This window comes from Thermocrispum municipale DSM 44069, from assembly GCF_000427825.1.
Taxonomy (GTDB): Bacteria; Actinomycetota; Actinomycetes; order Mycobacteriales; family Pseudonocardiaceae; genus Thermocrispum; species Thermocrispum municipale.
In genome coordinates, this window is record NZ_ATYT01000006.1 from 113630 (window position 1) to 169869 (window position 56240).

The 56240-nt window shown below is 69.8% G+C and carries 55 protein-coding genes and 1 pseudogene (1 of these 56 cut by a window edge); 30 read left to right on the plus strand and 26 right to left on the minus strand.

The window, feature by feature from the left end; translation table 11 throughout:
* Positions 1-461, minus strand: the beginning of a protein-coding gene (locus YWM_RS22585; protein WP_245565956.1) for an NAD(P)-dependent alcohol dehydrogenase. The gene continues 550 nt to the left of window position 1, outside the view; the window shows 461 of its 1011 coding nt (coding positions 1-461); it begins with the start codon at positions 459-461; its stop codon lies beyond the left edge, outside the window.
* Positions 462-592: 131 nt separating this feature from the next.
* On the opposite strand from YWM_RS22585, the gene YWM_RS22590 reads away from it, so the two are divergent.
* Positions 593-1240 carry a TetR/AcrR family transcriptional regulator gene (locus YWM_RS22590; protein ID WP_169720968.1) on the plus strand — a complete coding sequence of 216 codons (648 nt, stop codon included), beginning with the start codon at positions 593-595 and terminating at the stop codon, positions 1238-1240.
* Positions 1241-1243: 3 nt separating this feature from the next.
* On the opposite strand, the gene YWM_RS26110 is transcribed toward YWM_RS22590, so the two are convergent.
* Positions 1244-1387 (minus strand): hypothetical protein, encoded by a 144-nt coding sequence (locus tag YWM_RS26110; protein WP_156914689.1) that lies wholly within the window; start codon positions 1385-1387, stop codon positions 1244-1246.
* A gap of 100 nt (positions 1388-1487) precedes the next feature.
* Here YWM_RS26110 and YWM_RS27040 point away from each other — a divergent pair, with 100 nt between their 5' ends.
* The gene (locus YWM_RS27040; protein WP_281168807.1) at positions 1488-1613 is read left to right on the plus strand and encodes a hypothetical protein; all 126 of its coding nucleotides are present in this window, start codon (positions 1488-1490) and stop codon (positions 1611-1613) included.
* Between the two features lie 113 nt (positions 1614-1726).
* Here the strand turns inward: YWM_RS27040 and orn are convergent, their stop codons facing one another.
* Positions 1727-2338: an oligoribonuclease gene (gene orn, locus YWM_RS0107470; protein WP_028850197.1), complete on the minus strand. Its 612-nt coding sequence runs from the start codon at positions 2336-2338 to the stop codon at positions 1727-1729.
* A 182-nt stretch (positions 2339-2520) separates the two neighbouring features.
* Here orn and YWM_RS0107475 point away from each other — a divergent pair, with 182 nt between their 5' ends.
* A complete protein-coding gene (locus YWM_RS0107475; protein WP_028850198.1) occupies positions 2521-3747 on the plus strand; it encodes an NAD(P)/FAD-dependent oxidoreductase in 1227 nt (408 codons plus the stop codon).
* Positions 3748-3775: 28 nt separating this feature from the next.
* Positions 3776-4243, plus strand: a complete 468-nt coding sequence (locus tag YWM_RS0107480) for a MarR family winged helix-turn-helix transcriptional regulator (protein ID WP_028850199.1) — start codon at positions 3776-3778, stop codon at positions 4241-4243.
* Here YWM_RS0107480 and YWM_RS0107485 read toward each other — a convergent pair.
* The 4 genes from YWM_RS0107485 to YWM_RS26580 form a co-directional block, all read right to left on the minus strand.
* Positions 4240-4623, minus strand: a complete 384-nt coding sequence (locus YWM_RS0107485) for a DUF2784 domain-containing protein (protein ID WP_028850200.1) — start codon at positions 4621-4623, stop codon at positions 4240-4242. The two genes, YWM_RS0107480 and YWM_RS0107485, sit on opposite strands and share 4 nt — an antisense overlap.
* Positions 4624-4838: 215 nt before the next feature.
* On the minus strand, positions 4839-5138 hold the full coding sequence (locus YWM_RS26115) for a hypothetical protein (RefSeq protein WP_156914690.1): 300 nt from the start codon (positions 5136-5138) through the stop codon (positions 4839-4841).
* A 194-nt stretch (positions 5139-5332) separates the two neighbouring features.
* Entirely contained in the window at positions 5333-6238 is a 906-nt protein-coding gene (locus YWM_RS0107495; protein WP_028850202.1) for a diacylglycerol kinase, read from the minus strand.
* A complete protein-coding gene (locus YWM_RS26580; RefSeq protein ID WP_043660164.1) occupies positions 6235-7815 on the minus strand; it encodes an FAD-binding oxidoreductase in 1581 nt (526 codons plus the stop codon). The genes YWM_RS0107495 and YWM_RS26580 overlap by 4 nt, the downstream gene beginning before the upstream one ends.
* A 53-nt stretch (positions 7816-7868) precedes the next feature.
* Here YWM_RS26580 and YWM_RS0107505 point away from each other — a divergent pair, with 53 nt between their 5' ends.
* Positions 7869-8447: a TetR/AcrR family transcriptional regulator gene (locus YWM_RS0107505; protein WP_043660073.1), complete on the plus strand. Its 579-nt coding sequence runs from the start codon at positions 7869-7871 to the stop codon at positions 8445-8447.
* A complete protein-coding gene (locus YWM_RS0107510) occupies positions 8444-9982 on the plus strand; it encodes a glycerol-3-phosphate dehydrogenase/oxidase (RefSeq protein WP_028850205.1) in 1539 nt (512 codons plus the stop codon). Before YWM_RS0107505 ends, YWM_RS0107510 begins: the two co-directional genes overlap by 4 nt.
* 53 nt (positions 9983-10035) lie before the next feature.
* Here the strand turns inward: YWM_RS0107510 and YWM_RS0107515 are convergent, their stop codons facing one another.
* Complete coding sequence (locus tag YWM_RS0107515) at positions 10036-10830, minus strand: hypothetical protein (protein WP_156914691.1); 795 nt, start codon at positions 10828-10830, stop codon at positions 10036-10038.
* A gap of 231 nt (positions 10831-11061) precedes the next feature.
* On the opposite strand from YWM_RS0107515, the gene YWM_RS0107520 reads away from it, so the two are divergent.
* Positions 11062-11742 (plus strand): M15 family metallopeptidase, encoded by a 681-nt coding sequence (locus tag YWM_RS0107520; protein WP_169720969.1) that lies wholly within the window; start codon positions 11062-11064, stop codon positions 11740-11742.
* A 313-nt stretch (positions 11743-12055) separates the two neighbouring features.
* Here the strand turns inward: YWM_RS0107520 and YWM_RS0107525 are convergent, their stop codons facing one another.
* From YWM_RS0107525 to YWM_RS0107535, 3 genes are all read right to left on the minus strand, one after another.
* The gene (locus YWM_RS0107525; RefSeq protein ID WP_028850208.1) at positions 12056-15619 is read right to left on the minus strand and encodes a hydantoinase B/oxoprolinase family protein; all 3564 of its coding nucleotides are present in this window, start codon (positions 15617-15619) and stop codon (positions 12056-12058) included.
* A 3-nt stretch (positions 15620-15622) separates the two neighbouring features.
* Entirely contained in the window at positions 15623-16243 is a 621-nt protein-coding gene (locus YWM_RS0107530; RefSeq protein WP_028850209.1) for an L-threonylcarbamoyladenylate synthase, read from the minus strand.
* Positions 16244-16330: 87 nt separating this feature from the next.
* Positions 16331-17050 carry an IclR family transcriptional regulator gene (locus tag YWM_RS0107535; RefSeq protein WP_052344654.1) on the minus strand — a complete coding sequence of 240 codons (720 nt, stop codon included), beginning with the start codon at positions 17048-17050 and terminating at the stop codon, positions 16331-16333.
* A gap of 58 nt (positions 17051-17108) precedes the next feature.
* Here YWM_RS0107535 and leuC point away from each other — a divergent pair, with 58 nt between their 5' ends.
* Positions 17109-18509: a 3-isopropylmalate dehydratase large subunit gene (leuC, locus tag YWM_RS0107540; protein ID WP_156914692.1), complete on the plus strand. Its 1401-nt coding sequence runs from the start codon at positions 17109-17111 to the stop codon at positions 18507-18509.
* A gap of 16 nt (positions 18510-18525) precedes the next feature.
* The gene (gene leuD, locus YWM_RS0107545) at positions 18526-19119 is read left to right on the plus strand and encodes a 3-isopropylmalate dehydratase small subunit (protein ID WP_028850212.1); all 594 of its coding nucleotides are present in this window, start codon (positions 18526-18528) and stop codon (positions 19117-19119) included.
* Here leuD and YWM_RS0107550 read toward each other — a convergent pair whose 3' ends face one another.
* The 3 genes from YWM_RS0107550 to cofC form a co-directional block, all read right to left on the minus strand.
* Positions 19120-20034: an NUDIX hydrolase gene (locus YWM_RS0107550; RefSeq protein ID WP_245565957.1), complete on the minus strand. Its 915-nt coding sequence runs from the start codon at positions 20032-20034 to the stop codon at positions 19120-19122.
* Between the two features lie 12 nt (positions 20035-20046).
* A complete protein-coding gene (locus YWM_RS22595; RefSeq protein ID WP_052344656.1) occupies positions 20047-22194 on the minus strand; it encodes an RNA degradosome polyphosphate kinase in 2148 nt (715 codons plus the stop codon).
* A gap of 147 nt (positions 22195-22341) precedes the next feature.
* A complete protein-coding gene (gene cofC, locus YWM_RS26585; RefSeq protein WP_342664934.1) occupies positions 22342-22980 on the minus strand; it encodes a 2-phospho-L-lactate guanylyltransferase in 639 nt (212 codons plus the stop codon).
* A 54-nt stretch (positions 22981-23034) separates the two neighbouring features.
* Here cofC and YWM_RS0107565 point away from each other — a divergent pair, with 54 nt between their 5' ends.
* The 3 genes from YWM_RS0107565 to YWM_RS0107575 all read left to right on the plus strand — a co-directional run bounded on the left by YWM_RS0107565 (position 23035) and on the right by YWM_RS0107575 (position 25625).
* Positions 23035-23760 (plus strand): lysophospholipid acyltransferase family protein, encoded by a 726-nt coding sequence (locus YWM_RS0107565; protein ID WP_028850215.1) that lies wholly within the window; start codon positions 23035-23037, stop codon positions 23758-23760.
* Positions 23753-24772, plus strand: a complete 1020-nt coding sequence (locus YWM_RS0107570; RefSeq protein WP_028850216.1) for an NAD(P)H-dependent glycerol-3-phosphate dehydrogenase — start codon at positions 23753-23755, stop codon at positions 24770-24772. Before YWM_RS0107565 ends, YWM_RS0107570 begins: the two co-directional genes overlap by 8 nt.
* 367 nt (positions 24773-25139) lie before the next feature.
* The gene (locus YWM_RS0107575) at positions 25140-25625 is read left to right on the plus strand and encodes a cysteine dioxygenase (protein ID WP_028850217.1); all 486 of its coding nucleotides are present in this window, start codon (positions 25140-25142) and stop codon (positions 25623-25625) included.
* On the opposite strand, the gene YWM_RS22600 is transcribed toward YWM_RS0107575, so the two are convergent.
* Positions 25580-26278 (minus strand): pyridoxamine 5'-phosphate oxidase family protein, encoded by a 699-nt coding sequence (locus YWM_RS22600; RefSeq protein ID WP_052344657.1) that lies wholly within the window; start codon positions 26276-26278, stop codon positions 25580-25582. The genes YWM_RS0107575 and YWM_RS22600 overlap by 46 nt on opposite strands.
* Positions 26279-26360: 82 nt before the next feature.
* Between YWM_RS22600 and pdxR the strand changes: the two genes are divergently transcribed.
* Positions 26361-27773 (plus strand): MocR-like pyridoxine biosynthesis transcription factor PdxR, encoded by a 1413-nt coding sequence (pdxR, locus tag YWM_RS0107585; protein ID WP_028850218.1) that lies wholly within the window; start codon positions 26361-26363, stop codon positions 27771-27773.
* A 21-nt stretch (positions 27774-27794) separates the two neighbouring features.
* Positions 27795-28928 (plus strand): D-alanine--D-alanine ligase family protein, encoded by a 1134-nt coding sequence (locus tag YWM_RS0107590; protein WP_052344658.1) that lies wholly within the window; start codon positions 27795-27797, stop codon positions 28926-28928.
* A 2-nt stretch (positions 28929-28930) separates the two neighbouring features.
* Here YWM_RS0107590 and YWM_RS0107595 read toward each other — a convergent pair whose 3' ends face one another.
* Both YWM_RS0107595 and YWM_RS0107600 read right to left on the minus strand, forming a co-directional pair.
* On the minus strand, positions 28931-29485 hold the full coding sequence (locus YWM_RS0107595; RefSeq protein WP_052344659.1) for a DUF3515 domain-containing protein: 555 nt from the start codon (positions 29483-29485) through the stop codon (positions 28931-28933).
* A gap of 26 nt (positions 29486-29511) precedes the next feature.
* Complete coding sequence (locus YWM_RS0107600) at positions 29512-29745, minus strand: Lrp/AsnC family transcriptional regulator (protein ID WP_028850221.1); 234 nt, start codon at positions 29743-29745, stop codon at positions 29512-29514.
* A 147-nt stretch (positions 29746-29892) separates the two neighbouring features.
* On the opposite strand from YWM_RS0107600, the gene YWM_RS0107605 reads away from it, so the two are divergent.
* The 3 genes from YWM_RS0107605 to YWM_RS0107615 all read left to right on the plus strand — a co-directional run bounded on the left by YWM_RS0107605 (position 29893) and on the right by YWM_RS0107615 (position 32143).
* Positions 29893-30870 carry a thiamine-phosphate kinase gene (locus YWM_RS0107605; protein WP_028850222.1) on the plus strand — a complete coding sequence of 326 codons (978 nt, stop codon included), beginning with the start codon at positions 29893-29895 and terminating at the stop codon, positions 30868-30870.
* A 48-nt stretch (positions 30871-30918) separates the two neighbouring features.
* A complete protein-coding gene (locus tag YWM_RS0107610; protein WP_028850223.1) occupies positions 30919-31389 on the plus strand; it encodes a GNAT family N-acetyltransferase in 471 nt (156 codons plus the stop codon).
* Between the two features lie 76 nt (positions 31390-31465).
* Positions 31466-32143 (plus strand): uracil-DNA glycosylase, encoded by a 678-nt coding sequence (locus YWM_RS0107615; protein WP_028850224.1) that lies wholly within the window; start codon positions 31466-31468, stop codon positions 32141-32143.
* Positions 32144-32236: 93 nt separating this feature from the next.
* Here YWM_RS0107615 and rpmB read toward each other — a convergent pair whose 3' ends face one another.
* A complete protein-coding gene (gene rpmB, locus YWM_RS25605; RefSeq protein WP_084609236.1) occupies positions 32237-32425 on the minus strand; it encodes a 50S ribosomal protein L28 in 189 nt (62 codons plus the stop codon).
* A gap of 110 nt (positions 32426-32535) precedes the next feature.
* On the opposite strand from rpmB, the gene YWM_RS0107625 reads away from it, so the two are divergent.
* From YWM_RS0107625 to YWM_RS0107640, 4 genes are all read left to right on the plus strand, one after another.
* Positions 32536-34134: a DAK2 domain-containing protein gene (locus tag YWM_RS0107625; RefSeq protein ID WP_043660079.1), complete on the plus strand. Its 1599-nt coding sequence runs from the start codon at positions 32536-32538 to the stop codon at positions 34132-34134.
* Complete coding sequence (gene recG, locus YWM_RS0107630) at positions 34134-36308, plus strand: ATP-dependent DNA helicase RecG (protein ID WP_245565958.1); 2175 nt, start codon at positions 34134-34136, stop codon at positions 36306-36308. The genes YWM_RS0107625 and recG overlap by 1 nt, the downstream gene beginning before the upstream one ends.
* Positions 36309-36404: 96 nt before the next feature.
* Positions 36405-39776 carry a pyruvate carboxylase gene (locus YWM_RS0107635; RefSeq protein ID WP_028850227.1) on the plus strand — a complete coding sequence of 1124 codons (3372 nt, stop codon included), beginning with the start codon at positions 36405-36407 and terminating at the stop codon, positions 39774-39776.
* A 4-nt stretch (positions 39777-39780) separates the two neighbouring features.
* Entirely contained in the window at positions 39781-41361 is a 1581-nt protein-coding gene (locus YWM_RS0107640) for an adenylate/guanylate cyclase domain-containing protein (RefSeq protein WP_211232449.1), read from the plus strand.
* 215 nt (positions 41362-41576) lie between these two features.
* On the opposite strand, the gene YWM_RS0107645 is transcribed toward YWM_RS0107640, so the two are convergent.
* Positions 41577-43685 (minus strand): HelD family protein, encoded by a 2109-nt coding sequence (locus YWM_RS0107645; RefSeq protein ID WP_028850229.1) that lies wholly within the window; start codon positions 43683-43685, stop codon positions 41577-41579.
* A gap of 152 nt (positions 43686-43837) precedes the next feature.
* Here YWM_RS0107645 and rsmD point away from each other — a divergent pair, with 152 nt between their 5' ends.
* The 9 genes from rsmD (at position 43838) to YWM_RS0107690 (ending at position 49693) form a co-directional block, all read left to right on the plus strand.
* Positions 43838-44398, plus strand: a complete 561-nt coding sequence (rsmD, locus tag YWM_RS0107650) for a 16S rRNA (guanine(966)-N(2))-methyltransferase RsmD (RefSeq protein ID WP_028850230.1) — start codon at positions 43838-43840, stop codon at positions 44396-44398.
* Positions 44399-44443: 45 nt separating this feature from the next.
* Positions 44444-44932 carry a pantetheine-phosphate adenylyltransferase gene (gene coaD, locus YWM_RS0107655; protein ID WP_028850231.1) on the plus strand — a complete coding sequence of 163 codons (489 nt, stop codon included), beginning with the start codon at positions 44444-44446 and terminating at the stop codon, positions 44930-44932.
* A gap of 102 nt (positions 44933-45034) precedes the next feature.
* A complete protein-coding gene (locus YWM_RS0107660) occupies positions 45035-45766 on the plus strand; it encodes a DivIVA domain-containing protein (RefSeq protein WP_028850232.1) in 732 nt (243 codons plus the stop codon).
* 82 nt (positions 45767-45848) lie between these two features.
* Positions 45849-46457 carry a YceD family protein gene (locus YWM_RS0107665; protein WP_028850233.1) on the plus strand — a complete coding sequence of 203 codons (609 nt, stop codon included), beginning with the start codon at positions 45849-45851 and terminating at the stop codon, positions 46455-46457.
* A gap of 76 nt (positions 46458-46533) precedes the next feature.
* Positions 46534-46716: a 50S ribosomal protein L32 gene (rpmF, locus tag YWM_RS0107670; protein ID WP_028850234.1), complete on the plus strand. Its 183-nt coding sequence runs from the start codon at positions 46534-46536 to the stop codon at positions 46714-46716.
* Between the two features lie 12 nt (positions 46717-46728).
* On the plus strand, positions 46729-47517 hold the full coding sequence (rnc, locus tag YWM_RS22605) for a ribonuclease III (protein ID WP_052344660.1): 789 nt from the start codon (positions 46729-46731) through the stop codon (positions 47515-47517).
* A 9-nt stretch (positions 47518-47526) separates the two neighbouring features.
* Positions 47527-48381, plus strand: a complete 855-nt coding sequence (gene mutM, locus YWM_RS0107680) for a bifunctional DNA-formamidopyrimidine glycosylase/DNA-(apurinic or apyrimidinic site) lyase (protein WP_028850235.1) — start codon at positions 47527-47529, stop codon at positions 48379-48381.
* Positions 48382-48549: 168 nt separating this feature from the next.
* On the plus strand, positions 48550-49389 hold the full coding sequence (gene mutM, locus YWM_RS0107685; RefSeq protein ID WP_028850236.1) for a bifunctional DNA-formamidopyrimidine glycosylase/DNA-(apurinic or apyrimidinic site) lyase: 840 nt from the start codon (positions 48550-48552) through the stop codon (positions 49387-49389).
* 88 nt (positions 49390-49477) lie between these two features.
* On the plus strand, positions 49478-49693 hold the full coding sequence (locus YWM_RS0107690) for a hypothetical protein (RefSeq protein ID WP_028850237.1): 216 nt from the start codon (positions 49478-49480) through the stop codon (positions 49691-49693).
* A 64-nt stretch (positions 49694-49757) separates the two neighbouring features.
* On the opposite strand, the gene YWM_RS22610 is transcribed toward YWM_RS0107690, so the two are convergent.
* The 7 genes and pseudogenes from YWM_RS22610 to YWM_RS25145 all read right to left on the minus strand — a co-directional run bounded on the left by YWM_RS22610 (position 49758) and on the right by YWM_RS25145 (position 56140).
* Complete coding sequence (locus YWM_RS22610) at positions 49758-50087, minus strand: carboxymuconolactone decarboxylase family protein (protein WP_052344661.1); 330 nt, start codon at positions 50085-50087, stop codon at positions 49758-49760.
* A gap of 76 nt (positions 50088-50163) precedes the next feature.
* The gene (locus YWM_RS22615) at positions 50164-51477 is read right to left on the minus strand and encodes an MFS transporter (protein WP_084612242.1); all 1314 of its coding nucleotides are present in this window, start codon (positions 51475-51477) and stop codon (positions 50164-50166) included.
* Between the two features lie 476 nt (positions 51478-51953).
* Positions 51954-52292, minus strand: a complete 339-nt coding sequence (locus YWM_RS0107705; RefSeq protein ID WP_028850238.1) for a metal-sensitive transcriptional regulator — start codon at positions 52290-52292, stop codon at positions 51954-51956.
* An 11-nt stretch (positions 52293-52303) separates the two neighbouring features.
* Positions 52304-54484, minus strand: coding sequence for a heavy metal translocating P-type ATPase (locus tag YWM_RS0107710; protein ID WP_028850239.1), 2181 nt, complete (start codon positions 54482-54484; stop codon positions 52304-52306).
* A gap of 63 nt (positions 54485-54547) precedes the next feature.
* Positions 54548-55126 (minus strand): YdhK family protein, encoded by a 579-nt coding sequence (locus YWM_RS0107715; protein WP_028850240.1) that lies wholly within the window; start codon positions 55124-55126, stop codon positions 54548-54550.
* A 135-nt stretch (positions 55127-55261) separates the two neighbouring features.
* Positions 55262-55552 (minus strand): annotated as a pseudogene (locus tag YWM_RS25610) (transposase); the annotation flags it as partial.
* Positions 55553-55822: 270 nt separating this feature from the next.
* On the minus strand, positions 55823-56140 hold the full coding sequence (locus YWM_RS25145; RefSeq protein ID WP_156914694.1) for a hypothetical protein: 318 nt from the start codon (positions 56138-56140) through the stop codon (positions 55823-55825).
* Positions 56141-56240 lie beyond the last annotated feature (100 nt).

The window sequence follows — 56240 nt, forward strand, 5'->3', positions numbered from 1 at the left end:
CCCGGCTGTAGGCGTGCCTTGTCGCGCAGGCCGATGAGTGCCGTGGCGCCCCCGGCCACGAGAGAGACCGCATCCTGTGGCGTCCACGCCTCCGGCATTCGGGCCAGCAGCACGGCGGGAACGGCCACGTACTCGGCCGCAGTACCAACCGGGCCACGCTCGTCGACCGTGCCCCACACGCGATCGCCGACGTGGAGTCCGGTCACGCCGGGCCCAGTCCCGACGATCTCACCAGCCAGGTCGATGCCGGGGTGGGCGGGGAGGGCGGTGCGCACGATCCATTGCAGCTTCCCCCGCCGTTGGGCGATCTCCCCGCCGTTCACCGTCGTGGCGTCGACGCGGACGACGAGCTCACCCGCCTTCGCTCTTGGACGCCTCCGCGCCACGATGCGGAGAACCTCGGGTCCGCCGAAGCGGTCGAATGACGCTGCTTTCATCATGTCCGAAGGCGTGTCTGCCATCGGGAACTCCTCGCGATGCTGCTGTTGTACGTGCCATCGCGGACGCTACGAGAGAAAGTGGGCAGTATCGCCCGTTTCACGATGAAGTGAGACGACAAGTTCGGTGATCCTCTCGGATGGGAGTGACTGCAGTGCCTCATTCGCCGCGGCGGGATGCCGTTCGCAACCACGCTCGGCTGCTCGCCGCGGCGCGGGAGCTCTTCATCTCCGACGGCTTCGATGTGCCTGCGGCGGCGATCGCGCGCCGTGCGCAGGTGGGCACTGCGACGCTGTATCGCCATTTCCCTGCTCGAAGCGATCTGGTGGACGCCGTCTTCGGCGCCGAGGTGCGGCATTGTCTCGCTCTGCTCGAGGAAGCCGTCTCGGCTGACGTGCCGTGGGACGGTCTTGCTCGAACGCTCGAAGCGGTGGCCGAGTTGGAGTCCGCAGCCCCCGGATTCGCCGGGTCGATGTTCGCGGAGAACCGCGGGACGCCCCTCATGGCGAGGTTTCAGAGCGCGGTACTCGCGCACCTGTCGACGCTCGCGGAGCGGCTTCGAAAAGAAGCCGACGCCCGGCCCGATCTTCGCGGTAGCGACCTTCTCATGGCAGTGACGGCGGTGCGGGCTGTCGCGATGTCGGAGCGGCGGAATGCGGTCCGTAATGCACGACGGTTCGCCGACGTCATCACCGAAGGGATGCGACGTCAAGCCTCGGACGTCGACCCGGAATTTCGTGCCGGGCAAGGTGCCCTGACGTCGATGTCCGGTGCACGCCGGACCATTCGGCGAACTCGCTGACGCTCACGGCGCCGCGAATGCCTGCACGAGCAGGATCGAGGCGCGCGCGCGTATCGACCGCCCAGTGCCGGTCCGAGCTGCGGCGCTCGGCTCGTCGATCGCACCGTCGTAGCCGGTCAGCGCTTGATCGCACACCAGCCCGTCCACCTGGCCGAACTCCCGTGGCGGCTGCGAGCACCCGCTCGAGTGCCCTCCGGCTCAGTAAGGTCTCGGCACGCAGGTCGGCGACCCGCGCCCTGCCGACGAGGTGGGACGCGCCCCCGCCGAGGACAACGTCGAGATCATCGCCGCTCCACGGCTGCGCGGCGTCGTGCGGGGAGTTGTGCAGAAGGCGCTTGCGCCGCGCGTCGCCAAGCGACACGCGACGGCGTAGCCGATTTCCGCTCGCCGGCTGACTCCCGTCACCACACTGCCTTTCCGCGCAGCGGTGACGGGTCGCGGGCCAACGAATCCGGTGGTCGCGGCGTCGCGTTCTTCGCTGACTGCTCAGGAGTCCTGGCCGCTCTGCAGGATGTCCGCCGCGACCGCCTTGGCTTCGTCCGACGAGGGGCCGGGCTGACCGACGAACACGGTGCGTCGGTAGTAGGCGAGCTCGGCGATCGACTCCTTGATGTCGGCCAGCGCGCGATGCGCCATGCCCTTCTCCGGCTTGGCGTAGTACACGCGCGGGTACCAACGCCGGACCAGCTCCTTGACCGACGAGACGTCGACCATGCGGTAGTGCAGATGGGCGTCCAGCTCGGGCATGTCGCGCGCGATGTAGTTGCGATCGGTGGCGATCGAGTTCCCCGCCAACGGCGTGCTGCGCGGCTCCGGCGCGTACTGCCGCACGTAGTCGAGCACCATCTGCTCGGCCTCGGCCACCGTCACCGTGGACGCGCGCACCTCTTCGGTCAGGCCGGAGGCGTTGTGCATCTCGCGCACCACGTCCGGCATGCCCGCCAACACTTCGTCATCGGCGTGGATCACCACGTCGACGCCGTCCCCGAGCACGTTGAGGTCGGCATCGGTGACCAGGGCGGCGATTTCGATCAGCGCGTCCTTGGAAAGGTCGAGCCCGGTCATCTCGCAATCGATCCACACCAGCCTGTCGTTCACCCGCTGGACGATATCGGACCCGGGGCACCGGCGTGTCGGACCGCCGCGCAGTGCGACCAAACTGCGACCCCGGGCGGGCGCAAGCCCGGCACATCGCCACCGCGAAACTACGATTCGGCCACGTCCGCGTGACGCCGCAACGGAGCGGGTGCGCCGCGCGGTCAGCGCGGTAGCGTGACGTCATGGCAGAGCCACAGCGGATCGTCATCGTCGGAGCCGGTCTGGCCGGGGCCACCGCGGCCGCCGCTGCCCGGGCCGAGGGATATGAAGGCGAACTGTTGCTGCTGGGCGCCGAGCAGCATCGCCCGTACGAACTGCCATCGCTGTCCAAAGCGATCTTGCTGGCGGAGCGGGACGAGCCGGACTGGGTGCACGAGGAGAACTTCTACGTGCGCAACGGCATCGACCTGCGTCGCGGTGTCGAGGCGGTGCGAGTGGAGCTGGGCGCCCGGGTGGTGACCGATTCGCACGGCGGCGAGCACCGGTTCGACCGGCTGTTGCTGGCCACGGGCTCGCGGCCACGGACTCTGCCCGTCCCGGGTGCCGACCTCGAGGGCATCCGTACGCTGCGCACGCTCGACGACTCGCTGGAGCTACGCGCGGGCATCGAGGCGGCCCGCCACGTCGTGATCGTCGGCGCGGGTTGGATCGGCTGCGAAGCCGCCGCGGCCGCGCGCACGCTGGGCGCCGAAGTCACCGTCGTCGACGTGCGGCCACTGCCGCTGCTGGACGTCCTCGGCGAGGAGATCGCCTCGGTGTTCCACACAATGCACACCGAGCACGGCGTGCAGTGGCGGCTGGGCACCGGGGTCGCCGCCTTCACCGGCCAAGGTCAGGTGTCCGGCGTGCGGCTCACCGACGGCACCGAGGTGCAGGCGGATCTGGTGCTGTCGGCGGTCGGCGCGGCACCACGGATCGAACTCGCCCGATCGGCAGGGTTGGAAATGGCCGACGACGGAGGCGTGACCGTCGATGCCGGGCTGCGCACCGCGGCGCCGGGTGTCTTCGCTGCGGGTGACATCGCGTCGCACTTCCACCCGCGCTACGGCCGCCGCATCCGCGTCGAACACTGGGCCAACGCCAAGGGCCAGGGGGAGCGGGCCGGGAAGAACCTGGTCGGCGAACCGCAGCCGTACGAGGCGACGCCGTACTTCTTCACCGACCAGTACGACCTCGGCTGCGAGTACCGCGGGCTGGCCGACCCGCACAGCGACGAACTGGTCGTGCGGGGCGATCTGGACGCTCGTGACTTCACCGCGTTCTGGCTGCGCAACGGCCGGGTCGAAGCGGCGATGAACGTCAATCAGTGGGACGACGGCGACGCGCTGCAAGCGATGGTCGACCGGCGGGTGTCCGTGACGGCCGAGGAGCTGCGGACGGCGGATCTCGCCGAGCTGGCGCAACGCTGAGCCGCCCGGCCCGTGGCACGATCGGGTCGTGAATCGGGCCAAGGTGAGCGCCGCGGTGGACGGCTGGGAGTCGTTGTTTCGTGCCCAGGTGGCCGTGCTGCGACGCCTGCGGGAGCAGTTTCGCGGTGCGGAAGTGTCGTTCGGCGAGTACGACGTGCTGTACAACCTGAGCCGCTTCCCGGGCAAGCGTCTCCGGCTGCGGGAGCTGAACCAGCACATCCTGCTCAGCCAACCGAGTCTCAGCAGGCTCGTCGAACGCATGGAGCAACGGGGGCTGGTGCGCCGCGAACCGGATGCCGACGACGGTCGCGGCACGATCGTCGCCATGACGGAACAAGGAGCGACCGTGCAGCGCCGCGTCGGCCGAGAACACGCCGCGGCCATCGCCCACTACGTCGGCGCCGGACTCGACGCCGACGAACTGCACCAGCTACAGCAGCTGTGCGACAAGCTTCGCTTCGCCCAAGCGGGAGTTCCGGACTTCGAGCGCTCCTAGTGGCCGACCGTCGTCCTGTTGGCCCGAGCGCGCCTGGTCTGCAGCACGGCGAAGCCGATCCAGGACACCAGCACGACGGCTCCGACGAGGGCCCGGACCAGGACGATGTCCTCCTCCGGATAGATCACACCGGTGAGGTAGGTGTCGATGAAGCCGGTCGGTCCGAGGCCGTCCTGGCCGGCCTTGCGCCGGAAGTAGTCCTCCGGGCCGGTCAGCGGGCACTCCAGCGAGAAGACGGTGATGATCACGCCCCACGCGACCATGAGGGCGTGCGCGTAGATCGCGCGCGGCCAACGCCACGCGAGGAAGCCGCCGAGCACGAGAAAGGCCAGAAAGCCGAAGTGCACGATCATGATCGCGTCGGCCAGCACCGCGTACACACGTCGATTCTAGGCCGCACGGCGCGCCGGCCAGGGTGGAAGCGAGGAGAACGCCCCGGAGATCCGGGCAGTGCGGAGGGGTTGGGCCTTGGTGCCTGTGGCGCGCAACCCGGCCGGTCGCGGTGGTTAGCGGGTCGCGGTGGGGTGCAACGCGCCCGGTTGCACGGACTGGTGGGCAGCGGCGCACAACCCGGCCCGCCGCCCGGCCCCGGGAGCTAGCGGGCCGACTTGGGGCAGCGCAGCTTCCCGTTGCACCGCGGAGCCAAGAACGAGCTGTTCGCCCGGCAGGCCGCCGAGCACTGGTGCAACGCGGTGGATGCGGACGCCGACGTGTTCTCCCGCACCGCACGGGCTGCTGACCGCAGCCTGTTCACGGTGTTGCCGGCGCGGGTGGCGGACAACGCGGCGGAGCCGGCGGCCCCGGGCCTGTCGTCCAGGTTCCACAGCACCCGCATCACGATCAGCGTGACCAGCACGAACAGCGGCACCCAGTGAAACCACACGATGACCTCCATCCAGTGCCGGGTACACAGCGCTTGGTACACGGCGCGACACAAGCGGAGGGTTCACCATCGCGCCCGGGCGAGCCCGAGGCGACCGCGGTGACCTCGACACATGATGCGGTGCCGCGCACTCGGATGTCCCGCTCCGGAAGGAGGAATTGCACGAAAGGTTGATTTCCGTCGTGACCTTGCTCTCGAGATGTTGATCAACGGCTCGGCATCAGCAAGCGCAGCCCCGCGTCGAGCACGTCGACCTGCACGGGCAGCGCCGAGACGAAGTCGCCGTCGGCATAAGCGTTGATGCCGGGACAAGCGACCCGCACGCTGCGCGCGCGGAGTAGCTCGACCTCGTCGTGCCGCACGTGCTTGCCGCTGAAGACGCTGGGGAAGAAGCGCACGAGCTTCGACCTGGCCATGGTGGCGACGAGCGTGATGTCGAGCAGCCCGTCGGTGGGATCGGCGTCCGGACTGATCCGCATGCCGCCGCCGTAGCTGCGGGTGTTGGCGATTGCGGCCAGGGTCAGGTCGCGTTCGACGACCGTGCCGTCGGCCAGCTCGAGCCGGAACGGCAACGGTCGTAGGCCGGCCAGCTCGGCGAGCATCGCCACGGTGTACCGGGACTTCCCACGTGGCCAGCGCATCCGGTTGGCCCGGTCGTTGACCAGCGAATCGAAGCCGGTCGCCATGATCGTGGCGAAGTACTTCCGCTCGCCGTCCGCCGTGGTGATGCGGCCGAGATCGATCGGGGCGCTGTGTCCGTCGGCGATGACGTCGGCGGCCGCTTCCGGCGCGTTGCGCGGCAGTCCGAACTCCCTGGCGACGTCGTTGCCGGTGCCTGCGGGGATGACGCCGAGCGGGACGTCCTGCCCGGCCATGACTTGAATGGCCAGGCGGATCATGCCGTCGCCACCGACCACCACGAGCGCGTCGGGCTGTTTTTCGAGCGCGGTCCTGGCGATCCGCACCGCGTCGTGTGGGTCGTTGCCCGCGACGTCCACGACATCGAGCCCGCGGGCTCGCAGCCTGTCGACCGCGCGCCGTGCCGACCTGTCCGCCTGGCCGACGCCGGCCGCGGGGTTGGTCAGCACGACCACCGACTCGATGCCGCTCACGGGATGAGCTTCCCAGGGTTGAGGATGCCGTGCGGGTCGAGCTCGTTCTTCACCGCACGCAGGACGCGCACGCCCAGTTCGCCGACCTCGTCGGTCATCCAGGGTCGGTGGTCGACGCCCACCGCGTGGTGGTGGGTGATGGTGCCGCCGTTGGCCATGATCGCGTCGCTGACCGCGCGCTTGACCTGCTGCCATTGCGCCACAGCGTCTCCGCGTTGGGCGGCCACCACGGTGAAGTACAGCGAGCAACCGGTGGGGTAGATGTGCGAGATGTGGCACAGGACCAGCGACCGGGTGCCGGTCTCGGCCAATGCCGACTGCAAGGCCGACGTGACGGCCGCTTTCAGCGTGGCGGCGTTCGACCAGCTGGTCGCCGTCTCCAACGTCTCGCACAGGGCGCCGGCCGCCAGCAGGGAGTCACGCAGGTAAGGCGCGTCGAAGCGGCCGTGTTCCCAGGCTTGCGCGGGCTCGGGCCCGAGCGAGGTGCCGCCCGCTTCGCGCAGCACCGCGCTGGTCAGCTCATGCCGCGCCGCCACCTGCTGTTCGGTGCCTTCGAAGACGGTGACGGCCAGGCATCCGCCGGTCACCTGCTCGCCACCGATCTTGTCCGTCATGGCCAGGTTGACGCCGGTCTCCGCCTCGTCGGACAGCCGGATGACCGTCGGCTGCGTGCCCAGCTGCGCCACCGCACGCAGGGCGGCGGCGCCGGTGTCGAAATCGTCGAATCGCCACGCTTCGAACCGCTTGACCTCGGGCAGCCGGTGCACCCGCAGGCGGACTGCGGTGATCACGCCGAGCGTGCCTTCCGAACCCAGGAACAGATCGCGAAGGTCCGGCCCGGCCGCGGACGCAGGCGCGCGACCCAGCTCGAGCTTGCCGGACGGGGTGACCACACGCAGGCCGCACACCATGTCGTCGAAACGTCCGTAACCGGAGGAATCCTGGCCCGAGGAGCGCGTCGCGGCGAATCCGCCGATGGTGGCGTACTGAAAGCTCTGCGGATAGTGGCCGAGCTCGAACCCGCGAGCAGCCAGCAGTTCCTCGGCCTTCGGTCCGGGCAGACCCGCCCCGAGCACCGCTTCGCCGGACACCTCGTCCAGTGACTCGAGCTGGTCGAAGCGGCGCAGGTCGAGACTGACGACCGCGGAGAACTTCTCCCGAACCGGGTCGAGCCCGCCGACCACGCTGGTGCCACCGCCGAACGGGACGACGGCGATTCGCCGCCGGCTGCACACCTGAAGCAACGCAGCCACTTCGTCGTCGTTGCCGGGCAGGACGACCGCGTCCGGCGCGGCCTGGGGTGTACGGCTCTTGCGGCGCAGCAGGTCCAACGTCGACTTCCCGCCTGCCCGGGGAAGCCGGTCGGCGTCCGCACGCGAGACGTTGCCGTCCCCGACCACGTCGCGCAATGCGCGCAGGTCGTCGTCGCCGAGTGCCGATGGCTGCAGTACCACCTCGGACCTGTCCGGTCCGGCTACTTCGTCCGCCGACACTCCGAGCGCCTGCTGCAACAGTGCACGGATGTTGTCGGAAAGCGGCTTGGCCTTGGCCTCATCGCCCCAGGCGTCCCATTTCATGGGCGGGACGGGCACTTGCGGATCCGCCATCATGCGTGTCAGTCTTACACATCATGTCAAGTCGTAACGCCGCCCAGCGCAGCACCGACGACGCGATCCTGGACGCGGCCGCGGAGCTCATCCAGTACGGGGGCGTTGCGCGCACGCAGATCGCCGAGATCGCCCGGCGCGCCGGGGTTTCCCGTCCGACCATCTACCGGCGCTGGCCGGACGTGCGCGCGATCATCGCCGCCTTGCTCACCCGGGAGGTCCGGCGGATCCAGCAGGCCGTCGTACCCGCCGGGCCGGATCGCGAGTCCTTGGTCGCCGGTGTCGTGGAGATCGCCGAGCGCGTGCGTGATCACCCGGTCCTCGGACTGCTGCTGCGCACGGATCCGGAGGTGTATCGCAAGTACTTCCTCGAGCGTCTCGGCACCAGCCAGCAGGGTTTGCTGCGCGAGCTGCACGGCCGGATCCGCGAGGCGCAAGCCACCGGGTCGGTCCGCGACGGCGAGGCGCTGGAACTGGCCACGATGGTCATGGTGATCGCCGAGACGACCGTGCAGTCCTATCGCACGGTGAGCGCACTGGTGCCGGAGGACGTCTGGCGCCGAGAACTGTCCCACGCACTGAACCGGTATCTCGAGCCATGACTGATTCCTCGCTGAACGTCGCCCGCCGCCGGGCCGACCTGATCGCACTGGGCGACCGTCCGGAAGTGGACGTCCTGGTGATCGGGGGAGGTGTCACCGGCGCGGGAGTGGCGCTCGACGCGGCCACCCGAGGTCTGCGGACCGTGTTGGTGGAGTCGCGAGATCTGGCCTTCGGCACCAGCCGGTGGAGCTCCAAGCTGGCGCACGGCGGGCTGCGGTATCTGGCCTCCGGACGGGTCGGGGTCGCGCGGGAGAGCGCGATCGAACGCGGCGTCCTGATGACCAGGACGGCTCCGCATCTGATCCGCGCCTTGCCGCAGGTCGTGCCGCTGCTGCCGAGGATCGGCCGTCGCCAGGAAATGCTCGTCCACCTGGGTTTTCGTGCCGGTGATGCGCTGCGATCGGTCGCCCGGACGCCGTCGTCGGTGCTGCCCAGGCCGCGGCGTATCGCTCCCGGAGAGACGACCGGCCTGGTGCCCGCTGTGCGGCGCAGGGGCCTGCGCGGCGGTCTGCTCGCTTACGACGGGCAGCTCGTGGACGACGCGCGTCTGGTCGTGGCCATCGCCCGAACCGCGGCCGAGCACGGTGCGTCGATTCTGACCAGGGTTCGCGCGAGCGAGGTGACCGGGAAGTCCGCGGTGCTCACCGACGCCTTGTCCGGCGAGACGCTGACCGTGCGCGCCCGAGCGGTCATCAACGCGACCGGTGTGTGGGCGGGGACGGTCGACCCGAGCGTTCGCCTGCGTCCGAGTCGTGGCACGCATCTGGTCGTGCCCGCGGAAACCCTGGGCAATCCGCGCGGAGCGCTCACCGTGCCGGTGCCGGGCTCGGTGAGCCGGTACGTGTTCGCGCTCCCGCAGCAGCTGGGTCGGGTGATCGTCGGGTTGACCGACGTCGAAGCGCCCGGCCCGGTCCCCGACGTTCCGGAGCCCACCGACGACGAGGTGTCGTTCTTGTTGGACGTGGTCAACTCGGCACTGGACAGCGCGCTGAGCGTCGACGACGTCGTGGGCAAGTTCGCCGGCCTGCGCCCGTTGATCGAATCGAACGACGACGACTCCACCGCCGACCTGAGCCGCAAGCACGCCGTGCTGCGTTCACCGTCCGGGGTGATCACGGTGGTCGGCGGCAAGCTCACCACCTACCGGCGAATGGCGGAGGACGCGGTGGACGCCGCGGTGACCCAGCTGCCGGAGGGATCGGCCGATCGCTGCCGCACCACGCGACTGCCGTTGGTCGGTGCCCCGGGACACCCGGCCTCGCAACCCGCGCTTGCCGAGCTACCCGCGTCGCTGGTCCGCAGGCACGGGGGAGCCGCGGTGTCGGTCGTGGATTCGGCGACGGTGTCCGATCCGCTCGCGCCCATCGCGGGCGGCGTCGACGTGACGCGCGCTGAGGTGGAGTACGCCGTCCGGCACGAGGGTGCGTTGGATGCCGACGACGTGCTTCATCGTCGGACGCGGATCGGGCTGGTCGACGCGGACGCCGAACGGGCGCTGCCCGCGGTGCGGAAGATCATCGAAGCGATCGGCTGAAACGACAGGAGCCGCCGACCGGTCGGGTCGACGGCTCCTGGGTGCTGGAGGAACTACCAGCTGCTGATGCGCCACTCGCTGGCGTAGCCGGCCATGTAGCTCGACGACGACGGCGAGTAGGCCCGGTAGTAGTACGTGTTGCCCCGCGGCGGCGCGGCCAGCTCGAACTTCCACGTGCCGTTGGCGTTGGCCCGGGTGTACTTGGCGTACTTGTAGCCGCAGCTGGCGCACCGCTTGTACTGCAGCTTGATCTGGGTGCCCTTGCCACCCGGCTTGACCGAGCCGAAGTACTTGAACTTGGTGCTGGAGATGCGCGACATCTTGCTCGGCGAGAGCTTGCGACGCACACCCACCTTGGCGTACCCGGCCGCCGGCTCGTAGTTGCCCGAGCCCGCGAAGGCCACGCCGAAGTAGTAGTTACGCGGCGGCGTCCGGTAGAAGCGGAACAGACCCGTCTTGGTGCTGGTCTTCATCGAGTCGATCCGCGTCCACGGCTTGGCCGTGCTGTTCCGCGCGAACAGCACGACCTCGACACCGGGCAGCGCCCCCTGCGAGACCTGCACCTGGCCCTCCAGCACGGCCTTCTTGCCGTAGGTGACCCAGGTGTTGCGCTTGGTCCAGACGATCTTGGTCTTGACCGCGGCCGCGTCGGCCTTCTTGGCGGTCTCCTTCTCGGTGACGACATCAGCCGTCTCGGCGGTGCTCACATCCCCCGATTCCGGCGCGGGAGCGCTGACGACCGCCTCGGTCTTGGTGGCTGGCTCGGCCGTCGCCGAGGCGACGGTGATGCCGCCGACCGTGGCCACGATCGCCGCGCTCGCGGCGATGAGCGTTCGAGTTCGACGCACAGATTTCCCCTCAAATGTCATGGTGCGAACCCCACGGGCCGGGCTCGCAGATGATCGATGCGAGGTGATCGTAAGGGGCGCGAACGAGTTTCGTGACCGTTTTGGCGAAATCTCCTGAAATGACCCGGCAACGTCGACCGTGCGGAGCTAGCCCGCTGCGCAGCGTGCTGGCTACGATCGGCCGCCTGCATCTGGTGCACAGCCAGAAGCTCACACCAGAGGGGAGCAACGATGGGTAAGCGCGCATGGATTTCCGGCTTGGCCATGGCGGCTGCCGCGGTGCTGGCCGGCACGCTCGCGGCGGCACCGGCGTCGGCCGACGAGGCCGGCTGGCGACCGCCGTTCCGCGCCAAGATCGAACGGATCAGCCCGGAGCTGGCCGAGGAGATGACGGGCGTGTCGTGGCATCCCGGCTGCCCGGTGCCCATTGAGGATCTGCGACTGATCTCGATGAACCACTACGGCTTCGACGGCCGCTCGCACGACGGCGAGCTGGTGGTGCACAAGGATGTCGCCAAGGACGTGGTGAAGGTCTTCCGGCACCTCTACTACCACAAGTTCCCGATCCGCCGGATGGAGCGCATCGAGCACTACGGCGGGGACGACGATGCGTCCATGGAGGCCGACAACAGCTCGTCGTTCAACTGCCGGGAGAAGACCGGCGGTGGCGAGTTCTCGGTTCATTCCTACGGCAAGGCGATCGACATCAACACGATCGAGAACCCGTACGTCAGCGGAGACCTGGTGCTGCCCGAGGCGGGCCGGGAGTATCTGGATCGGGACGACGTCCGGCCCGGCATGATCGTCGACGGTGACATCGTGGTGCGCGCGTTCGCGCGGGCGGGCTTCGAGTGGGGCGGCCACTGGACCTCCCCGATCGACTACCAGCACTTCGAGATTCCCGAGGAGTAGTGCCGTCGGGGCCTCCGGGCTCGCCTGAGCCCGGAGGCGCGTCGATCGGCGCCGCGCCCTGGTGGGTGTCCGTCAGCCGGCGGGCCGCGCCCAGGTGGGCGGCAGGTCAGTCGGCGGTCGGCGCCGCGCCCTGGTGGGTGTCCGTCAGTCGGCGGGCCGCGCCCAGGTGGGCGGCAGGTCAGTCGGCGGTCGGCGCCGCGCCCTGGTGGGAGCCCGTCAGTCGGCGGGCCGCGCCTGCGGAGGTGGGTCGGCCGCCGCGCGCCCAGGCCGGGGCCCCGACAGCCGGCGGGCCGTGCCCAGGCCGGGGCACGCCTCAGTCGGCAGGCTCGCCGTATCCGCCGCCACCCGGCGTTTCGATCACCAGCACGTCGCCGGGGTCGAGGTCGGCCGACCCGCACCCCGGCAGCTCCTCGACCGACCCGTCGACCCGCTCGACGTAGTTGCGACCCAGCGCCCCCGGCGCACCCCCGGCCATCCCGTACGGCGGTACCCGGCGGTGCCCGGACAGCGTGCTGACCGTGACCGGTTCGGTGAACTTCAGCTTGCGGACGACGCCGTCCCCGCCGCGCCACTGGCCCGCCCCGCCCGAGCCGCGACGGATGGCGAAGCTCTCGACAAGGACCGGCAGCCGGTGCTCGAGGACCTCGGGATCGGTCAGCCGGGAATTCGTCATGTGGGTCTGCACGGCGTCGGCGCCCGGATAGCCCGGTCCCGCGCCCGAGCCCGATGCCAGCGTCTCGTAGTACTGGTGACGCTGGTTGCCGAAGGTCACGTTGTTCATCGTCCCGGAGCCTTCGGCCTGCACCTGCAACGCGGCGTAGAGCGCGCCGGTGATCGCCTGGGACGTCTCCACGTTGCCCGCCACGACCGCGGCCGGGTACTCCGGCGAGAGCATGCTGCCCGGCGGGATGATCACCTTCAGCGGCCGCAGACATCCGTCGTTGAGCGGGATGTCGTCGGCCACCAGGGTGCGGAACACGTACAACACGGCCGCCTTCACCACGGCCGACGGTGCGTTGAAGTTGCTGGTCAGCTGCGGGCTGGTGCCGGTGAAGTCGATCTCCGCGGTGCGATTCTCCCGGTCGACACCGACCCGGACGGCGATGACCGCTCCCGAGTCGAGCTCGTAGTGGTACTCGCCGTCCTGCAAGCGGTCGATCACCCGCCGGACGGCCTCCTCGGCGTTGTCCTGCACGTGCCGCATGTACGCCTGCACCACGTCGAGCCCGAAGTGTTCGATCATGTTCCGAACCTCGGCGACCCCCTTCGCGTTCGCCGCGATCTGGGCTCGCAGGTCGGCGAGGTTGGTGTCCGGGTTCCGGCTCGGGTAGCGGGCGGAGGTGAGCAGCTCGCGGGTCGGTCGCTCCCGGAACTCCCCGTCGCGGGCCAGCAGCCAGTTGTCGAACAGCACGCCCTCGTGGTCGATGTGCGTGCTGGTTGCGGGCATCGACCCCGGGGTCAGGCCACCGATCTCGGCATGGTGCCCGCGCGAGGCGACGTAGAACAGGATGTCCCCGGGGGCGTCCGGGTCGTCGGAGGCGAACACCGGCGTGATCACCGTGACGTCCGGGAGGTGCGTGCCACCGTGGTAGGGGTCGTTCACGGCGTACACGTCACCCGGGCGCATGTCGCCGGCCCGGCGTCGGATTACTTCCTGCACGCTGGTGCCCATCGACCCGAGGTGGACCGGGATGTGTGGCGCGTTGGCGATCAGGTGTCCGTCGGGATCGAACAACGCGCACGAGAAGTCCATCCGCTCCTTGATGTTCACCGACTGTGCGGTGGACTCCAGCGCCACACCCATCTGCTCGGCGATCGACATGAACAGGTTGTTGAAGATCTCCAGCAGGACCGGATCGGCCTCGGTGGTCACCTCCGCCGTCTCGTGTGCCTGCGCGCGCTCGATGACCAGGTGCCCCTGCTCGACGCACCGCGCTCGCCAGCCGGGATCGACCACCGTGGTGCTGTTCGCCTCGGTGATGATCGCCGGGCCCTCGATGCGTTGCCCGACAGCCAGCGATTCCCGGTCGAACAACTGCGCCTCGTGCCAGCCGTCGGCGTACAGCTTGACCGACCCGATCGGCCCGCTCGGTTCCGTCCGGTCCACGGTCGGCAGGGGCGCGGGCCGAGAGCGTGCGGTGGCTTCGACCGACACCGCCTCGACGATCAGCGGCCTGCGCATGAGGAACGAGAACTGTGCTTTGTGCAGGCGCTCGAACTCCTCGGTCATCGCTGCCGCGGAGCCCAACTCCACGGCCACCGTGGTGTCCGTGCCGTCGTAGCGCAGGTGCGCGCGCCGAGCGACCTCGACGTCGGTCTCCACCCCCAGCTCTGCGACGGCTTCACTCGCCAACTCGTCGGCTACCTCGGCCGCTCGGGCCGCGCCCTCGTCGTCGACCTCGACCTCGACGGATCGTTGCCGCATCGCCGTCAGATCGGCCAGCCCGATGCCCAGCGCGGACAGCACACCGGGGAGCGGCGGGACCAACACGGTCCGGATCCCGAGGGCGTCCGCCACGGCGCAGGCGTGCTGCCCGCCGGCGCCGCCGAACGTCGTCAGGGCGTAGCCGGTGACGTCGTGCCCCTTCTGCACGGAGATCTTCTTGACCGCGTTGGCCATGTTGGCCACGGCGATCCGCCGGAATCCCTCGGCGACCTCCTCGGGTGTGCGGTCATCTCCGGTCGCCTGGCGGATCTCGGCCGCGAGCTCGGCGAATCGCTTCCGGACGATCGTCGTGTCGAGTGGTTCGTCCCCGTTCGAGCCGAACACCCGCGGGAAGTGGTCGGGCTGGATCCGGCCCAGCATCACGTTGGCGTCGGTGACGGTCAGTGGCCCGCCACGCCGGTAGCACGCCGGACCAGGGTCCGCGCCCGCCGAGTCCGGTCCGACCCGGTAGCGGCTGCCGTCGAAGTGCAGGATCGAGCCGCCGCCCGCCGCGACGGTGTGGATGTCCAGCATCGGCGCACGCAGTCGGACACCGCCGACCACGGTGGTGAACACGCGCTCGAACTCGCCGCCGTAGTGCGAGACGTCGGTCGAGGTGCCGCCCATGTCGAACCCGATGACCCGGTCGAACCCCGCGGCCTGCGACATCCGCACCATGCCCACGATGCCGCCTGCCGGGCCGGACAGGATCGCGTCCTTGCCGCGGAAGTGCCCAGCTTCGGTCAGTCCGCCGTTGGACTGCATGAACTGCAGGTCGGTGTCCGGCAGTTCGCCGGCCACCTGGTCGACGTAGCGGCGCAGGACGGGGGAGAGGTACGCATCCACCACGGCGGTGTCGCCGCGCGGGACCAGCTTGAGCAGCGGGCTGACCTCCGACGACAGCGAGACCTGGGTGAAGCCGATGCTGCGCGCCAGCTCACCGATCGCGCGCTCGTGGTCCGGGAACTGATAACTGTGCAGGCAGGCCACGGCGATCGCACGGAATCCCGCCTCGTGCGCCGCGCGCAGCTGCGGTTCCAGTGCTGCCAGGTCGGGCTCACGCAGTACCTCGCCGGTGGCGGATATCCGTTCGTCCACCTCGATGACCTGCGAGTACAACGCGCTGGGCAGCTCGATGTGCCGGTCGAAGATGCGCGGCCGGTTCTGGTACGCGATGCGCAGGGCGTCGGCGAAGCCGCGCGTGATCACCAGCACCGTCGGTTCGCCCGCGCGCTCCAGCAAGGCGTTCGTCGCGACCGTGGTGCCCATCCGCACCGCGTCGATGTCGGAGCTGTCGTGTTCACCCAGCAGTTGCCGAATGCCCGCCACGGCGGCGTCGGGATAGCGCGGATCCTGCGAGAGCAGTTTGTGTGTGCGGATGTCGCCGTCCGGTGTGCGAGCGACGATGTCGGTGAACGTCCCGCCTCGATCGACCCAGAACTGCCAGCCCATTCCTCACTCGAATCTGCTCGGATCACCAGCTCCGTAGCGGACGATCTCCGGCTCTCCGCTGGAGAAGTCGACCACCGTGGTCGGTTCGGTGCCGCACTCCCCGGAATCGATCACCACGTCCACCAGGTGGTCCAGCCGTTCCTTGATCTCCCAGCCCTGGGTCAACGGCTCCGGGGTGTCCGGCAACAGCAGCGTGCTGGACAGCATCGGCTCGCCGAGTTCCGCCAGCAGCGACTGCACCACCGGGTGCTCCGGGATCCGCACCCCGACCGTGCGCTTCTTGGCGTTCATCAACTGACGCGGCACGTCGCGAGTGGCGGGCAGGATGAACGTGTACTGACCCGGCGTGGCCGCCTTGATGGCGCGGAACACCCGGTTGTCCAGCACCACGAACTGCCCGAGCTGCGCGAAATCCCGGCACACCAGGGTGTAGTGGTGACGATGGTCGAGTTTGCGGATGTCCTTGATCCGCTCCATGCCCTTGCGGTTGCCGATGGTGCAGCCCAGCGCGTAGCAGGAATCCGTGGGATAGGCGATGAGGCCGCCGTCCCGCAGCGTCGCAACGGTCTGGGCGATCCTCCTCGGCTGCGGATTGACCGGGTGCACGTCGTAGTACCTCGCCATTCCGGCGAGCGTAGTCAACTCCACGGTGGTGAACACGCAGGCACGGCGCTGTGTCCGGTGCCCGACCGATGCTTTCCCGGCCGACGGTCACAACCGCTCGGTCAACGCGTCGGCCGCAGCCAGCAGATCGGCCGCCCACCGCACACCCGGCTTGCGACCGATGCGCTCGATCGGTCCCGACACCGATACCGCCGCGACCACGCTGCCGGACGAGTCCTTGACCGGGGCGGACACGCTCGCCACGCCCGGCTCGCGCTCCGCGACGCTCTGCGCCCAGCCGCGCCTGCGGACCTCCAGCAGCGTGCGCTCACCGAAGATCGCGTCGGCCAGGATGGTGCGCTGCGTCTGCGGATCCGCCCAGGCGGCCAGCACCTTCGCCCCGGAGCCTGCCGTCATCGGCAGGCGGGAACCGACCGGAACGGTGTCCCGCAAGCCGCTCGGCGGCTCGGCGGTGGCGATACAGACGCGCTGCATGCCGTCGCGCCGGTACAACTGAACGCTTTCCCCAGTGATGTCGCGCAGTTTCGGCAGCACCGAGTTCGCCGCGTCCAGCAGCGGGTCGGTCGACCCGCCTGCGAGCTCGGCCAACGCGGTGCCCGGTCGCCACCGGCCGTCCGGTCCACGGCGCAGCAGCCGGTGTGTCTCCAGTCCCACGGCCAACCGGTGCGCGGTAGCGCGCGGAAGACCGGTACGCGTGCAGAGTTCGGCAAGGCCGCACGGCTCGGTGGCCACGGCCTGCAGCACGGCGACCGCCTTGTCGAGGACGCCGATGCCGGACGTCGGCGCAGTCGAGGTATCCTGTCCCACAGCGCGATACTAGCGTCCCGAATATTGGGAAGTCCAGATACTGGGAATGGGTCCGGCCATGGGAAAGACACTCGCGGAGAAGGTCTGGGATGCGCACGTGGTGCGCCGCGGCGAAGGCGCCGAACCGGATCTTCTCTACATCGATCTCCACCTGGTCCACGAGGTGACCAGCCCGCAGGCGTTCGACGGGTTGCGGCTGGCCGGCCGCAAGGTGCGGCGGCCCGACCTGACCATCGCCACCGAGGACCACAACGTGCCGACGACCGGCATCGACTTGCCGATCGCCGACCCGGTGTCGAGGACTCAGGTGGAGACGCTGCGGAAGAACTGCCAGGAGTTCGGCATCCGGCTGCACCCGATGGGTGACGACGAGCAGGGCATCGTGCACGTGATCGGCCCGCAGCTCGGTCTCACCCAGCCCGGCATGACCGTGGTCTGCGGTGACTCACACACCTCGACGCACGGCGCGTTCGGTGCGATGGCCTTCGGTATCGGGACGTCCGAGGTCGAGCACGTGCTGGCCACACAGACACTGCCGCTGCGTCCGTTCAAGACGATGGCCATCAACGTCAGCGGCAAGCTGCGCCCCGGCGTGACGGCCAAGGACATCATCCTGGCGGTGATCGCCAAGATCGGCACCGGTGGCGGCCAGGGCTACGTGCTGGAGTACCGCGGCGAGGCCATCGAAGCGCTGTCGATGGAAGCGCGGATGACCATCTGCAACATGTCCATCGAGGCCGGCGCGCGGGCGGGCATGATCGCCCCGGACGCGACGACGTTCGAGTACCTCAAGGGCCGCCCGCACGCTCCGCAGGGCGCCGACTGGGACAAGGCGCTGGAGGACTGGCGCCAGCTGCGCACCGACGACGACGCGGTGTTCGACGCCGAGGTCGAGCTGAACGCCGACGAGCTGACGCCGTTCGTCACATGGGGCACCAACCCGGGCCAGGGCCTGCCGCTGAGCGAGCGGGTGCCGAACCCGGCCGACTTCGCCGACGAGACCGAGCGGCTGGCCGCCGAGAAGGCGCTGGCCTACATGGACCTCGAGCCGGGCACCCCACTGCGGGACATCAAGGTGGACACGGTGTTCCTCGGCTCGTGCACCAACGGCCGGATCGAGGACCTGCGGGCGGCCGCCGACGTGCTGGCCGGACACAAGGTCGCCGACGGCGTGCGGATGCTGGTGGTGCCCGGGTCGATGCGGGTGCGCAAGGCCGCCGAGGAGGAGGGCCTGGACAAGGTCTTCACCGAGGCGGGCGCCGAGTGGCGCGCGGCGGGTTGCTCGATGTGCCTGGGCATGAACCCCGACCAGCTCAAGCCGGGGGAGCGCAGCGCGTCGACCTCGAACCGCAACTTCGAAGGCAGGCAGGGCAAGGGCGGCCGCACCCATCTGGTGTCGCCGCTGGTCGCCGCGGCAACCGCGGTGCGCGGCACGCTGTCGTCGCCGGAAGATCTGTGACGCACGGGAGGCAGGCATGGAACCGTTCAGCAAGCACACCGGGGTCGGCGTCCCGCTGCGTCGGTCGAATGTGGACACCGACCAGATCATCCCCGCGGTCTACCTGAAGCGCGTCACCCGCACCGGCTTCGAGGACGGGTTGTTCGCGGCATGGCGTGGCGACGAGTCGTTCGTGCTCAACCAGGAACCGTTCCGCAACGGTTCGGTGTTGGTGGCCGGGCCGGACTTCGGCACCGGCTCGTCGCGTGAGCACGCGGTGTGGGCCCTGATGGACTACGGCTTCCGCGTGGTGATCTCGTCGCGGTTCGCCGACATCTTCCGCGGCAACGCGGGCAAGCAGGGCCTGGTCACCGCGCAGTGCACGCAGGCGGACGTCGAGCAGCTGTGGAAGTTGCTGGAGAACGAGCCGGGCGCCGAGGTCACGGTCGATCTGAGCGAGAAGACCGTGCAGTGCAAGGACTTCGTCACCACGTTCGACATTGACGACTACACCCGCTGGCGCCTGCTGGAAGGTCTGGACGACATCGCCCTGACGCTGCGCCACGAAGACGCCATCAGCGCGTTCGAGGCGACCCGGCCGTCGTACAAGCCGGTCACCATCGCGCGCTGACTAGTCGCCGTTCGGTGGCGGCGGCAGGTAATGCGCCGCCACCAAACGCGGCACGTCACCGCGGCGGAACGTCAGCACCCACGTCGAGCCCTTCTTCGCCGGGATCTCGGCGAAGTCCACGCCGTCTTGCGCGCAGACTTCGGCCACAAGTCCTGGGATCACCCCGCCCTGGCTGCACACCACCGGTGTGTTGCTCGCGGCCGCGATCGCTCTCAGCCGGGCCAGGCCTTCCTGTGGAGCGTCGCGATAACGGTCCTCGGCAAGAGCCGGTTCGTACTCGATCTCCACGTCGGAGTCGGCCGCCACGCCGCGGACGGTCTGCACACAGCGCAGCCGGGGCGCCGAACAGACCCTGTCGGGCTTGAACAACGCCAGTTGCCTGGTCAGGAACTTCGCCTGGCGCTCACCGTTGGCCGTCAGCGGCCGCAGGTCGTCGTCGCCGTTCCACCCTTCCCGGCTGCCTGCCTTCGCGTGCCGGACCAGCAGCAGCGTCGTCACGTTGTCGCCGAGGCCGAGGAACGTCTCCAGCACTCCGCGGTCGGCGTCGTAGGACAGCAGCTTGCGTGCCTTCTTCGGCGTGCACCAGCGGAGTTCGTCGACCTCCTCGTTGGGGACGAACTCGCCTGCCACGGCGCGCGCGGCGTAGTAGTAGACGATCTTGCGCTGCTTGGTGACCGGATACTCGACCTGGGTCAGAAACGGCCCGAGGGTGCATACGCTGCCGGTCTCCTCGGTGACCTCGCGCGCCGCGGCGAGCGGGATCGTCTCGCCCTCGTCCAGCTTCCCCTTCGGCAGCGACCAGTCGTCGTAGCGTGGCCGGTGTACCAGCGCGACCTCGAACCCGTCCTCGCCGCGCGGCCGCCACAGCACCGCGCCCGCTGCCAGAACCGCCGATCCGGTGTGGGGCAGAACCACGTGCGCCATCGCTCAGCCGCCCCGGTGCACCGCAAGTAGTTCGAACTGGTGGTCGCGCACTTCGCTGCCCTCGGCCGGTGACGGCGTCCATTCCCCGTCCGGGCCGAGCACCCAGCACCTGGTCGACGGGTGCAGCGCGGACTCCAGCACGTCGTCCAGCTGCGCGGTCAACCGTGCGTCGTGCACCTTGACCAGTACCTCGATGCGCCGGTCCAGGTTGCGGTGCATCATGTCGGCGCTGCCGATCCAGTACTCGTCGGCGCCGATGAAGTTGATGATCCGCGAGTGCTCGAGGAACCGGCCGAGGATCGAACGCACCCGGATGTTGTCGCTCAGGCCGGGAACCCCCGGCTTGAGCGCGCAGATCCCGCGCACCACGATGTCCACCGGCACACCGGCCTGCGACGCCCGGTACAGCGCGTCGACGATCTGCTCGTCGACCAGTGCGTTCAGTTTGAGCCGGATGCCCGCCTGCTTGCCCTGCCCGGCCAGCTCGATCTCGCGCGCGATCCGGTCGAGGATGCCGCGCCGGATGCCGTGCGGCGCGGTGAGGATGGTGCGGTAGCTGACCTGCCGGGAGTAGCCGGTCAGCACGTTGAACAGGTCGGTCAGGTCCGCGCCGACGTCGTCGTCCGCGGTGAGCAAGCCGATGTCCTCGTACACCCGCGCCGTCTTCGGGTTGTAGTTGCCGGTGCCGATGTGGCAGTAGCGGCGGATGCGGTTGCCCTCCTGCCGCACCACCATCGCGATCTTGCAGTGGGTCTTCAGGCCCACCAGCCCGTAGACCACGTGCACGCCCGCGCGCTCCAGCGTGCGAGCCCACGCGATGTTGGCCTGCTCGTCGAACCGTGCCTTGATCTCCACCAGCGCGACGACCTGCTTGCCTTCCTCGGCCGCGTCGATCAGCGCGTTGACGATCGGCGAGTCACCCGACGTGCGGTACAGCGTCTGCTTGATCGCCAGCACCTTCGGGTCGGTGGCCGCTTGCTCGATGAACCGCTGCACGCTGGTGGAGAACGAGTCGTACGGGTGGTGCACCAGCACGTCGCCCTCGCGCAACGTGGAGAACACGCTGCGCGGCGTCTCCCGCTCGGCGAACGCCGGATGGGTGGCAGGCACGAACGGCGCGTACTTCAGGTCCGGCCGGTCCAGGTCGGCGAGTTGGAACAGGCACGTCATGTCGATCAGCCCGGGCACCGACACCACGTCGTGCGGGTCGACCTCCAGCTCGCGCAGCAGCAGCTCGAGCATGTGCTCGCTCATGTCCTGCTCGATCTCCAGCCGCACCGGAGGGCCGAACCGCCGCTGCGCCAGTTCCCGCTCCAGTGCCTGCAGCAGGTCCTCGTCGCGGTCTTCCTCCACCTCGAAGTCGGCGTTGCGGGTGACCCGGAAGACGTGGTGCTCGATCACCTTCATGCCGGTGAACAAGTCGTCCAGGTGAGCCGCGATGAGCTCCTCGAGGGGCAGGAAGGTGGCCTCCGGGCCGTTGTTCGGATCCAGCCGGATCAGCCGCGAGACGTTGTTCGGGATCTTGACGCGGGCGAACCGTTCGGTGCCGCTGTCCGGGTCCGCGACCGTGACGGCGAGGTTCAGCGACAGACCCGAGATGTACGGAAACGGGTGCGCCGGGTCCACGGCCAACGGCGTGAGCAGCGGGAAGATGTTGTCACTGAAGTAGCGCGACAGGCGGGCGCGGTCCTCGGCGGTGAGATCCACCCACCGCACGAACCGGATCCCCGCCTCGTCCAGCGCGGGCCGTACCTGATCACTGAACACCGCCGTCTGGCGCGCGACCAGGTCCTGGTTCCGCTTGGCGATGTAGGCGAGCTGTTCGCGGGGCGACAAGCCGTCCGCACTGCGCACGCTCAGCCCGGTCTCGTCGCGCCGCTTCAACCCGGCCACCCGCACCATGTAGAACTCGTCCAGGTTGGTGGCGAAGATGGCCAGGAACTTCGCGCGTTCCAGCAGCGGCTGCGAGGAGTCCTCGGCGAACGCCAGCACCCGGGCGTTGAAATCCAGCCAGGACATCTCCCGGTTCAGATAGCGATCGTCCGGTAGCTCGGTCGCGCGCTGCGCCGGGGTGGCCGCAGGTGGGGCAGCGGGGCCGGAGGCGGGCGCGCGGCCCTGCTCACCGGCCGGAGCTCGCGTCACATCACTCACACCGACATTGTTCCCCAATGCGGCACGGGGCGGGGCCGGCGCGAGATGAACGAGGTGTTCATCGCACCACGCTCGGCCGGCCGGTAGAGATCGGGCACGCCCGGCCGCGAGTGCCGGCGTGGCGACTTTCCGGGGCGCCGGCGGAGATCAGCAAGCCCAGGCGCGGGCCTTCAGCGCAGCCAGGGTGTGTTCACCGACCCCCAGCGTCTGTACGTGGGCCAGGTCCTCGGGCGTGTCGACGTCCGCGCGCAGAGTCGGCACGGGCAGGTCGATCGGCATCGCACCGGAGGCTGCGTGAGCCTGGGCCGAACGCGGCCCGAAGTGGGGCTCGAGCTCCTCGCCAGGCGCGGACAACAGCAGCGTGGTCCCGGTCCCTGCTCGATCGGCACAGAAGGCCCGCCGCGACTCACCGGCCGCGATGGCCGCGGCGAGTTCGTCGGCGCGCAGGGCAGGAAGGTCCGCCTGCAGGGCGCCGATGACGCAGTCCGGATCGTCGGCGCGCAGCTGCTCGGCGACGTGGCGCAAGCCCGTGTTCAACCCTGGCTGCCCGCCGTCCGAGACGATCTCGGCGCCGAGCGTGCGCACCGCGGACAGTTCGTCCGGCTCCGCGGCGGCGACCAGCACCCGGGAGACCGCGGGCGTGGACAACGCGGCCGCGACCGTGTCCATCGCCATGGCCAGCGCCAGCGCGGACCGCACCGTGCCCACGTCGGCCCGCTCGGCGAGCCGGGATTTCGCCACGGTCAGCCGCTTCAGCGGGACCAGGAGGTTCACAGCCACTGCCACGCAGCTATCTTCGCTGATAGCGTCGGCAACCGAGTCGCGAGGAGGGCCTTGCAGGTGGTAGAGCGGGAGAAGGGCGGCCCGTGGGTGGCCGCGCTGGCGACGGCTTTCTATCCACTGACGCACCTGGCCAGGCACGAGGCGCAGCACGCCGAGCGCATCCCGCGCAGCGGCGGAGCGATCATCGCGATGAACCACATCTCACACGCCGACCCGGTCTTCGATGCGGTGTTCATCCACCGGCAGGGCCGGGTGCCGCGGTTCTTGGCCAAGGCCAGCGTGATGGACGCGCCGATCTTCGGCCGGATGGCGCGCGGCGCCGGGTCGATCCCCGTCTACCGCGGGACGGAGAAGGCGAGCGATGCGCTGCGGGACGCCCATCAGGCGCTGCGCGAGGGCAAGGTGATCGTCATCTATCCGGAAGGCACCATCACCAAGGACCCGCAGGGCTGGCCGAAGAACTCCTATCCGGGTGTGGCCAAACTGGCGCTCGCCAACGACGTGCCGGTCATCCCGATCGCGCGGTGGGGCACCAGGGACATGCTCGACCTGTACCACCGCAAGGTGCGGTTGTTCCCCCGCAAGACGGTGCGCTACCTGGTCGGCGAGCCGGTCGATCTGTCCGCGTTCCGGGGGCAGGAGCCCTCGCCGGAGCTGCACCGCAAGGTGACCGACATGGTGATGGCGGAGGTCACCAGGCTGCTCGGCGAACTGCGCGGTGAACAACCGCCGCCGACGGCGGGCAAGGACACCGAGGCGGACGGCAAGGGCGCCGATGGCTGAGCCGGTTCCGCAGCGCATCGCCGTCCTCGGCGCGGGTTCGTGGGGCACGACGTTCGCCAAGGTGCTCGCCGACGCGGGCCGCGACGTGGTGTTGTGGGCTCGGCGGCGGGAGGTGGCCGAGGAGATCAACGAGCGCCACACGAACTCGGCGTATCTGGAGAATCTGCGGCTGCCCGAACGGCTGGCGGCGACCGCGGACGCCGAGGAGGCGCTGGCCGGCGCGCAGGCCGTGGTGCTCGCGGTACCGAGCCAGTCGTTGCGCGAGAACCTGATGCGCTGGCGCGACCTGATCCCCGAAGGTGTCCCGCTGGTCAGCCTGGCCAAAGGCGTCGAGCTCGGCACGCTCAAGCGGATGAGCGAGGTCATCGTCGACGTCACCGGCGTCCCGCAGCAGCAGGTCGTGGTGGTGTCGGGTCCGAACCTCGCGGTCCCCATCGCCCAAGGGGAGCCCGCCGCGACCGTGGTGGCGTGCACCGACCACGACCGCGCGGTGGCGATCCAGAAGGCGTGCATGGGTGGCACGTTCCGGGTGTACACCAACGTCGACGTGGTGGGGTGCGAACTGGGCGGCGCGGGCAAGAACGTCATCGCGCTCGCCTGCGGGCTGGCGGCTGGCCTCGGTTACGGCGCCAACACCATGGCCACGTTGATCACCAGGGGCTTGGCCGAGATCGCGCGGCTGGGCGTCAAGCTCGGCGCCGATCCGCTGACGTTCGCGGGCCTGGCCGGGGTCGGAGACCTGGTCGCCACCTGCACCTCACCGTTGTCGCGCAATCGGACGTTCGGTGAGCGGCTGGCCAAGGGTGAGACGCTCGAGGAGGCACAGGCGCACGCGGGCGGTCAGGTGGCCGAGGGGGTCAAGTCGTGTTCGTCCATCTTGGCGCTGGCCAGGCAACACGGCGTGGACATGCCGCTGACCGAGGGCGTGCACCAGGTGTGCCACGACGGCAAGGATCCGGTGGAACTGGCCTCCGAGCTGTTGGGGCGGGCGCGCAAGTCGGAGTGGGGCTGACCGCCGAGCGGCAGGCACGTCGGCGTCGGACCGACCGCCGAGCGGCAGGCACGCCGGCGTCGGACCGACCGCGGGTGAGATCGACCGAGCTGGACCGGGTCCCGAGCCCCGGATGCATCGGGTGTGGCGAGTCGGGCGAACCGGCTGGGCCTGTCGCCGGAGTCGGCTGTGGGACCGAAGTCAACACTTCCGAGGGCTTCGGGCCCCGCATGGTGAGACCCGGTTGACCGGCACCCGGGCCGCTGATTGTGTGTGCGGCATGAACCAGCGCCGGAGTCTGCCACGTCGGTCGACGTGCGCCGCGCTGTGTTGTCGCTGTCGGTAGACCCAGCCCAGGTCCGACCCGCAGCCCGAGTGAGGAATCAGGATGTTCGCCGTCCCGGTCAATACCGTTGCCGCTGAGGAAAAGCCCGCCCTGCGCCACCCGGCCCGAGTGGCCGTCGCGTACGCCGCGTCCCGCGACCGCTGGCGTCACCTGCTGCGTTACGACGCCGACGAGCGCTACGCGGTCCTGGTGGACCGCACCGACACCGACGAGATCTGGCTGATGAGCTGGCTGCCGGGGCAAGGGGAACAGCGGCACGACCACGGCGACACCAGCGGTGCGTTCACGGTGGTGCACGGCGAGCTGACCGAGGTGGTCCTGCGGCCGAACGCGGTGCAGGACGCCGGGCCCGAGGTCAACGTGCTGCAAGCGGGCCAGACCCGCGCGTTCGGGCCCGGCTACGCCCACCAGGTCAGCAACCGCAGCGCCGACCCGGCGGTGAGCCTGCACGTCTACCGCTACGGCGGCAGGACGGTCCGGCCCTACGTGGCGCGTGCCGAGGCGTCCAGCCGCGGGTCGGTGGGGTAGCGCCGGTCGGCCACGTGCTGCGGAACGGGCAGGTCCGTCTTCAAATCCGGTGACGGGATCGGGTCGCCGTACGTGGTGACCAGTGGCAGGACGCCCGCCCAGACGGTGTTGGCCTCGATGTCTTCCTGGTCGTCACCCGGATAGGTGGCTCTGATCTTGACGGACGCTTCGGTCAACGGCAGCGCCAGCACGCTGACCGCGGCCAATTCCTTCTTGTCGGGCTCCCGCGCGTAGTCCCAGGAGCCCGGGGACAGGTGCTCGGTGATGACCCGTAGACCGTGCAGTTTGGCTTCCGGCTCGGTGACGGCCGTGGCGGTCCCGTGAATGACGGCCGAGCGGTAGTTCATCGAGTGGTGGTACAGGCTGCGCGCGTAGACGATCCCGTCGAGATGGGTCACCGTGACGCACGCGTCGACGCCGTCGCTGGCCGCCCGCAAGCTGCGCGCTCCGGTCGAGCCGTGCAGGTACAGCAGGTCGCCTTCCCGGCCGTAGCTGGTCGGCAGCACGACGGGCGAGGAATCCAGCACGATGCCGAGATGGCAGATCAGGCCGGCGTCGAGCACTTCGTACAGTGCGGCGCGGTCGGTCACCGTGCGGTGTTTCGTGCGGTTCGGGGTGCTCCGGGGGGTCGATGACAACGGTGGTGCGGACATGTCTTCGAGCCTGACCGAGGCAGTGGCCTCGTGAAATGTCCAATATGCAAGAATTCCTGATGTCCACTTCTGGGAGAGTGTGATGACGGAATCCGCATTGGGCAGTCGGGGCGAGACCACCCTGCCGGTGACGCTGGATCGGGAATCGAAGACGCCGCTGGCTGTCCAGCTCGCGGACGCGTTGCGGACCGCGGCGTCGTCGGGCCACCTGCGCGGCGGCGACCGGCTCCCGTCGACCAGGGCTCTCGCCAGTCGCCTCGGCGTGAGCCGCACGGTGACGGCGGCCGCGTACGAGCAGCTGCACGCCGAGGGGTGGATCGTCGGCCGCCACGGTTCGGGCACCTACGTCACCACGACGCCGCCGTCCGGGCAGCCGCAGCACACGAACGTCGAACCGGACGCCGAGGCCGACTCCGGTCTGCTCGAGTTGGTTCCCGGCATGCCGTGGGCGGAGGGGATCGAACGATCGGCGTGGCGCCGCGCGTGGCGAGCGGCCTCCGACGAGCCCCCGTCGCAGCACACCGATCGCGCCGGCCTGACCGACTACCGAGCGGCCATCAGCGAACTTCTGCTGCGCCACCGTGGGCTCAACGCCGCACCGTCGGCGGTCCTGGCCACGGCGGGCACCACCGCTGCGGTCGCCGAGCTTGCCTTCGGTGTGCTGCAACCCGGGGACACCGTCGCGGTCGAAGAGCCCGGCTATCAGCGGGCCGTGCAAGCATTGCGGTCGGCCGGGGTGCGGGTGGTCCCGCTCGGCGTGGACTCCGACGGGGTGCGGGTCGACGAGATCGGCGATGTCGCGGCGGTCTACTGCTCTCCGGCGCACCAGTACCCGCTGGGCACGCGGATGAGCGCGGCCCGCCGGGTCGCACTGGTGGAACGCGCCAGGTCAGACGGGTTCCTGATCATCGAGGACGACTACGACGGCGAGCTGCGCTTCGACGTGGCCCCGCTACCTGTACTGGCGGCGCTGGCGCCGGACGTCGTCGTGCACCTCGGCACCACCAGCAAGATCCTCACCCCCACGCTCGGCGTCGGCTGGATGGTTGCACCTCCGCGGGTGGCCGAAGCCGTCCTGGCCTACCGGGACCGCACCGGAACCCGGCCGTCTCCCGCGGGCCAGCGCGTCTTCACCGCCTTCGCGCGCAACGGCGACCTGGGCAGGCACCTCCGCCGGGTCCGGCGCGAGCTGTCGGAACGGCGGCAATGGCTGACCGAGGCGCTGACCGAAGCGGGCATCCCGGTGCTCGGCGACGACGCGGGCGCCCACCTGGTGGTGCCGCTCGCGTCCCCCGCGCAGGAGAAGGAACTGCTGGCCGCTGCGGCCGGACACGGGATCCTGCTGGACGGTCTTGCGCGGCACTTCGCCGCCGAACCGACCGCGTTCGGCGTGGCCATCGGCTACGCCGGATGTTCGCGGGCGGAGCTGCACGCAGCGATCCCGACGTTGATCGAGGTCTTTCGAAGGCCGAGTGGCACGTCCGATTCCGGGTGACGCGCGGTAGGGTCACCGACTATGGCACAACCACCCAGCCGGGCGCTTGACCGATCGGGCCGCCGCAAGATCCGCGTGGCCGTGATCTTCGGCGGGCGCAGCACCGAGCACACCATCTCCTGTGTGTCCGCGGGCAGCATCCTCGGCCACCTGGACACCGACCGGTTCGAGATCGTGCCGATCGGGATCACGCCGGAAGGCGGCTGGCTGCTCCCGTCCACCGACGCCGAGGCGCTGCGCATCCGGGGCCGGGAACTGCCCCAGGTCACCAGCGGCAGTGGCACCGACGTCATCCTGGCCGGCGACGCCACGCGGCGGGATCTGGTCAAGCTGGACGGGAACGAGACCGAAGCCCTGGCGGGGGTGGACGTGGTGTTCCCGGTGCTGCACGGCGCGTTCGGTGAGGACGGCACCATCCAGGGCTTGCTGGAAATGGCCGACATCCCCTACGTCGGCTCCGGAGTGCTGGCCAGCGCGGCGTCCATGGACAAGGTGTTCGCCAAGAAGCTGCTGGCCGCGGAAGGCCTGCCGATCGGGGAGTACGCCGTGGTGCCACGCGGCGCGACCACCCTGCCGGAGGCCGACCGGCAGCGTCTCGGGTTGCCGGTGTTCGTCAAGCCGGCGCGCGCCGGCTCGTCGGTGGGCATCAGCCGGGTGACCGACTGGGGCCAGCTGGACGATGCGATCGCGCTGGCCCGGCAGACCGACCCGAAGGTGCTGGTCGAAGCCGCCATCGTCGGCCGTGAGGTGGAGTGTGGCGTGCTGCAGTTCCCGGACGGCCGCATCGAGGCGTCGCTCCCCGCCGAGATCCGCGTCCTCGCCGAGGACGACGACGCCTGGTACGACTTCGAGACCAAGTACCTGGGCGAGGCCGCCGAGCTGGACATCCCGGCCAAGCTGGACGACCACGTCATCGAACGCCTGCGGGCCATGGCGGTGCGCGCGTTCCAGGCGCTGGACTGCGCCGGCCTGGCACGGGTGGACTTCTTCGTCAGCTCCGACGGCACGCTGACGATCAACGAGCTGAACACGATGCCCGGGTTCACCACCACGTCGGCCTACCCGAAGATGTGGGAGGTCACCGGCATCGACTACACCACGCTGCTCACCACGCTGATCGAAACAGCGTTGGCGCACGGCACCGGGCTGCGCTGACCTCAGTTCGGCATGGCCGCGGCGACGGCCTTGCTCAAGTCCTGCATGACGCCGGTGCCCGCGTCGCCGGGCAGGGTCACCGCGACCGTCACCGGCTTGCCGACCAGGTACCACGTGCTGGTGCCCGCATCCTGCACCGGAAACCACCGCACGTCGTCGACGACCACGAGCTTCGACGTCGGCTTCAGCTCCGCGGGCTTGCCGACACCGCAGCGCAGCACGACCGGGTCTTGCTCGCCCCAAGCGGCCGCCGCCTCCGGTGCGGGATCGGCGAGTTGCCTGCGCGGCAGCGTGGTGCCTGAGGACTTCAGCGCATCCGGCAGCTCGTCCATCAACCGGGCGCACTCCGGCGACCCGGCCTTGGGCGCAGCCACCGCGGCCAGGGGCAGCGGCTCCACCTCACGCGCCGGTGGTTCCTCGCCGCCGAGCGTCAGCCCCAGGACGGCCACCGCGACGACGAGTGCCAGCGACAGCGCCGCGGCGGCGACGAGGACCGGCCGCGGCGGCAACGCGGACTCGGCTGAGGGATTCGACTCCGTCTCCGGTGCTTGGCTCACCGCGGGCTTTCGGTAGGGGACTGGGCTTACAGGTGCACCACGGGGCAGGTCAGTGTCCGCGTGATGCCGTTGACGTTCTGTACCTTAGCGACGACCAGTTGCCCCAGTTCATCCACGTTCTCCGCCTCGGCGCGCACGATGACGTCGTAGGGGCCGGTGACGTCCTCGGAGCTGGTCACACCGGGGATGTTCGCGATCTCGGCGGCCACCGAGGCTGCTTTACCGACTTCGGTCTGAATCAGGATGTATGCGTTGACCACGGCGCGCCCCTTCGTCAGCAGCGTTGCGATTCAGGTCCAATAGGGCCGGCGGCGTCACCCGACGTCGTCCGGCCCAGAAAAACCTACCGCAGTCGGACTACGTCCAGCACTCGGATGTCCGACTGTTTGGCATAGAAGGAGGTTACGGTGCAGCAGCGCAGCCCCGGCGGACGAACGGTCGCCGACATGGGCGAATTCTCGCTGATCGGCGCCGTGGTGGCGGGCCGTCGACAGCCGTCGACGACGCAGCTCGGGCCCGGCGACGACGCCGCGGTGGTGAGCACGCCCGATGGTCGCGTGGTCGCCACGACCGATGTTCTGGTGCAGGGCGTGCACTTCCGGCTGGACTGGTCGACAGCGGAACAGGTCGGCCGGAAGGCGGTAGCGGTCAATTTGGCGGACGTCGCCGCGATGGGGGCACGGCCGACGTCGGTGTTGGTCGGTCTGGCATGCCCCGCGTCCACCCCCGCGCAAGTCGCTCTGGACCTGGCGCGCGGGATGGGCGAGGAGGCCGAACGGGCGGGCGCGGGCTTGGTCGGCGGTGACGTCGTGGCGGCGGATGAGATCGTCATCAGCATCACGGCGCTGGGCGACCTGGAAGGCCGGGAACCGGTGACGCGCTCGGGTGCCCGGCCGGGAGACGTGCTCGCCGTGGCCGGAAGGCTCGGCTGGGCGGCCGCAGGCCTGGCCGTGCTGGGCAGGGGATTCCGGTCACCGGTCGGCGTGGTCAACGCGCAGCGCTGGCCCGAGCCGCCGTACGAGGACGGTCCGCGCGCCGCCGTCGCCGGGGCAACCGCGATGATCGACGTGTCGGACGGCCTGCTCGGCGATCTCGAACACATCGCCAAGGCTTCCGAGGTGTCGATCGACGTGAGGGCGGGCAGGCTGGTGGTCGACCAGCGGCTGACCGAGGTCGGGGCGGCGCTGGGCGCCGAGCCGCTGGACTGGGTGCTCACCGGCGGTGAGGACCACGCACTGGCGGCGACGTTCCCGCCGGATGTGACGTTGCCCGCCGGGTGGCGGGCGATCGGGACCGTGCTGGAGGCAGGCGAACAGCCCGAGGTCACCGTGGACGGCGACACCTACGAAGTGACCGACACCGGATGGCAGCACTGGCGGCGTTGACCAGCTCGCGGAACAAATTCGCTTTCCCGCGCCGGTTACGCTCGCAGTGTGCAGATCGTTCCCTTGGCTTACGACCATCCGGACGCGCAGAAGCTGATCGCCGAGGTGCAGCAGGAGTACGTCAACCGCTACGGCGACGAGGACGCCACCCCGGTCGATCCCGCGGATTTCGCGCCGCCGCGGGGCTACTTCGCGGTCGGGTACGTCGACGGTGATCCGGTGGCGTCGGGCGGATGGCGGGCACACGACGGCCCGCAGCCGCAGTTCCAGCCCGGCGACGCGGAGATGAAGCGGTTGTACGTCTCGGCAGCGATGCGGGGCAAAGGGCTGGCCCGCGCGATGGTGGTCGCACTCGAGCGCAGCGCCAAGGCGGCCGGGCGGCGGCGCATGGTGCTGGAGACCGGCGACAGGCAGCCGGAGGCCATCGCGTTGTACACGTCGATGGGGTACGAGCCGATCCCGAAGTTCGGCGTCTATCGCCACGAACCCGGGTCGCGCTGCTTCGGCAAGGTGCTCTGACGGCCGGCCCCGAGCGGCTTGCTCCATCCCGGGGACGGTGCGGCCGGGCGGTGGGACCTGGCTAGGCTTTCGAGCCATGCCACCACGACCGCTGTCCGAAATCGTCGAAGCCGGGTGGGCCAAGGCGCTGGCCCCGGTGGAGGACCGCATCGCCGCGATGGGGGACTTCCTCCGCGCGGAGATCGCCGCCGGGCGTACCTATCTGCCTGCCGGCCCCAACGTCCTGCGTGCTTTCCAACAGCCGTTCGACGACGTGCGGGTGCTCATCGTCGGGCAGGACCCGTATCCGACGCCCGGGCATCCGATCGGCCTGTGTTTCGCCGTCGCCCCGGACGTGCGGCCGCTGCCCAAGAGCTTGGTCAACATCTTCACCGAGTACTGCGACGACCTCGGTCACCCGATGCCGTCCAACGGCGACCTGACGCCGTGGGCCGAGCGCGGTGTGCTGCTGCTGAACAGGGCGCTGACGGTCCGCCCCGGTGCGCCGAACTCGCACAAGGGCAAGGGCTGGGAGGAGATCACCGAGCAGGCCATCCGCGCGCTGGCCGCGCGCCCGAAGCCGCTGGTGGCCATCCTGTGGGGCAGCAACGCACGCCAGCTCAAGCCGTTGATCGGGGCCGAGCGGTGCATCGAGTCGGTGCACCCGAGCCCGCTGTCGGCGCGCAACGGGTTCTTCGGCTCCCGGCCGTTCTCCAGGGCCAACGAGATGTTGATCGCCCAGGGCGCGGAGCCGATCGACTGGAAGCTGCCCTGAGGGCTGCCGGGCCCGGACACAACAACGTCGCCGCACTGATCACAGTGCGGCGACGTTGACGTCGTAGATCTTTTTCTGGCCTGGCGGCCCGAACTACCGGGTGACCTTGCCCGCCTTCAGGCAGGACGTGCATACGTTGAGGCGCTTCCGCTGGGAGATGCCTACGCGCGCGTGCACGGTCTGGATGTTCGGGTTCCACCGGCGGCTGTGACGTCGGTGAGAGTGCGAGACCGACTTGCCGAAGCCCGGCCCCTTGCCACAGACGTCGCACACGGCAGCCACGTCGAACACTCCTTCGTCTACGGGGATGATCCGCACAGGTCGCGGACAGCTCAAATAGGGTAGCGGGTAGCGAGAACGTCACGTGAACCGGGGGCCGGGAGGAGCGCGGAGTGTCGACGGGCGAGCAACGAGCGGTCACCACCGCCGTCGTGGCTGCCTGGGCGGACGCCGGTTTCCGGGCCTTGCAGCGGCTGTGCGCGGAGCTGGACGCGATGAACGTCTTCCCGGTGGCCGACTCGGACACCGGCTCGAACATGCTGCACACGTTCACCGCTGCCCGGGACGCCGTGCCGGACGAGGCGGCGGGAGTGGGCGAGGCGCTGACGGCGATGGCGCGCGGAGCGGTCGGTGCGGCGCGGGGCAACTCCGGGGTCATCCTGTCCCAGTTCCTGCGCGGGCTGGCCGAAGCCTGCTCCGAACACGCCGAGCTGGACGGCCGGCTGCTGGCGAAGGCGTTCGATCACGCGGATCGCACGGCCACCGCCGCGGTCGTCCGGCCGGTCGAGGGCACCATGCTCAGTGTGCTGCGCGCCGCAGCCCGAGCCGCCACTCGAACCGAGTCCGACTCGGCTGCGCAGGTCGCAGGCTCGGCCGCCGACGCCGCCGCGGAGGCGTTGACGCGCACCCCGGAGCAGCTCGCGGTCCTCGCGGAGGCGGGGGTGGTGGACGCCGGCGGCCGTGGGCTGCTGGCGGTCCTGGACGAGCTGGTCGCGGTACTGCGTGGCACCCCGAGCCCGCCGCGCGGCACCTTCCGGACCGCCCCGAGCGGCAGGCCGTCCACCACGCCCGTCCAGGAGGAGCAGCCGTGGGAGGTCATGTACCTGCTGGACGCCACGGAAGACGCACTCGCGACGCTGAAAGAGGACCTCAGCGCGATCGGCGAGAGCGTGACGATCGCCGACGACGGTGCCGGCACGCTCGCGGTGCACGTCCACTGCGCCGACATCGGAGCCGCGCTCGAAGCCGGGCTTCGGGCAGGCAGGCCGCACCAGGTGCGAGTCGAACCGCTGACGCGGCCGATGAGCGTTCGCGGGCGCTCCGGCAGCGCCGTGCTCGCCGTCGTGGCGGGCGCCGAGCTCGCCGAGATCTGCCGGCACGAGGGCGTCACGGTCCTCGGCGTCCGGGAGGGCCGGCCGGTCGACGCGAGCGCGATCGAACGCGCCATCGCCGATCTGGCCGCCGAGCACGTCACGGTGTTGCCCGGCACCAAGGAGCTGACCGAGCTCGCCGAGCAGGCCGCGGAGCGAGTCCGCGGGGGCGGTGCCGAGGTCGTGGTGATCCCGTGCGCCTCGCCGGTCCAGGTGCTGTCCGCGATCGCGGTGTACGACGCCGGCCGCCGCACCGGGGACAACGTGGTGGCCATGGCCGAAGCGGCCGCGGCCACCCGGCGCGGTGAGCTGAAGCGTGCCGAGCAGGACGCGATCACCTGGGTCGGCCGGGTGTCCGCCGGGGACATCGTGGGTTTCGCCGACGACGAGGTGGTGCTGATCGCGCCCGCGGACCGCCCGCTCACCGACGCGGCGACCGAGCTGCTGGATCTGCTGCTCGCCTCGGGCGGTGAACTGGTCACCGTACTGCTGGGAGCGTCGGCCCCTGCCGGTATGACGGAAGCCGTGACCGACCACATGGCGCGCGCCCACCCGGAAGTGGAGCTGACCATCTATTCCGGCGGCCACACCGAGTCCGTGCTGAGCCTGGGAGTGGAGTAGTGACCAGCCCGGATACGTCGTTGCGCACCCCGCTGACGTCACTGGTCGGCGCCAAGTCGGCCAAGCTGCTGGCCAAGGCGCTCGACCTGCACACCGCGGGAGACCTGCTGCGGCACTACCCGCGCCGGTACGCCCAGCGCGGTGAACTGACCGACATCGCGGGCGTGGAGATCGGCGAACACGTCACGGTGATGGCGCGAGTGCTCAGCGCCGGCCAGCGGCGCATGCGCAACCGGCGGGGCAGCATCCTCGAAGTCACCATCACCGACGGCACCCGGCGGCTGCAGCTGGCCTTCTTCAACCAGACCCACTACCACCAGCGCAGGCTGCGCCCGGGCGCCGTCGGCCTGTTCGCCGGCAAGGTCGGCGCGTTCCGCAGGCAACTGCAGCTGGCCCACCCGGAGTACCAGCTGGTGGAGGACACCGACGACGACGCGGTTCAGGAGTTCGTCAACGAGATCATCCCGGTCTACCCGGCCGCGGAGGGCCTGCCGTCGTGGGTGATCGCCCGCTGCGCCCACCAGGTGCTGGACCTGGTGGACATCGGCGACGACCCGCTGCCCGAGGACCTGCGCCAGAAGTTCGCCCTGCCGTCGCTGGCCGAGGCACTGCGCAGCATCCATCGGCCGGAGCACATGGATGACGTCTACCGCGCTCGTGATCGCCTCAAGTGGGACGAGGCGATGGCGGTACAGCTGGTGCTGGCCGAGCGTCGGGCCTCGGCGGGCACGCGGCCCGCGCCACCGTGTCCACCCGTGCGCGGCAAGCTGGCGGATGCGTTCGACGCGCGGCTGCCGTTCGAGCTGACCCAAGGGCAGCGCGAGGTCGGCGAAGCGATCTCGGCCGATCTGTCCGCCGAACACCCGATGAACCGGCTGCTGCAGGGCGAGGTCGGCAGCGGTAAGACCATCGTGGCGTTGCGCGCGATGACGCAGGTCATCGACGCGGGGAAGCAGGCGGCGCTGCTGGCTCCGACCGAGGTGCTGGCCGCCCAGCACGCCCGGTCGTTGCGGGAGATGCTGGGTGATCTGGGCATCGCGGGCGAGCTGGGCGCGGCCGAGCATGCCACCCGTGTCGTGCTGCTCACCGGCTCCATGTCGGCCAAGCAGCGCAAGCAGGCGCTGCTGGACACGGCCAGCGGCGCCGCGGGCATCGTGGTCGGGACGCACGCCCTGATCCAGGAGTCGGTGTCGTTCGCCGACCTGGGTCTGGTCGTGGTGGACGAGCAGCACCGGTTCGGTGTCGAGCAGCGCGACGCGTTACGCAGCCGGGGCAGTGGCGAGACGTCCCCGCACGTGCTGGTGATGACCGCGACGCCGATCCCGCGCACCGTGGCCATGACCGTCTACGGCGATCTGGAAGTCTCGTCGCTGCGCGAGCTGCCCGCCGGGCGGTCGCCGATCTCCACCACCGTGGTCCCTGCCGTCGAGAAGCCCGCGTGGCTGAGGCGTACCTGGGAGCGGCTGGTCGAGGAAGTCGGCAAAGGCCACCAGTGCTACGTCGTGTGTGCCCGGATCGGTGACGACGGCGAGGACGAGCAGCCGAGCGAGGACGACCAGAAGCGGCCGGTGTCGGTCCTGGAACTGGCCGAGGAGTTGCGCAACGGCCCGCTGAGCTCGGTCCGTGTCGGCGTGCTGCACGGACGCCTGCCGTCGGAGGAGAAGGACGCGGTGATGCGGGCCTTCGCCGCGGGCGAGATCGACGTGTTGGTGTCCACCACCGTGATCGAGGTCGGCGTGAACGTGCCGAACGCCACCGCGATGGTGATCATGGACGCCGACCGGTTCGGCATCTCGCAGCTGCATCAGTTGCGGGGCCGGGTCGGCCGAGGTGACGTGCCCGGGCTGTGCCTGCTGGTGACCGAGGCGCTCGAGGGGACCGTCGCGCGGGAACGGCTGGACGTCGTGGCGTCCACGCTGGACGGGTTCGAGCTGTCCCGGCACGATCTGGAGCTTCGCCACGAAGGCGACGTACTCGGCGCTGCCCAATCGGGCAAACGATCCGGGCTGCGGCTGCTGTCGCTGCTCCGTGACGAAGACCTCATCGCGCGCGCCAGGCAGGAAGCGCAGCGGATCGTCGCTGATGACCCCACGCTGACGCAGCATCCTGGGCTCGCTCAGCTGGTGACCGAATTGGTCGACCCTGAGCGTGCCGAGTATCTCGAGAAGGTGTGAACCGGCGTTCACGCATTACGGTTACAGGCGAGCTGCAAGCCGTCGCGCTCACATCGTGCGACCCGACCGCCGCGACTCGGCGACGAAGGATGATGCATGTTCGACAAGGTGCTGGTGGCCAACCGGGGCGAGATCGCGATCAGGGCGTTCCGTGCCGCCTATGAGCTGGGCGCGCACACCGTTGCGGTGTTCCCCTACGAGGACCGCAACTCGCTGCACCGGCTGAAGGCGGACCAGGCGCTGGAGATCGGCGAACGCGGCCATCCGGTGCGCGCGTATCTCTCGGTCGACGAGATCGTGCGGGCTGCCAGGGAAACCGGCGCGGACGCGATCTACCCGGGCTACGGATTCTTGTCGGAGAACCCGGAACTGGCGCGGGCCTGCGAGCGCAGCGGAATCACCTTCGTCGGCCCGTCCGCGGACATTTTGGAGCTGACCGGGAACAAGGCGCGGGCGGTGGCCGCCGCGCGGGAGGCGGGCATCCCGGTGCTGGCTTCGTCGGAGCCGTCGTCGGACGTCGACGAGCTGGTGCGCCGGGCCGAGGAGATCGGGTTTCCGCTGTTCGTCAAGGCGGTCGCGGGCGGCGGTGGCCGCGGTATGCGCCGGGTCGACGACCCGCGCAGGCTGCGGGAAGCCATCGAGGCCGCCGCGCGGGAGGCGGAGTCGGCGTTCGGTGACCCGACGGTCTTTCTGGAGAAGGCCGTGGTCGAGCCGCGGCACATCGAGGTGCAGATCCTCGCCGACGGTGCGGGCAACGTCATCCACCTCTACGAGCGCGACTGCTCGGTGCAGCGACGGCACCAGAAGGTCATCGAGCTGGCGCCTGCCCCGAACCTCGACCCCGAGGTGCGGGAGCGGATCTGTCGCGACGCCGTGGCGTTCGCCAGGCAGATCGGCTACCGCAACGCGGGCACCGTGGAGTTCCTGCTGGACCGGGACGGCCAGCACGTCTTCATCGAGATGAACCCGCGGATCCAGGTCGAGCACACCGTCACCGAAGAAGTCACCGACGTCGACCTGGTGCAGTCCCAGCTGCGTATCGCCGCCGGGGAGACGCTGGACGACCTCGGGCTGAGCCAGGAGCAGATCTACCTGCGCGGGGCGGCGCTGCAGTGCCGGATCACCACCGAGGACCCGGCCAACGAATTCCGTCCCGACGTGGGTGTCATCAGTGCTTACCGGTCGCCCGGCGGCTCGGGTATCAGGCTCGACGGCGGCACGACGCACGCGGGTACGGAGATCAGCGCGCACTTCGACTCGATGCTGGTCAAGCTCACCTGCCGGGGCCGTGACTTCGAAACCGCGGTCGGCAGGGCGCGGCGGGCGGTCGCCGAGTTCCGCATCCGCGGCGTGGCCACGAACATCCCGTTCCTGCAGGCCGTGCTGGACGATGCGGACTTCCGTGCGGGCCGGGTGACCACGGCCTTCATCGAGGAGCGTCCGCACCTGCTGACCGCCCGCGGCTCCGCGGACCGGGGCACCCGCCTGCTGACGTATCTGGCGGACGTGACGGTCAACAAGCCGCACGGCCCGCGGCCGAACCTGATGAACCCGGCCGCCAAGCTGCCCGACGTCGCGGGCGAGGCGCCAGCAGGGTCGAAGCAGAAGCTGGACGAGCTCGGTCCGGAGGGCTTCGCCCGCTGGCTGCGGGAGTCGGACCGGCTGGCGGTCACCGACACCACGTTCCGCGACGCACACCAGTCGCTGCTGGCCACCCGCGTCCGCACCAAGGACCTGCTGGCCGCCGCGCCGGTCGTGGCCAGGGCCTGCCCGGAGCTGTTGTCGCTGGAGTGCTGGGGCGGCGCGACCTACGACGTCGCGCTGCGCTTCCTGGCCGAGGACCCGTGGCAGCGGCTGGCCCAGCTGCGCGAAGCGGTGCCCAACATCTGCCTGCAGATGCTGCTGCGCGGCCGCAACACCGTCGGCTACACCCCGTACCCGGTCGAGGTGACCAAGGCGTTCGTCGAGGAAGCGGCCGCGACGGGGATCGACATCTTCCGTATCTTCGACGCGCTCAACGACGTCGAGCAGATGCGACCGGCGATCGACGCGGTGCGGGAGAACACCAACGCGGTCGCCGAGGTCGCGCTCTGCTACACCGCGGACCTGTCCGACCCGGCCGAGAAGCTGTACACGCTGGATTACTACCTGCGGCTCGCCGAGCAGATCGTGAACGCGGGTGCGCACGTGCTGGCGATCAAGGACATGGCCGGCCTGCTGCGGGCTCCGGCCGCGCATCGGCTGGTGTCGGCGTTGCGGTCGGAGTTCGACCTGCCGGTCCACGTGCACACCCACGACACCGCGGGCGGTCAGCTCGCCACGTACCTGGCGGCCATCCAGGCCGGGGCCGACGCGGTCGACGGTGCGGTCGCGTCGATGTCCGGGACGACGTCGCAGCCCTCGTTGTCGGCCATCGTGGCGGCCACCGACCACTCGGAGCGGCCGACCGGGCTCGACCTGCAGGCGCTGACCGACCTGGAGCCGTACTGGGAGGCCGTGCGCAAGGTCTACGCACCGTTCGAAGCCGGTCTGGCCTCGCCGACCGGCCGGGTCTACCACCACGAGATCCCCGGCGGGCAGCTGTCCAACCTGCGCACGCAGGCGATCGCGCTCGGGCTGGGGGAGAAGTTCGAGCAGATCGAGTCGATGTACGCCGCGGCCGACCGCATCCTCGGCAGGCTGGTCAAGGTCACACCGTCCTCGAAAGTCGTCGGCGACCTGGCGTTGCACCTGGTCGGAGCGGGGGTCGACCCCGCCAAGTTCGAGGCCGACCCGGCGTCGTTCGACATCCCGGACTCGGTGATCGGCTTCCTGCGCGGCGAGCTGGGCGACCCGCCGGGTGGCTGGCCGGAGCCGTTCCGCAGCAAGGCGTTGGAAGGCCGCGGTGAACCACGCCGCATGGTCGAGCTGACCGCCGAGGACCGGCACGGACTGCAGCACGACCGCCGGGCCACCCTCAACCGGCTGCTGTTCCCCGGACCGACCAAGGAGTACGAGTCCCACCGCGAACAGTTCGGCGACACCAGCTTGCTGAACAGCCTGGACTTCTTCTACGGGCTGCGCGCGGGCGAGGAGTACTCGGTCGACCTCGAACCGGGCGTGCGGCTGCTGATCGAACTGGAGGCCATCGGTGAGGCCGACGACCGCGGCATGCGGGCGGTGATGGCCACGCTGAACGGGCAGCTGCGGGTGATCTCGGTGAAGGACACCTCGGTGGCGGTGGACGTGCCGGTCGCCGAGAAGGCCGACCGCAACGATCCGAACCACGTGGCGGCCCCGTTCGCCGGCGTGGTCACGCTGGCGGTCGCCGAAGGGGACGAGGTCGAGCAGGGCGACACGGTGGCCACCATCGAGGCGATGAAGATGGAAGCGGCCATCACCGCACCCAAGTCGGGCACCGTCGACCGACTGGCGATCAACGCCGTGCAACAGGTCGAAGGCGGGGATTTGCTGGTCGTGCTGAGGTAGCCAGGTGAACAGTGCCGAGCTGCAGCGCGCCGAGCACCCGTTCGGCTCGTGGTTGTTGGGCCGCGGGGACGACGCGCGCAGCCTGCGGCTACGGGTGCGGCTGCTGCTGATCGGGCCCGTGTTCGTGGCCAACCTGATCGGGTTGGCGGTGTCGATCCTGTTGGTCACCGTGGTCATCCCCGGCCCGCAGGTGTTCACCGACGAGCTGGCGCCGCTGAACTTCATCGCGGTGCCGATCTACGTCGGTCTGGCCTGGCTGGGCATCACCGTGACCGGGGTGGTGACCGGGCAGCGGGTGCTGCGCTGGGTGTTGCAGAGCGACGAAGGGCGCGAGCTCGACGAGCGGCAGCGGCGTGCCACGCTGCGGCTCCCGCTCGATCTGACGGCCATCCAGGCGCTCGGCTGGGCGGGCGGCCTGCTCGTGTTCACCGTCCTCTACGGCCTGGTGGACACCGAGCTCATCCCGAAGCTGGCCTTCAGCATCCTGTTGTCCGGCACGGTGACGTGTGCCAACTCGTACCTGATCAGCGAGTTCGCGCTGCGTCCCATCGCCGCGCGGGCGCTCGCCGGTGGCCCGCCGGAGCGGCGCACGTTCATCGGCGCGACCCTGCGCTCGGTGCTGTTCTGGGGAATCGGGTCGGCCGCGCCGGTCGTGGGCATGATGCTGGTGGCTGTCTCCGCGCTCTACGAACCCGAGGTGTCCCGGCATCAGCTGATCATCACGGTGCTGGCGCTCGGCGCCGTCGTGCTGTCCGCGGGCGCGTTCCTCACGCTGATGACCGCCCGTGCCACCATGGCGCCGATCATGACCGTCCGGGCCGCCCAGGCGCGCGTCGAACGCGGTGATCTGGACGCCGAGGTCGTGGTGTTCGACGGCACCGAGCTGGGCAGGCTGCAGGCCGGGTTCAACGACATGGTGGCGGGCCTGCGGGAACGGGAACGGGTCAAGGACCTGTTCGGCAGGCACGTCGGCGAGGACGTCGCGCAGGTGGCGCTGACCTCGCCGCTGGAGCTGGGCGGCGAGCTGCACGAGGTGGCCGTGCTGTTCGTCGACGTCGTCGGCTCCACCAGGATCGCGTCGACCCGGCCGCCGACCGAGGTGGTCGATGTGCTCAACCGGTTCTTCGCGGTGGTGGTCGAGGAGATCAATGCGCACGGCGGGCTGGTGAACAAGTTCCTCGGCGATGCGGCGCTGGCGATCTTCGGAGCGCCCACGTCGTTGCCGGACGCCAACGGCCAGGCGTTGCGGGCGGCTCGTCGGATGATCGTGCGGCTGCGCAGCGAAGTGCCCGAGGTCTCCGCGGGGATCGGGGTTTCCGCAGGTCAGGCCGTCGCCGGGTATGTCGGGACGGAAAGCAGGCTGGAGTACACGGTGATCGGTGACCCGGTCAACGAAGCCGCCCGCTTGACCGAGCTGGCCAAGTCCGTGCCCGGCCGGGTGGCGGTGTCCCATCGCGTGCTCGACGGGGCCTCGGGCGACGAGAAGTCGTTCTGGCGCTCCTACCGCCGGGTCACGCTGCGCGGGCGGACGGAGCGCACGAAGGTCGCCGTGTTGTCGCGGCGCTGGTCCGGCGGCAAGGGTTGACGCATCGTCGCCGTGTTGGTCCGGCGGCGGGGCACTGCCCTTGCCGTGGCTGTCCTGGTCCGCCGGCCGGGCACCGCCCTTGCCGTGTTGCCTCGGCGCTGGTCGGGCGGCGGGCACTGCCTTTGCTGTCCTGGTCCGGTGGCAGGCGCCACCCTCGCTGTCCTGCTCCGGCGCTGGTCCGGCGGCAAGGTCTCCCTCGCCGTGCTTTCCCGGCGCTAGTCCGGCAGCCAGGACGGATCAGACGCGACCACGACGAGCTGCTGGGTGGCTCGAGTCAGCGCAACGTAGAGCACACGTCGTCCGGTGACCGACTCGTCGATCAGCTCGCGCGGCTCGAGCAGCACGACCGCGTCGTACTCCAGGCCCTTGGCGTCCAGGCTGCCCACCACCCGCAGCCGGTCGTCGGACATCGCGGCCAGCCACTTCTCCACGGTGCCGACCCGGTCCATCGCGCTGATCACGCCGACCGTGCCGTCGACCGCCGCCAACAGTTCCTTGGCGGCTCGGCGCACCTCGTCGGCCATCGACTCCGCGTCGACCTCGCGCACGTCCGGCTCGATCCCGGTGTGCCGGACCGCCTCCGGCAGCTGGTCCGGATCGGCGTGCTCGGCCACCACCCGGGAGGCCAGCGCGAAGATCTCCGCCGAGTTCCGGTAGTTCGTGCGTAGCGCAAACCGCCTGCGGGTGGCCTTGCCGAACGCGTCGGCAGCGGCCAGGTCCGCCTCCTCGGGCTTCGGCCACGAGCTCTGCACCGGGTCACCGACCACGGTCCAGCTGGCGTAGCGGCCGCGTCTGCCGATCATCCGCCACTGCATCGGCGAGAGGTCCTGCGCCTCGTCGACCACGATGTGCGAGTACTCGTCGTAGTGCTCCGGACGGTGCCGCCCGCCGGGAGCGGGTTCCGGCTCGGGCGCCGACCGCCGCCGCTTCGGCTTGCCGACCAGCACACGCAGCTCGTCCAGCAGCGCGACGTCGGCCACCGACCAGCCCGCCGATTCGTCCGCCCACGACCGGCTGAGCAGCGAGATCTCCTCCTTGGTCAGGACGTTGCGCGCCGCCCTGGCCAGCCGTTGCTCGTCGGACAGCCAGCGCAGGATCTCCGTCGGCCGCAGTTCGGGCCACCACACCACGAGGAAGCGATGGAAGTCGATGCGCTCGCCCAGCTCCATGATCAACTCGTGGCGAGCGGCCGGGGTCAGCTCGGTCCCGTCGTCGCGGGCATTCTTCTCCGCGACGTCCGCCAGGGCTTCCAGCAGCATCTCCGCCGCGCGAACCCGCGACCGGTTCGGTTGACCGCCGCGCGCGTGCACGCGCTTGCGGACCTTTTCCAGCTGGTCGGTCTCCAACCGCAGCACGTCGCCCTTGTACGTGATCCGCATCTGGGTCGGTACGTCCGGTGGGGTGTCCCGGATCGCCCGCAGCAGGACCTTGCGCATGCGCAGCGAGCCCTTGATCGCCGCGACCGGCGCGGGGTCGAACCGTTCGGCCTTCACCCCGTCCAGCACCGTGCCCAGCGAGCGCAGCTCGACATCCGTTTCGCCCATCGACGGCAGCACGCGCGAGATGTAGTTGGTGAACACCTCCGACGGGCCGATGACCAGCACGCCGGCGCCGCCGAGCCGCTTGCGGTGCCGGTAGAGCAAGTACGCGGCGCGGTGCAGCGCGACCGCCGTCTTGCCGGTGCCAGGCCCGCCGGTGATCTCCGTGACGCCTTGCCACGGCGCGCGGATGACCTCGTCCTGCTCCTTCTGGATGGTCGCGACGATGTCCCGCATGTGTTCGCCGCGAGCCCTGCCCAGCGCGGCCATCAGCGCGCCTTCGCCGACCACGGCCATGCCTTCCGGCAACGCCTCGGGCATCAGCACGTCGTCGTCCACGTTTAGCACTTGCTGGCCGGAGCAGCGGATGACCCGGCGGCGCATGACGTCCATCGGCTGTTCGGCCGTGGCCTGGTAGAACGGCGCGGCCGCGGGCGCCCGCCAGTCGGTGACCAGATTGTTGAAGTCGGCGTCCCGGATCCCCAGCCTGCCGACGTAGACCACGTCACCGTTGCTTGCGTGATCCAGCCGACCGAAGACCAGTCCCTCGTACTCGGCGTCGAGCCGCTGCAGCGTCTGGCTGGCGTGGTAGACCATCATGTCGCGCTCGAAGAGCATCGAGGCCTGTTCGAAGACGGCTTCCCGCTGCGCGCCATGCCCCATCTGGTAGCCCTTGGCCAGCATCTGTTCCGCCTGCGCGCGCAGCTGCTCCAGCCGCTGGTAGACGCGGTCGACGTGGGCCTGCTCGAGCGCGATTTCTGCCTTCCGGATCCGGGATTGGGACACCGCGCTCCTTAAGAGATGCCAGGACGGTGCAATGTGTCGACGGGGAAAGACGAGAATACGCCGTGTCCGGACGGTGTCGAGAGAGTGGCTGGCGAAACACCTGCCGGACCTGCCTCCTGCGCCGCCTCGGCCCTACGGGACACTCACCGACCATGACGCGGATCGTTTCCGGGGTTGCGGGTGGCCGACGCCTCCGCGTGCCCGCGCACGGCACGCGTCCCACTTCGGAGCGAATCCGTGAGGCGCTGTTCAACGCGCTGGACGCGGCCAACGAGCTGGCCGGAGCGCGTGTTCTCGACCTGTACGCAGGCACCGGCGCCCTCGGGTTGGAAGCGTTGTCGTGGGGCGCGGCGGATGCGCTGTTCGTGGAGTCGGACCGCCGGGCCGTCGAGGTGCTGCGTGCCAACGTGCGCGCCGTCAACCTCGGCGGAACCGTTCGCCACGGCGAGGTCGAGCACGTGCTGGCCGGCGCCACGAGCGAGCCGTTCGACGTGGTGGTGGCCGATCCGCCGTACGGGATGTCCAACCCGGATCTGCACGACGTGCTGAACCTGCTGGTCGTCGGCGGCTGGCTGGCCGAGCACGCCCTGGTCATCGTGGAGCGAGCGGGCCGCGACGGTGCGGTCGAGTGGCCGGAGGCCTTCCGCGAGATCCGGGTCAAGCGCTACGGCGACACGGTGTTGCACTGGGCCGAGCTGTCCGTCCGGCCGTGACGTGGATCGCGGCGACACCGGCGGCCCATGGGTAGGCTTCCCGCCATGCGACGCGCGGTGTGCCCCGGTTCCTACGACCCGGTGACCAACGGACATCTGGACGTCATCGAGCGAGCTTCCACGCTGTTCGACGAGGTCGTGGTCGCGGTGCTGATCAACCGCAACAAGACCGGCATGTTCTCGATCGACGAGCGGATGGCGATGCTGTCCGAGGTGACCTCGCACCTGTCCAACGTGCGGGTCGACTCGTGGCACGGGCTGCTGGTGGACTACTGCACCGCCAACGACATCCAGGTCATCGCCAAGGGGCTGCGGGCGGTCAGCGACTTCGACTACGAGCTGCAGATGGCGCAGATGAACCGCAGGCTGTCCGGTGTGGACACGGTGTTCATGTCGACCAGCCCGGACTACAGCTTCCTGTCCAGCTCGCTGATCAAGGAAGTCGCCACGCACGGCGGGGACGTGAGTGGTTTGCTGCCCGAGCACGTGCAGCGGCGGCTGATGGAGCGCGTCGCGGAGAACACGTCCTCCTGACTCGTGACACGCCCAGTGACGGGCCACCTGCACGGATTTCGCGTGCGCAGCGGGCAAACTTGACCAGTGACAGCCGCTGAGTCGCTGGCCAAGGGAGTTGCTGTGTACCGGGTGTTCGAGGCCCTCGACGAGCTCGTGACGATCGTGGAGGAGGCCCGCGGGGTACCGATGACGTCCAGTTGCGTGGTGCCGCGCGGCGAGACTCTCGAGCTGCTGGACGACATTCGCGAGGCCTACCAGCCCGAGCTGGACGACGCGCAGGACGTGCTGGACAAGCGCGACGAGATCCTCAACTCGGCCCGCACCGAGGCGGAGGAGACGCTGAGCTCGGCCCGCGAGGAGGCGGAACGCCTGGTCGCGGAAGCCAAAGCGGAGGCGGAGCGGCTGGTGTCGGAGGCGCAGCAGCAGGCGAACGAGATCCTGGCCGAGGCGGACGCGGAAGCGGACCGCGCGGTGGCCGCCGGGCAGGCGGAGTACGACAGTCTGACGGCTCGTGCCCGCGACGAGCACGACCGGATGCTGCAAGCAGGCCGGGAGGCCTACGAGCGTTCGGTGCAGCAGGGCCTGGACGAGCAGGCGCGCCTGGTGTCGGAGACCGAAGTGGTGCAGGCCGCGCACGCCGAGGCTGCCCGGTTGGTGGACGAGGCGCACGAGGAGGCCGACCGCCAGCGCGCCGAGTGCGACGCCTACGTCGACGGCAAGCTGGCCGAGTTCGCCGAGCTGCTGGATCAGACGCTGCGGTCGGTCGACCAGGGGCGCTCGCAGCTGCGCGGGGGACCGATCGGGTCGATGTCGGCAGGCGTGACGCACAACGGTTACAACGGCTACCGCTGACCGGGCTCCGCTCCGCCGGTGGGTGGTGAATCACCCACCGGTGACCGGACACGATTGCCTGGTGGGCGTACGCTTGGGCGCAATGTCAGAAGAACGCAGTATCGCCAGGCACCCGGTTCCGGACGCCCGGAACCCGTGGGTCATCGACACCCAGGATCTGGGCCGCAGGCCCGGTGCCAGCCGTGAGGTCGTACGCACCATCCGCGCCGAGACCGCAGTGGGATTCCCGGATGTGATCGAGATCCCGGTGGGCGCGTCCTACCGGCTGCGGTTGTTGCTGGAGTCGGTGGTGGAAGGGGTGCTGGTCAGCGGATCGGTGACCGCGCCGACCACCGCGCAGTGCTCCCGCTGCCTCGACGCGATCGACGACGAGGTGTCGGTCGAGGTGACCGAACTGTTCGCCTACCCGGACTCGACCACCGAGGCCACCACGGAGGAGGACGAGGTCAGCCACCTGGTCGACGACCTGGTGGACATGGAACCGCTGGTGCGGGACGCGATCGTGCTCGCGCTGCCGCAGGTCCCGCTGTGCCGTCCGGATTGCCCGGGTCTGTGTCCGGATTGCGGACTCAAGTGGGTCGATCTCGAGCCGGATCACGGCCATGAGAAGATAGATCCCCGGTGGGCGGCCCTTGTCGAACGGTTTTCCGCGTCAGACAGCAACGGGTCCGCGCCAGAAGACAGCAAGTGAAGTGGGGCGCGATCAGCGCGCAGTCCCGGGGTGTGTTGCCCAGGGGGCCCAGAGTGAGACTTGAGGAGAAGTAACCGTGGCCGTCCCGAAGCGGAAGATGTCGCGCTCGAACACGCGGTCCCGCCGCTCGCAGTGGAAGGCGGCGCCGGTGCACCTCGTGCCGTGCCCGAACCGCGCGTGCAAGGAGCTCAAGCCGCGTAACGTTGCCTGCCCCAACTGCGGGCAGTACGCAGGTCGACAGGTCGTCGAGCCGGCCTGATCGGGGTAGGTCATGGCGGGGAATGGAGTGCGCGGCCCGAAGGCCGACCCCGCTGAGCTGCTGGCCGCTCTGGGCGTCGAGATCAAGCCCGACCTGCTCACGCTGGCGTTGACGCACCGCTCGTACGCCTACGAGAACGGTGGCCTGCCGCCGAACGAGCGGCTGGAGTTCCTCGGCGACGCCGTGCTGGGGCTGGTGGTGACCGACCACCTGTACAACCAGCACCCCGACCTGCCGGAAGGGCAGCTCGCCAAGCTCCGCGCCAGCGTGGTGAACATGCAGGCGCTGGCCGGCGTCGCGCGCGGGCTGGGCGAAGGCGGCCTCGGCGCGCATCTGCTGCTCGGCAAGGGGGAGGAGCTGACCGGCGGCCGGGACAAGGCGAGCATTCTCGCCGACGGGCTCGAAGCGATCATCGGCGCGGTGTATCTGGAGCACGGCATCGAGGTCGCTCGTGCGCTGGTGCACCGGCTGTTCGACGATCTGCTGGCGGAGGCGCCGCTGCGAGGTGCCGGCCTGGACTGGAAGACCAGCCTGCAGGAGCTGACCGCGTCCGCGTCGCTCGGCGTGCCGGAGTACCGGGTGGTGGACACCGGTCCGGACCACCAGAAGGAGTTCTCCGCGACGGTGCTGATCGGCGGTGAGCCGCGTGGCGAGGGCCGCGGCACCACGAAGAAGGAGGCCGAGCAGAATGCCGCGGAGATGGCCTGGCGGTCGCTGACGGCCGAGCAGGAGGCCGCGGAGGGCGAGCAGGCCGACAACGATCAGGAGCAGGCCACGCAAGGCGGCTCCAGCGGGCAGTAGCCGTCCGGCATGCCCGAGCTTCCCGAAGTCGAGACCGTCCGTCGCGGGCTGGCCGAGTACGTCGGTGGCCGCACGATTCGCAGCGTCGACGTGCTGCACGAGCGTGCGGTACGGCGGCATGTTCTCGGGGCGGTCGACTTCGCCGGGCGCTTGGCCGGGCAGCGTATCGAAGCCGTGCGACGGCGCGGCAAGTACTTGTGGCTGGAGCTGGCCTCCGGCGAAGCCGTCGTCGGCCACCTGGGCATGAGCGGGCAGATGCTCGTGCAGTCGCCGGGTGTGCCGGACGAGAAGCACCTGCGCGTTCGGTTGCACCTGGACGAACACCCCGGTGCGCCGAGCGAGTTGCGGTTCGTCGATCAGCGGACGTTCGGTGGGTTCCTGCTGGACGAGCTGGTCGAGGTCGACGGGGCCATGGTGCCGTCGAGCATCGCCCACATCGCGCGCGATCCGATGGACCCGGCGTTCGACCTGACCCGCGTAGCCCGGGCCATGCGCGCGAAGCGCACCGAGGTCAAGCGCGCGCTGTTGGATCAGACGCTGGTGAGCGGGATCGGCAACATCTACGCCGACGAGGCGCTGTGGCGGGCGCGGATCCACGGTTCGCGGCCGACCGGACGGCTGACGCAGAAGCAGGCCGAACTCATACTCGCCGAGGCCACCGCGGTGCTGGCCGACGCGCTGCAAGCCGGCGGGACGTCGTTCGACGCGCTGTACGTGAACGTCAACGGCGAATCCGGATTTTATGCATTGAATGTCTATGGGCGGGAAGGTCGCCCGTGCAAGCGCTGTGGCACCTTGATCGTACGCGAACGTTTCATGAACCGCTCGAGCCATTCTTGCCCGATCTGCCAGCGTAAACGTTAGTGGACGCCTGACCGATGCCCGAAACAAGCAACAGCTACGTCTCTGTCTACGACTTGCTTCGACATGCTGTGCCCGACATCGAGCCGGATTGGCCGGCGCGGATGTCGGCACTATTAAAAGCTGAACACGGCCACGGAGCCGGCGTGCGGACGCCGCGAGGTGCGGACGATGCCTGAGCTGCCTGAGGTCGAGGTTGTGCGCCGTGGGCTCGACGATCACGTCCGTGGCCGGACGATCGCCTCGGCGGTCATCCGGCATCCGCGGGCCGTGCGTCGGCACATCGCCGGCCCTGAGGATCTCGCAGCGCGGGTATTCGGTGCGACGATCACGGGGACTGCGCGGCGCGGCAAGTATCTCTGGCTGATCCTGGATGGTCGGGACGCGCTGCTCATGCATCTGGGCATGAGTGGGCAGATGCTCATCACATCGCCCGAAGCAGCGGTCGCCCCGCACGAGCGGGCCCGGTTCACCCTCACCGATGGCGGCCACGATCTGCGGTTCGATGATCAGCGCACGTTCGGTCATCTGATGTACGACGAGGGCGGAGCCGTGTTGCCGTCGCCGATCGCCCATATCGCGCGGGATCCGTTCGACGCGCAGTTCGATCAAGCGGCGGCGGTCGCGCGAATTAAGACCAGACGGGCCGGGATCAAACGCGCGCTGCTGGACCAGACGCTGGTGTCTGGCATCGGGAACATCTACGCCGACGAAGCGCTCTGGGCCGCCAAGGTGCACGGCGAGACTGCGGCGTCCTCGCTGACCAAGCCGAGGATCTCGGCGGTGATCGATGCTGCGCGAGAGGTCATGGCCGCTGCGCTCGCCCAGGGCGGAACCTCGTTCGATCGGCTCTATGTGGACGTGGCGGGCAGCAGCGGATACTTCTCCCGCAGCCTGAGCGTGTATGGGCTTGCGGGGCATCCCTGCACGCGCTGTGGCACCCCGGTCGTGCGGGAGCAGTTCATGAACCGCTCGAGCCATTTCTGCCCGGTCTGCCAGCGAAAACGCTAACGGAGATGTCGTCGGCACGCAGACCTCGTTCGCGTGGTGTTACGTCGATCCGCAGTACATCAATGTATGGTGAGCACCAGCATCGCGGATGCTGGAGATCGTGATCACCGTCCACACGATCCCCGGCATCCAGTCCGCCGCGACGGCCAGGCACCTCGACCGCACCGACGTGGACTACGAGGTTGAACCGCACGAGGCCCTTCGCATGGCCTGGGCCGCCTGTCATCGAGTCGTCCGCGGCTGGAGCGGCTACTGCGCCGACCGCCCCGAGGATGCCGTCGCCGATCTCCGGTCCGCCGCCTGACAGGCCACGACCCCGACTGCTGATGCAGCCGGGGTCATCACTTCACTGGGGCGATCTCGCCGGGCTACTCGCCTTCGGCGATGGCCTTCATCGCCTTCCACCCGTGGGTGACTCCGCCGCCGGCGCGTAGTGCCGAGGCGACCATGACCGCCTCGGCGACGTCGGCCTTGGACGCGCCGACCTTGACGGCGCGCTTCGCGTGGTCCTCAATGCAGAACGGGCACTGAGTGGTGACCGCGACGCCCACGGCGATCAGTTCCCGGGTGGCCAGGTCGAGGTTGCCGGCATTCCTGTTGAACACGGCCTTGTCGAATCCGAAGAATGCCGAGACCATCTCCGGCGCGGCCTCCTTGATGTCGGCCATGAACTTCGCTTCTTCGTTGTGGTTGTGCATATGCTGTTTCTGCCTCGGTGGTGTTCGGTGTGAGTAGCGCTCGGGTGCTCGGCGTGGGCGTGATCCCAGGTGATGGTTACGCGGCAGAGGCCTCCTGGTCGACGGGATCGGAGGCGATCTTTCCGCTGAGTGTTAGGGCGGCGACGCCCGCGAGGACCGCGAGGCCGAGCGCGACGCCGATCTGCTGGGCGGAGTTGAGCAGCGCCGAGGCGATGCCCGCCTTGTCGGCGTCGACTCCGTACACGGCGGCCTGTGTCAGGGCCATGACCCCGAGTCCGAAGCCAAGCGCGATGACGAGCATCGCCGGGGCCATCCCAGTCCAGTAACCCGTCGCCACGGTGATCCGCGAGAACCACAGGGCCCCGACCGCCGCGAGGAGTCCGCCGAGGGCGGCGACCCAGCGCGGCGCGATCTTCAGCAGGAGCTTCGGCGCTACGCCCGCGCCGAGGACGATCCCGACGGCGAAGGGCAGCCAGGACAGGCCGGTGGCCAGCGGGCTGAACTGCCGGACCTCTTGGAGGTAAAGGGTGATGATGTAGAAGGTGCCCATCGGACCGATCGCGAGACCCAGCATCGTGAGGTAGGCCCCTGCTCGACCGCGGTCCTTGAACAGAGACAGCGGCACCAGCGGCGTGGAGTTCGAGCGCTGGACGAGGACGAAGACGACGAGCAGCACGGCGGCGAGCGCGACGAGCATCCACGCGACCGGGTCCGCGAAGCCGTCCTCGCCGAAGCAGGTGATCGCGTAGACCAGCGAGACCATGCCCGCGGTGCCAAGCACGGAGCCGAGCATGCCGAGGCGTCCCGCGTGGCGGTCGGCCGCGACCAGGGTGCGGGTGCCCCAGAGAACGAGGAGGCCGATGGGCACGTTGATGAAGAACACCCAGCGCCAGTCGAGCAGGTCGGTCAGCACGCCGCCGAGCAGCAGGCCGACGACGATGCCGAGGCCCGACATCGCGCCGTAGAGCGAGAGCGCCTTGTCACGCATGGACCGCTCGGAGAACGTCGTGGCGATCAGCGCCAGTGCGTTCGGCGCTGCCATCGCCGCGCCGATGCCCTGCACCGCCCGGGCGACGATCAACATCTCCACGTTCACGCCGAGCCCGCCGATGAGCGAGGCGACGACGAAGACCGCGATGCCGACCTGGAGCGTGCGCCTGCGGCCCCACAGATCGCCGATCCGCCCGCCGAGGAGCAGCAGCGCGCCGAAGGCGAGGATGTAGGCGTTGACGACCCAGGGGAGGTGCACGGGGTCGACGTCGAGCTCTTGCTGGATGCTCGGCAGGGCGATGTTCACGATCGAGTCGTCGAGCACGAGCATCAGCTGAGCCGTCGCGATCACAAGCAGGGGTATGAGGCGGCCGCGGGTCTGGGTATTCGTCGGTGTCATCAAGTCCTCTTCCTCCGCGCGACAATCGGCCACACGGAACGCGCATGGGCATGCCCGCTGCGCCGAGGAAGCGGGCGGGCAAGCATCTAACGAGATACCCCAGTGGGGTATTGATGACCATACCCGTAGGGGGTATCTAGGCGCGAACAGGGACGCGTCGGTAGAACGTCTGGCCCGAGGCGGGCGGCGTCCCCGGCGATCTCTATCCGTTGGCGGATGAGCGTCGCCTCGGGCCGGCCGCACAAGGCACTGGTGATCCTGTCTTCGAGGACTGTCCAGTTCGGGCAGGCGTCGAAGTGCTGCAGCGTCATCTCCGTGTGCGTTCTTCTCTCGATGTCTGTCGCTCACAGCGGCAGACGCCGTCGATGCCGCCGGGGGGCGTCTAGGGCGACCACGGTGACGCTCCGTTTCCAGACTCCAGGTCGCGGTGCCCGAGGCGGCGCGAGGGCTTCTACGGCAGTCAGCGGTCTCGTGGCTCAGGACCGCACGAGCCGGTTGATGGCGTCGGTTGCTTCCTGGATCTTGGCGATGGCCGCGTCGTCGCCGAGCTTGGCGGCGTCGAGGACGCAGTGCTTGAGGTGGTCGTCCAGCAGGCCGGTGGCGACGGTCTGCAGGGCCCGGGTGAGCGCCGAGACCTGGGTGAGGATGTCGATGCAGTACTTCTCGTCGTCGATCATCTTGGCGATGCCGCGGGCCTGGCCCTCGATGCGCTTCATGCGCGTCAGGTAGCGGTCCTTGTCGCTGATGTAGCCATGCTGATGAGCCACGGCCTCGACCTCGGTGCCGGTGCTGTCGGTGGCGGTGTCGATGGTCATGTGCGTGTCCTTCATTTCTGGTGCTTCAGGACGGAGCGGGTGCTGGCTTGGGGGGTGAGGTCGATGCGCCTCAAGAGCTGGGCGTTGAGGGCGACGACGACGGTGGACAGCGACATCAGGATCGCGCCGACCGACATGGGCAGGACGAAGCCGACCGGGGCGAGGACGCCGGCGGCGAGCGGCACGGAGATGAGGTTGTAGCCGGCTGCCCACCACAGGTTCTGCTTCATCTTCCGGTAGGCGGCCTTCGACAGCTGGATGACCGAGAGCACCGACCTCGGGTCGGAGCTGGCGAGGATGACGCCTGCGGAAGCGATGGCGACGTCGGTGCCGGCTCCGATGGCGATGCCGACGTCGGCTTGGGCGAGCGCCGGGGCGTCGTTGACGCCGTCGCCGACCATGGCGACCTTCTTGCCCTCGTGCTGCAGCTGGGCGACCTTCGCGGACTTGTCCTCGGGGCGGACGCCGGCGAAGACGCGGTCGATGCCGAGCTCTTTGCCGACCTCGTTCGCGACGGCCTCGGCGTCGCCGGTGATCATGACGACCTCGACGCCCAGGCGGTGGAGCGCGTCGACGGCGTCGCGCGACTCCGGGCGGACCTCGTCGGCGAGCTTCAACCCGCCGACAACCTGGCCGTCCCGCAGGACGTGGAGGATGATCGCGCCCTCGGAGCGCCACTCGTCCGCCGTGCCGACCTCGCTCTGCCCAGTCTCCTCGAGCAGTCGCGGCCCGCCGACCCGGATCTCCTGTCCGGAGACGTTCGCGGTGACGCCGACTGCGGGGGAGGAGGAGAATCCGTTGGCCGGCTCCAGGGCGAAGCCCCGGTCCTTGGCGGCAGCGACGATGGCCTTGGCGAGCGGGTGCTCGCTGTCGGCCTCGGCCGAGGCGGCCAGGGCGAGGACGGCGGCGGCGTCCAGGCCGCCGGCGGTCTCGACGCCGGTGACGGTGGGCTCGCCCTTGGTCAGGGTGCCGGTCTTGTCGAAGAGCACGGCGTCGACCTGGCGCATGGACTCCAGGGCGAGGCGGTCCTTGACCAGAACCCCGCCGCGCGCGGCACGCTCGGTGGCGATGGAGACGACCAGCGGGATGGCGAGCCCGAGGGCGTGCGGGCAGGCGATGACGAGCACTGTGATGGTGCGCACGACCGCGTCGTCGGGGCTGCCGGCGAGGGTCCAGACGGCGGCGGTGACCAGGGCCGCGCCGAGAGCGAACCAGAACAGCAATGCAGCGGCGCGGTCGGCGATCCGCTGAGCGCGGGAGGATGAGCTTTGCGCCTCGGCGACGAGCCGGTTGATGCCCGCCAGCGCGGTGTCGTCTCCGGTGGCGGTGATCTCCACGCGCAGGCCGGAGTCGGTGGCCACGGTGCCGGCGGTGACCGGGTCGCCCTCGCCGCGGGCGACGGGCCGGGACTCGCCGGTGATCATCGACTCGTCCATGTCCGCCCGGCCGTCGACGACGACGCCGTCGGCCGGGACACTGCCTCCGGGGCGGACGATGACGACGTCGCCGACGCGGAGCTGGGCGGGGTCGACCTTGACGACGTCGTCGCCCTCGACGCGCTCGGCCTCGTCGGGCAGGAGCGCGGCGAGGGAGTCGAGCGCGGAGGTGGTCTGGGCCAGGGAGCGCATCTCGATCCAGTGGCCCAGCAGCATGATGACGATCAGCAGCGCCAGCTCCCACCAGAACTCGAGCTCGTGGTGGACGAGCCTGATGGTCGCGGCCCAGGAGGCGAGGAACGCGACGGTGATCCCGAGCGCGATCAGCAGCATCATCCCCGGCTGGCGGGTCTTCAGCTCGCTCCAGGCACCGGTGAGGAACGGCCTGCCGCCCCAGGCGTACATGACGGTGCCGAGCACCGCGGCGACCCAGCCCGCCCAGCCGGGTACCGAGTAGCCCAGCAGCATGGCGAACATGGGCGAGAGCGCGACCACGGGGACCGCGATGATGAGGTTGATCCAGAACAGCTGGCGGAACTGGCCCACGTGGTCCCCATGGCCTGCATAACCGCCGTGGCTGCCGTGCTGGTCGTGCGCTCCGTGGTCGCCGTGCTCGGTTTGATCCATGCCGTGGCCCTCGTGCGCCGCGTGCTCCCCGTTGTCAGGCGCGGTCGTCGCGACGGCGTCGTGCTCGCTGTGCATGGTCTCGCCGGCGACGTCGCCGTGGTGATGGTGGTGGGCGGTCGGGTCCGTCATTGCTCTTCGCTTCCCCCTCGGTTGTCCCCTCGATCGGGTCGTGTCTTTCTCGCGGCGGTCGGATCAAGAGGCCGGCTGGATCTCGCTCTCGACGACCCACTTGTGGTTGGTCATCGTCATGCCGTCGGCCTTGTAGTCGACCATGTAGACGGTCTCGTCGGTGGAGGAGTCGATGGTGGCCTTCGCACCCTTCATGCCCTTCATATGCTCGGCATCCAGCGTGACCTCGGTGCCGTCGGCCAGGCGCTGGTCACCGGCGTCCTTGATCTCCTCGTGCACGACCCACTTGTGGTCCTTGACCGGCTCGCCGCCGGTGGTGGGCGTGAAGTTCACCGCGTAGGTGTAGGTGTCGTAGGCCCCGACGATCGTGGCTTTCGCGCCGTCCATGCCCTCCATATGGTCGGCGGTGAGCGTCACCTCGGTGTCGACCGGGTACTTGGGGGACGTGGCCTTCTCGATGCCCGCGGGAGCGGGGCCGCCGTCCATCGGGTGCTCCATCCCGCCGTCGCTACTGGCCGGGGTACTGGCCGAGCTGCTGCCGTGGCCCTGGTGGCCCTGATCTCCGCCGGTGCTGCAGCCGCTCAGCAGGAGCGCTCCGCCGAGCACTCCTGCGGCGATGGTCGTCGTGAGGCGCTTTCGCATGTGGTCTCCTATTCGTTCCGGTCGAAGCAACTCGATCCTATACCCCTATGGGGTATAGGGCAACGTATCCGATTGTTGCGGTCGTCGGGCCGGTTCGCTCCGGTCGGGCGGCCGGGGGTGTCCCTATGGGGTTCGTCAAGCCGCAGCGGGTGATCGGGTCTCGTAGATGGTGCCGTGTTTGAGCATGGCGTGGAGGACATCGATGCGTCTGCGGGCGAGGCAGACGAGCGCGGCGTTGTGTTTCTTGCCCTGGGCTCGTTTCCGGTCGTAGTAGGCCCGGCTGGTGGGGTCGGACAGTGCTGCGAACGCGGCGAGGAAGAACGCCCGTTTGAGGCGCTTGTTCCCGGCCCGGCTGGGATGCTCGCCCCGGATCGAGGAACCGGATCGTCGGGTGACGGGGGCGAGTCCGGCGTAGGCGGCGAGGTGGCCGTACGTGCCGAGGTACGGCTCGAGCTCTGTGACCGGCGCGCCGTCGCGGCTGACCGAGAGGGTGAGCTCGCTGGTGGACCCGGCGGCCAGGTCGCCGTCGAGGGTCACGGTGTACCCGTCGACCTCGTCGGTCCGCGTCGGGGCGCTGGCGACGGGGGAGTAGTCGCCCGCGACCTGGACGGCGCGGCTGAGGGTGGTGCCCGATGCGCCTTCGCCGGCCGGGGTGAAGTCGGCGTACACGCGGTACGTGCCCGCCTCCTCCCACGTTCACGGCAGCGACCACGTGCCCGTGCCCTCGTCCAGGACCGGGTGCACGTGGCGGAACCCAGCGCCGTCGCTGCGCACCACGATCAGGTGCAGGTCCTTGTCGTGCTCTCGGGCGAACTCGATGACCGGCTGGCCGTCCTGGCCGAGGACCTGGAAGCTCAGCTCTCCCTCGGTGCCCGTGCCCATCGGTGCCTTCACCGGCGAGAGCGCGAAGCCGTCCGCGCTCAGCGAGACCCCGGCTACTGCCTGGCCGGCCGCCTGCTGCTCTTCGCCACCGTGCTGCCCCTCATTGCTGTGGCCCTGATTATGCGTGCTCATGTCTGTTCCTTTCGCCCACGCCTGGACGGCGCTGTCGGGGACGACGACGCCGGCGAGCCCGAAGGCTCCCCCGAACGCCACCGCCAGCCCCGCGCCGTAG

Coding starts and splice junctions, on each gene's coding strand:
- YWM_RS22615 (WP_084612242.1), bottom strand. CDS start 51,477: ATGACACCGACGAATACCCAGACCCGCGGCCGCCTCATACCCCTGCTT.
- leuC (WP_156914692.1), top strand. CDS start 17,109: ATGGGAAAGACACTCGCGGAGAAGGTCTGGGATGCGCACGTGGTGCGC.
- YWM_RS0107715 (WP_028850240.1), bottom strand. CDS start 55,126: ATGCGAAAGCGCCTCACGACGACCATCGCCGCAGGAGTGCTCGGCGGA.
- YWM_RS0107505 (WP_043660073.1), top strand. CDS start 7,869: ATGTCAAGTCGTAACGCCGCCCAGCGCAGCACCGACGACGCGATCCTG.
- pdxR (WP_028850218.1), top strand. CDS start 26,361: ATGACGGAATCCGCATTGGGCAGTCGGGGCGAGACCACCCTGCCGGTG.
- rsmD (WP_028850230.1), top strand. CDS start 43,838: ATGACGCGGATCGTTTCCGGGGTTGCGGGTGGCCGACGCCTCCGCGTG.
- YWM_RS0107705 (WP_028850238.1), bottom strand. CDS start 52,292: ATGACCATCGACACCGCCACCGACAGCACCGGCACCGAGGTCGAGGCC.
- YWM_RS0107615 (WP_028850224.1), top strand. CDS start 31,466: ATGCCACCACGACCGCTGTCCGAAATCGTCGAAGCCGGGTGGGCCAAG.
- YWM_RS0107590 (WP_052344658.1), top strand. CDS start 27,795: ATGGCACAACCACCCAGCCGGGCGCTTGACCGATCGGGCCGCCGCAAG.
- YWM_RS0107690 (WP_028850237.1), top strand. CDS start 49,478: ATGCTGGAGATCGTGATCACCGTCCACACGATCCCCGGCATCCAGTCC.
- YWM_RS0107575 (WP_028850217.1), top strand. CDS start 25,140: ATGTTCGCCGTCCCGGTCAATACCGTTGCCGCTGAGGAAAAGCCCGCC.
- leuD (WP_028850212.1), top strand. CDS start 18,526: ATGGAACCGTTCAGCAAGCACACCGGGGTCGGCGTCCCGCTGCGTCGG.
- YWM_RS0107710 (WP_028850239.1), bottom strand. CDS start 54,484: ATGACGGACCCGACCGCCCACCACCATCACCACGGCGACGTCGCCGGC.
- YWM_RS0107570 (WP_028850216.1), top strand. CDS start 23,753: ATGGCTGAGCCGGTTCCGCAGCGCATCGCCGTCCTCGGCGCGGGTTCG.
- YWM_RS0107510 (WP_028850205.1), top strand. CDS start 8,444: ATGACTGATTCCTCGCTGAACGTCGCCCGCCGCCGGGCCGACCTGATC.
- coaD (WP_028850231.1), top strand. CDS start 44,444: ATGCGACGCGCGGTGTGCCCCGGTTCCTACGACCCGGTGACCAACGGA.
- mutM (WP_028850235.1), top strand. CDS start 47,527: ATGCCCGAGCTTCCCGAAGTCGAGACCGTCCGTCGCGGGCTGGCCGAG.
- YWM_RS22610 (WP_052344661.1), bottom strand. CDS start 50,087: ATGCACAACCACAACGAAGAAGCGAAGTTCATGGCCGACATCAAGGAG.
- YWM_RS0107530 (WP_028850209.1), bottom strand. CDS start 16,243: ATGGCGAGGTACTACGACGTGCACCCGGTCAATCCGCAGCCGAGGAGG.
- YWM_RS0107665 (WP_028850233.1), top strand. CDS start 45,849: ATGTCAGAAGAACGCAGTATCGCCAGGCACCCGGTTCCGGACGCCCGG.
- rnc (WP_052344660.1), top strand. CDS start 46,729: ATGGCGGGGAATGGAGTGCGCGGCCCGAAGGCCGACCCCGCTGAGCTG.
- YWM_RS25145 (WP_156914694.1), bottom strand. CDS start 56,140: ATGAGCACGCATAATCAGGGCCACAGCAATGAGGGGCAGCACGGTGGC.
- YWM_RS0107525 (WP_028850208.1), bottom strand. CDS start 15,619: ATGGGCTGGCAGTTCTGGGTCGATCGAGGCGGGACGTTCACCGACATC.
- YWM_RS22600 (WP_052344657.1), bottom strand. CDS start 26,278: ATGTCCGCACCACCGTTGTCATCGACCCCCCGGAGCACCCCGAACCGC.
- YWM_RS0107475 (WP_028850198.1), top strand. CDS start 2,521: ATGGCAGAGCCACAGCGGATCGTCATCGTCGGAGCCGGTCTGGCCGGG.
- YWM_RS0107520 (WP_169720969.1), top strand. CDS start 11,062: ATGGGTAAGCGCGCATGGATTTCCGGCTTGGCCATGGCGGCTGCCGCG.
- YWM_RS26580 (WP_043660164.1), bottom strand. CDS start 7,815: ATGAAATGGGACGCCTGGGGCGATGAGGCCAAGGCCAAGCCGCTTTCC.
- mutM (WP_028850236.1), top strand. CDS start 48,550: ATGCCTGAGCTGCCTGAGGTCGAGGTTGTGCGCCGTGGGCTCGACGAT.
- YWM_RS26115 (WP_156914690.1), bottom strand. CDS start 5,138: ATGGAGGTCATCGTGTGGTTTCACTGGGTGCCGCTGTTCGTGCTGGTC.
- YWM_RS0107635 (WP_028850227.1), top strand. CDS start 36,405: ATGTTCGACAAGGTGCTGGTGGCCAACCGGGGCGAGATCGCGATCAGG.